The following is a 57,671-nucleotide window of genomic DNA, read 5'->3' on the forward strand; positions in this document are numbered from 1 at the left end:
CCAGTACCGTCAGGTGGAAGCCGCGGGCGCCCAGTTTGTTATCACCCCGGGCGTGACCGAAGCCATCCTGGAATTCGGCGTGACCTCCGAAGCCCCGCTGTTGCCGGGCATTGCCACCATCTCTGAACTGATGGTTGGCTACAATCTCGGCTACCGCGACTTCAAATTCTTCCCGGCCGAAGTCGCCGGCGGCATCCCGGCCCTCAAAGCCTTCAGCGGACCATTCCCGGACGTTACCTTCTGCCCCACAGGCGGCATCCGCCGCAACACCGCGGCCGATTACCTTGCCCTTGGCAACGTACAGGCCGTCGGTGGCACCTGGTTGACCCCTGCGGATGTGGTGGCGGCCAAAGACTGGTCGCAGATTACCGAGATTGCGCGGGGGAGTTTGGCTGATCTTTGACTTCGGTTCTGTTCTCGCAGCCTGAGGGTTTTGGAGTTTGCGCGCTTCGGGGCAGGGCTTCCGGGAAACGCTACGAGCACATCCATGTGCGCTTGGCGCTGGCCATCCATGGCCAGCGACATTCCCGGAAGCCCTGCCCCAAAGCGCTAGTTAAACCTTCCGATAACGCCGGTAGTCACCATGATTTCGTAGGTCGGATTAGCCGCAGGCGTAATCCGACAATCAATGTCGGAAACCCAAGAGAGGTGCGTCGGATTACGCCTTCGGCTAATCCGACCTACACGCGACGTATTGGAGAAGCTACCACTCCGAGATATTTACCCTTGCCTGAAGGAGGGATACCCCACTGCCGCCCGGCACAGACTGTCAGGCTGCCAGGTCGTTCACCAAGGACAGAGGGCTTAAAGGAACAAAATCAGCGAATATCAGAACCAACCCGAACAATCTTCATGGTGTTGGTACCACCCTGAGCATTCACATAATCACCCTTGGTAATCACCACCAGGTCCCCTTCCTTGACCGCCCCGCGGTTTACCAGCTCCGACACCGCCAACGCATTGGTCCGCTCGTTCGGAATCTTGGCAGAATCGAAAGGAACCGTCTGAACGCCCCGGAACAACACAACCCTGTGCTGGGTTGAGTGATGGCGCGAAAACGCAAAGATCGGCAGGCTCGACTTGATGCGTGACATCAGCCGCGGCGTGGCGCCGGTTTCGGTCATGCAGATGATGGCTGAGACGCCTTCAAGATGGTTGGCCGCGTACATGGCCGACAGGGCAATGGCCTCGTCCACCGCTTCCATGCTCTCGTGAATCCGGTGCTTGGACTGGTGCATGGACGGATGCTTCTCTGCACCCAGGCAGATCCGAACCATGGCTTCCACGGCTTCTTTCGGGTAATCACCCACAGCAGTTTCGGCAGAGAGCATCACCGCGTCCGTGTAGTCCATCACCGCGTTGGCGACATCGGACACTTCTGCCCGAGTGGGCATAGGGCTGGTGATCATCGACTCCATCATCTGGGTTGCGGTGATCACCGCACGGTTAAGAACGCGGGCGCGAGAGATGATGTGCTTCTGTACGCCAACCAGCTGGGCGTCGCCGATTTCCACGGCCAGGTCGCCCCGGGCAACCATGACGGCATCGGATGCTTCAATGACCGCGTCCAGTGCTTCCACATCGTCGGCAAGTTCCGCCCGCTCGATTTTCGCGACCAGGCCTGCGTCAGAGCCTGCCTCTTTGAGCAGGCGCCGGGCGATGTGCATATCCTCGGCGGTGCGGACAAAAGAGACCGCCACGTAATCCGCGCCCAGTTTGGCGGCCGTGACGATATCCTGTTTGTCCTTCTCCGTCAGCGCCTCAGCGGACAGGCCGCCGCCGCGCTTGTTCAGACCCTTGTTATTGGAGAGCGGGCCGCCGATCAGAACGGTGGAGGTGATGCTGTGGTCATTGACCGACTGCACTTCCATCTCGATGCGGCCGTCATCCAGAACCAGAATGTCGCCTGGTTCCACATCTTCGATCAGTTGTTCGTAATCGATACCGACTCTTTCTTCAGTGCCCGCTTCCTTGTCCATGGCAGCGTCCAGGATAAACGTCTCGCCTGCCTTGAGGGTGACCTTGTTTTCCGAAAAGCGGGCGATGCGGAGCTTGGGGCCCTGCAGATCGGCCAGCAGTGCGACGAACCGGCCCTGGGAGGCTGCCGCTTCGCGAACGCGGCGGGCTCGCTCTATGTGCTCGTCGGCACTGCCGTGGGAAAAGTTTAGCCGGGTAACGTCTACACCGGCGGCGATAATGGCCGCGAGGGATTCCGGTGAGTCGGTGGCGGGGCCGAGGGTGGCGACAATCTTGGTACGCCTGAGCATGGTTGGTGTCCTTTGATTCTTCAAAATGGTCTCGAACAGGATAGCGGAATCAGCCGGAACGGCCAGGTTTACTGGCCGGCCTTCATCAGGGCTAGGGCATTGTCCAGCATACGGTTCGAGAAACCCCATTCATTGTCGTACCAGGCCATGACTTTTACGTGACGACCCAGAACCCGTGTGTGGTTGGCGTCATAGATGCTGGAAAGCGCGTTGTGATTGAAGTCCACGCTGACCAGTTTTTCGACATTGTAGCCAAGGACCGGGCTTTTCTCTGCGGCGGCCTTAACCGCTTCGTTAACTTCTTCCGCTGTCGTCTCGCGACTGGCAATAAAACCGAAATCCACCAGTGAAACATTGATGGTGGGAACCCGAACTGCCAGGCCATCCAGTTTTCCATTCAGCTCAGGAATGACCTTGCCAATGGCGGCAGCGGCGCCGGTCTTGGTTGGAATCATCGACTGGGTGGCAGAGCGCGCCCGATAGAGGTCGGAATGGTAGACGTCACTCAGCTTCTGGTCGTTGGTGTAGGAGTGGATGGTGGTCATCAGGCCACTCTCGATGCCAATGGTTTTGTGCAGGGCTTCAACAACCGGTGCCAGGCAGTTCGTGGTGCAGGACGCGTTGGAAATGATGTCGTGGTCGGCGGTCAGTATTTCGTGGTTCACGCCGTAAACGATCATTGCATCCGCATCGGGGCTGGGCGCCGAGATGATGACCTTGCGGGCGCCGGCCTTCAGGTGTGCCGCTGCCTTGTCGCGTTTGGTAAAAAGGCCGGTACACTCGAAAACAACATCAACACGATGATCTTTCCAGGGCAGTTCCTCGGGATTGCGCAGCGCGGTAATGGCAATCCGGTCCCCGTTGACGGTCAGGGATTCGGCGTCGTGGCTTACTTCGGCATCAAACCGGCCATGAACACTGTCATACTTGAGCAGGTGAGCGTTGGTTTCAGCATCACCCAGGTCGTTGATGGCAACCACCTGAAGCTGGTTCCGGTAGTTATTTTCATACAATGCTCTGAGGACATTGCGGCCGATACGGCCAAAACCGTTGATTGCGATACGGATCGTCATCGTCTGACTCCTTGGTTGATCGTTTTTTGTTCGTTTAATATTGATAATGTAGTAAATATAACAACAAAAAATGAAAAAATGAACGATACAAAGGTGGAAATGCCAAAAAAAGGAAGTAAAATTACGTCTAAAAACGACCACTCTAATAATTTATGCAATGGAGCCCACCATGCACCCGACCGTCGACAAAGTTACCCAGAGAATTATCGAGCGCAGCCGTCCAACGCGGCAGGATTACCTGGACCGCATGAATGCGCTCAAAGCCCAATCCCCGCACCGGAGTTCTCTGTCCTGCGGCAATCTGGCCCATGGGTTTGCGGCCTGTAATCAGGGCGATAAAGACACCCTGAAGTTTATGAACAAGGCCAACGTGGCCATGGTAACGGCCTACAACGATATGCTTTCGGCCCACCAACCCTACGAAAAGTTCCCGGATCTTATTCGGGAAGCCGCGCGGGGGATGGGGTCCGTAGCCCAGGTGGCCGGTGGCACACCCGCCATGTGTGACGGTGTTACCCAGGGCCAGCCGGGCATGGAGCTGAGCCTGTTTTCCCGGGACACCATCGCCATGAGCACCGCCGTGGCCCTGAGTCACAACATGTTCGATGCCACGCTGCTCCTGGGTATTTGCGACAAGATTGTGCCGGGTCTTCTGATCGGGTCGCTGAGTTTCGGCTATCTGCCCACCATTCTGGTTCCGGCAGGCCCCATGCCCTCAGGGCTGCCGAACAAGGAAAAACAGCGAATTCGCCAGCTTTACGCCGAGGGCAAGGTTGGCAAAGACGAACTCCTGGAAGCCGAAAGCAAGTCCTATCACAGCCCGGGCACCTGCACATTCTATGGCACGGCCAACAGCAACCAGCTGCTGGTGGAAGTCATGGGCCTGCACATGCCAGGGTCGGCCTTTGTCAATCCCAATACACCGCTGCGCGACGAGCTTACCCGGGCAGCGACCGAACAGGTAATCAAGCTGTCGAAGCCTCATGGAGGCGAGCTTGGTCTTGGCGATATGGTGGATGAAAAGAGCATCGTCAATGCTCTGGTGGCGCTGCTTGTCACGGGTGGTTCTACCAACCACACGATCCACTGGATCGCGATTGCCCGTGCCGCGGGGATCATTATCGACTGGAACGATTATGCCGAGCTTTCCTCGGTGGTTCCGTCCATGACCCGGATCTACCCCAACGGGCAGGAAGACGTGAACGCCTTTCACGAGGCCGGCGGAACACCGTTCCTGATTCGGGAACTGCTGAGTGGCGGCTATCTGCATAATGACGTGAACACGGTGGTCGGCTTTGGTCTTGAGCGGTACACCGAAATGCCGGAACTGGTGGATGAGAAGCTGGTCTGGAAGCCGGCGCCGGAAAAAAGCCTGCGCCCGGATGTGCTTAGCCCGGTCGCGGAACCGTTTGCACCGGATGGCGGGCTGAGGGTACTTGATGGCAACCTTGGCCGTGGCGTCATCAAGGTATCCGCGGTTGCCCCGGAACACCGGAAAATTGAAGCGCCGGCCGTGGTGTTCAACGACCAGAACGAACTCAAGGCGGCCTTTGAAGCCGGCGATCTGGACAGAGACTGCATTGTGATCGTCCGTTTCCAGGGTCCAAAGAGCAATGGTATGCCGGAACTGCACAAACTCACGCCGTACCTTGGCGTCTTGCAGGATCGCGGGTTCAAGGTGGGCCTGGTGACCGATGGCCGTATGTCCGGCGCGTCCGGCAAGGTACCCGCGGCGATCCATGTGTATCCGGAAGCCCTGGATGGCGGGCCCCTGGCCAGGGTTAAAAATGGTGACACGGTCTGCCTGGATGCCGAAAACGGTGTTCTTGCCATCCGCGTGGATGAACAGGAGTTTGCCGGCCGGGAATCTGAAAAAGCCGACCTGACCGGGTATCATCACGGCTACGGTCGGGAGTTGTTTGGCTGGATGCGTCGCGCTGCCGGCACTCCCGAGGAGGGGGCCAGTTTTTTCTGGAATCACGAGGCATGACAGCAACAAACTATTCACTGGTCGGTGATATTGGTGGCACCAATGCGCGTTTCGCCCTGGTAGAGCAGGGCAGTGTGCAGCCCCGGGCTATCGAGATTCTCCCCTGCGGGGAATACACGAATCTTGATGACGCCGTGCGGGATTACCTGGCCCGGGTCGGGGTTTCGGAGGTAGCTGGGGCTTGTCTGGCCGTTGCCTCACCGGTTCGAGGCACCCAGGTTCGGATGACCAACAACCACTGGCGTTTTGATACCGAAGAAGTCCGGGCGCAGTTTGGCTGGTCCACGTTCAAGGTGATCAATGATTTTACCGCCATGGCCCTGGGCGTTCCCCACGTTGCGGATGACCATCTGGTGCATGTCTGTGGCGGCCCGGGTGACAGCCGTCGCCCCCGACTGGTTATGGGGCCTGGAACCGGGCTCGGTGTTTCAGGGCTGGTGCCCATTGAACACGGCTGGGTGCCATTAATGACCGAAGGTGGTCACGTGGATTATGCGCCCACGGACGATACCGAAATGGCCGTGCTGCGGATTCTCAAGGCCCGTTTTGGCCGGGTGTCCGTCGAGCGTATTCTGTGTGGCCAGGGCCTGCTGAACCTGTATCAGGCCCATGCTGAAATTCAGGGTGTGGCTGCTCCACTGGATGCGCCGGAGAAAATCACCGCGGCTGCGGTAGAAAACACCGATAGCCTGGCTCGACACACGCTCCGCCACTTCTGTGAAATCCTCGGCCGGGTAGCCGGCAACGGGGTCCTGACCCTGGGGAGTACCGGCGGTGTTTACCTGTGCGGCGGAATCCTGCCCCGCTTCCTCGAGTTCTTCCTGGAAAGCCCGTTCCGGAACGGCTTTGAGGATAAAGGCAGAATGCGTCCGCTGCTGGAGTTCACGCCGGTCTATGTGGTTACCGAGCCCTATACTGGGTTGCTAGGAGCCGCCGAGGCACTGGGCAATCCGGAGGTATGACTCCGGATTGCCCGGGCTGGCTCAGAGGTAATGCACCAGTTGGCCCTGGTCAAAACGGTACTGGCGGTTATACACGCCGTTTTCTGCCCGTCGGCCTGCCGCCAGTACCATGGTGACCAGTCCTTTCCCGGGCAGATCGAGCAGCTTCTTCACCCGATGCTCGTCAAAACCCTCCATGGGGCAGGAATCATATCCGTGGGCCCGGAGCGCGAGCATCAGGTTCTGGGCCGCCAGGGCGGTTGATTTGGTGGCCCAGATTTTCATCTCGCAGGCGGAGTAGGGCCCCCGCGGTACAGGCCGGGTGATTCCCACCGCAAGGCCTGCCGCTTTCTTCGCTAGCCCCAGAATACCAAAGGGGCCCTGGTTGTAATGAATGGGAGCGACCTTGCGGTAATACTTTTCAACGATGGGCGGCAGCTTTTCTTCCGGCCAGTCCTCCAGGGCTTGCCGTGCGTGAGCTCGCCAGGTATCGGGCCGGGCAACCACCACGATCAGCGCGGCGGCGGTTTTCGCGGCATTCTGGCCAAGGCAGGCATGGGCAAGTTTTGCCTTGAGCTCCGGCGTGCGGACAACGAAAAATTCCCACGGCTGGAGGTTGCTGGAATTGGGCGCCAGGGTCGCCAATTCAAGGCAATCCTCAAGCACCGCCTCGGGAATCGGCTCATCGGTGAAGCGCCTGATGGAACGGCGCGAGCGGACCACTTTCCGGAACTCTTCGATATCGATTTCCGGCAGCGGGAGAGAGCCTGCTTTGGCATTCATGATGTGTCCTTCGAGACTTGTTGTGTCGTGATTGTGCCTCTATCGTTACGGGAAACGCCGGTTTATGCAATCACCCTGATGATGGAACGGCCATGACGGACGATCTTTCCCGACTTCCCTTCGACGACCTGGTCAGGCGCGTGCGGGCGTGCACGATTTGTGCGGGCGTTCTGCCCCATGAACCAAGGCCGGTTATACAGATATCTGAAAGTGCCAGAATTCTGGTGGTCGGACAGGCGCCGGGCAGGCGGGTTCACGAAACCGGGCTGCCCTTCAACGACCCCAGCGGCGACCGGCTTCGGCAGTGGATGGGTATTACCCGGGATACCTTCTATGACGAGCAGAAACTTGCGATTCTGCCGATGGGGTTTTGTTACCCCGGAACCGGCAAGTCGGGAGACCTTCCACCGCGCCCGGAATGCGCGCCCGCCTGGCGGCAGATACTTCTGGATCGCTTGCCGGACATTGGTTTGACTCTGGTTATTGGTCAGTATGCCCATGCCTGGCATCTGGGCGGTTCCGGCAAATCAGTTACCGAAAATGTACGGCGATGGCGCGAATTCGGGCCAGATAGAGTGCCACTGCCGCATCCCAGCCCCAGAAATAATGGATGGTTGCGGAACAATCCCTGGTTTGAAGCCGAGGTGGTTCCAGCGTTACAGGCACGGGTTAGGCAAGCTCTGAATGACGATGGTCAGACCGATATTGAATGAGTAGTCAGTGTCTGACTCTCGCCGTTTCATTCAGGTAGTCTCTCAGTAGTTCTCGGTTTTCTTCAGAAATGTAGAGACCCTGCTTGGTCCTCCTCCAAAGCACATCGTCTGTGGTAACGGCCCACTCCGTGCTGACCAGATAATCGACCTCTTTCTGGAAAAGAGTCGGCGTATAGGCGGTTCCAAGGTCTGCCAGAGAGTTGCATCCTTCAAGAAAAACGCAGGCGCTGGTGCCGTAGGTGCGCACATACCGGGAAATCGCTGCTTCAGGCAGCCATGGGAATCGTATTCTCATCTGCTCTGCCAGTTCGACCTGATTACCGAAATCACCTCCGGGCAACACGGCACTGCGTGTCCAGTTCGAGCCGGCGCCGGGAAAATAATCGCAGAGTCTGTTGGTGACTGCTTCCGCAAGCTTGCGGAAAGTGGTGATTTTGCCACCGAATACCGAGATGAGGGGAGCAAGCTCCTTACTCTCGCTGACTTCAAAAGAATAGTCTCTGGACGCTTTCTGAGCCGGCTCTTCCTCGTCGTCCATCAGTGGTCGAACCCCGGAGTAGGACCAGATGACATCGGGGGTATCGAGCTGCCTTTCAAAGTAGGCGTTCACGATATCCAGAAGATAGCGGGTTTCCTCGGGCGATATGGTGGCCGCCCTGGGATCACCCTCGTATTCGACATCGGTGGTGCCGATGAGTGAAAAATTATCTTCGTAGGGGATGACGAAGACGATCCGGTCATCTTCATTCTGCAAGATGTAGGCTTCTGTCCCATGATTCAGTCTGGGCACGACAATGTGGCTGCCTTTGACCATTCTGATCTGCTTTGGCGCTTTCATGCTGAGGCTCTCGCCGAACAGGCGGCTCACCCAGGGCCCGGTCGCGTTGACAATGACTTTCGCCGAAACCGTCGACTCGGAGCCGGATAGCGTGTCCTTCAGGGTTGCGGTCCAGTGATCTTTTCCTCGCTCTGCTTTCACGCATTTTGTGCGTGTCAGAATTTGCGCACCTTTCTGCTCTGCTTTTTTTGCCGTCAATACAACCAGCCTGGCGTCGTCCACCCAGCCGTCTGAGTATTCAAAGCCCTTGGTAATCCCGGGTTTGAGAGGGGAGTCCTCGTCAAAGGAAATGGATCGGGAGCCTGGCAGGATTTCCCGTTTGGCAAGGTGATCGTAAAGAAACAGGCCGGTCCGAATCATCCAGGCTGGCCTGAGATGAGAGCGGTGTGGGAGTCTGAAGCGCATCGGCCACATGATGTGGGGAGCGTTGCGCAATAGCGCCTCGCGTTCGGCAAGGGCTTCGCGAACCAGGCGAAACTCGTAATGTTCGAGGTATCGCAGTCCTCCATGAATCAACTTGCTGCTACTTGATGAGGTTGCCGAAGCAAGATCATCCATCTCGCAAAGCATGACTTTCAGGCCTCTGCCGGCCGAATCCAGGGCGATGCCAGTGCCATTTACGCCGCCGCCGATCACCAGCACATCAAGCAGATCCTGATCTTGTATCACTTTTCCATTTCCCAAAACGAACGTTAATGATCAATCTGGATTATGGATAACGGAAAAACGTTCGTAAAGGAAAATAGCGAACAAAAAGGAAAAAATCTAGATAATGTGAAGCTCTACATCATTTGAACTTAGCAACTTCCTGATCGGCTCGGGTGGAGGGGCGTCTGTAAACACGTGATCTGCCTGTGCAATGCTGCCGAGGCGGACCATCGCGTTGCGACCAAACTTGGAGTGATCTGCTGCAAGCAGAACTTCATTGGAGTTGGCGATGATCGACTGGGCAACCCGAACTTCCCGGTAATCAAAGTCCAGAAGGGACCCGTCGCTGTGGATGCCACTGATGCCAATAATGCCGTAGTCCATTTTGAACTGGTTTATAAAGTCCACCGCAGCCTCGCCAACAATTCCGCCGTCCCGGTTCCGTACTTCACCGCCCGCGATGATGATATGAAAGTCCTCCTTGGCAGACAGGATGGATGCTACGTGCAGGTTATTGGTAACAACACTGAGGCCGCGCTTGTGCAGGAGGGCCCTGGCAATGGTTTCAGTGGTGGTGCCGATATTGATGAACATGGAAGCATTGTCAGGAACATGCTGAACGAGCGCCTGCGCTATCCGCTCCTTGGCTTCAAGGTTCATGATCTTGCGATCCTGATAGGCAGTGTTCACTGTGCTTGAATCTATGCCTGCGCCACCATGATGTCGTCGCAACCGATTCTGCCCCGCCAGCTCATTGAGATCCCTTCGGATGGTCTGGGGAGTTACCTGAAACTTCTCGACAAGCTGTTCAGTGGTAACGAATCCATTCCTCTGGATCATCTCCATGATCTGGTCAAGACGGCGTTTCTGGGACATGCGAGGGCCTTGTTGTCATGTTCGGAACCGAAAGTTTACGTACCGTTCGGGAAAACTTCAAAAAAAAGCCCCCGGGATTTGAGTCCCGGAGGCTTTGGGCAGGATTGGTCTGATCGCTTACAGGTTTAAGGGCTTCCCCGCCTCCCGGCGCCGCTCTTCCCACTCTTCACGAGTCTGGGCGGCCTGATCGCCGGGCATGCTGTCGATAATGCTGAAGTAGTCAGAGCTGTACTCGTCCGCAACAATGGTATTTCGTGGTTTCACCTTGACCACATACACGGTCTGAACGTTCTGGTGATCGAATGCCCGCCAGTATTGCTCATCCTTCAGGAAGCTGTACCTGTGGCCCTCCAGTGTACTGATAAGCCTCGCGGTATTGGTTGTGCCGGCACGCTCGACTGCATCCTTGTACTGGTAAACGATACTGTAAGCTGATGCAGCAGCGGTTGAGGGGCGCATTTCGTAACGCTGTGAAAAAGCCTCTACAAACGCCTGACCTCGGGGGTAGTTAAATTCGTAGGGTACGTTCCAGACCCAGGGTGAGCCACCCACCACGCCTTCCATAATGGTGGGGCCCACCTGACGTGCCATACCGAGGGTCAGGTTGGGCACGACGATCTGCATTTTCTTGGTGAGGCCCATTTCGTAGGCGACGTTCAGGGCCCGCACCATGTCGTCACCGAACAGGACCATCATCAGAACCTTGGCATTGCTGGCTTCTGCCTGCTCAAGTGCCTTCCTGAAATCAGTAATCAGGGCCCTTGGGAACGGAGTTGTGACCCCATGGTGGCGCCCGGTATCTTCCGTTCCGGAAAATTTTCGCACGGATTCTTCAACAGACCAGCCCCAGGTGTAGTCGGCGGTAATGTAGAAATAATCGTCGTCGGCATGATTGGTGGTCAGGTACTGGCTCAACGCTTTTGCTGTCATCCATGCGTTGTAAGGCTCCCGGAACATATGGGAGTGGCCTTCGGCGCCGGTGGTCGCGTTCGAGTAGGTGAGGGTGCCAAAGTAGATCCTGTCACGGTCCCGGGCGGCTTTGCCAGAGGCAATGGCGACTGCGCTGGACACGCCGCCGAACACCATCTGGACGCCTTCGCGGTCAATCAGTTCTGCGGTGTTTTTCGCGCCCTGGTCAGGTTCGCCACGGGTATTCCTGATCACCAGTTCCAACTGGCGGCCATTCACACCGCCCGCCTTGTTGATTTCATCAACGGCCAGGAAGGCGCCCAGGCGCTGTTGCAGTCCCTGGTCCTTGTAGCGACCGGTTTGCGGATAGTTCAGCCCGATTTTCAGGGTTTCGGCATAGACGGTGCTGCTTGCCAGCAATAGCAGACAAGCAGAAAAGAGTACTTTTCTGACGTTCATTCAGGTTGGCCTCCGGAATTGCAGCGCCATTGGGGGTAGGGGCTGCGAATCTTTTTTGATTATTTGTTAAGCAGGGCTAGTTTCAGCGCTGATTATGGAGCCAACAATGGGACTAAAGTGGAATTTTGGGTAACAAATTGTAGGTCGGTGACTTATATCAAATTTGCGATGCCCCTCAGGGCACCGCGGCCTGACGCATGGCTTCCAGAAGGGCGAACCAGAGGGGGCGCGGCAGGACCGTACGGCTTCCCGCCAGCGCGGCTTTAATTCTGGCCTCACGCATAGAACCAAGAACCGGGATGGGGGCGCCTGGAATCTGCCGCAGCCAAGCGATGGCCAGCCCGGTTTCGCACAGGCCGGTTTCTTCCCTGGCAGCTTGAAGCAGGCTTTCAGGAACCGAGCCGGGCAAGGCGCCTCCGGCTAACGGTGACCAGGCAAGCCAGCGCAGGCCATCGTTCAGATGGGCCTCGTGAGTACCGTCAAACAGCGGTCCGGTGTGGTTCAGAGACAGCTCACTCTGGTTGCACACCAGAGGCAGACGGGTATTTTTCTGAAGCCAGCGCCACTGCTCCGGCAGGAAGTTGGATACCCCGATATGCAGGATCTTTCCAGCACTGACGGCTCTTTCAAGGGTCGTCGCCAGTGATTCGGCATCCAGTAGCGGATCTGGTCGGTGGATCAGAAAGGTGTGGATTTGCTCAACTCGCAGCCGACTGAGCGAATGATCAATTGCACTGGCGAAATAGTCGGCTTCAGCCCGATAGTGCTTGGTTGTCCACTGGCTGGGATCCCGGTTGGCTGGAACGATCCCGGCTTTGGAAATAATCCGGATTTTCTGGCGCAGTTCCGGAGCAGTTGTCAGGGCGTCCCCGAATACTCGCTCGCACTCGCCATCGCCATAGATGTCCGCATGGTCAAAGGTGGTCAGGCCTTCATCCAGCCTACCGTGTATCCAATCTGCCAGCCGCGCCGGCTGGCAGAGATCGGCATGGTCCAGCAGGCGCATCATGCCAGGAATAAGCGGGGTGTCTTCCAGAAATCTCGAATAACTCATGGTCAGGTCACTTTCTCCCGAACGCAATCACCACCCGGTCATCGCCGTTGGTTCTTGAGAATACATAGGGTTGCTGGCTGATCAGCCGGTGTTCACCCGCGCCGATCGCGGGATGACGCTCGCGGAACTGACCCAGTTTCTGCCAGTGCTCAAGGATACCGGACACCTCGCCATTCTCAATGGCACTCCAGTTCATGTCCGAGCGGGTGCCCTGGTGCGGATCGGAACCGGTTGGCCCGAACGCGCGGCCGGACTCATCACCGTAGAACACCTGAACCGCTCCGGGCGTGAGCATCAGTGCCGCGGCAGCCCGCTTCTGGAGCGCCGGGTCGTCGCCCGCAACCTGACTGAACAGCTTGGTGTCGTGGGAAGAGATATAGCTCAGCACGTTGAAGTCGTCGTCTCCATGGAGTTTGCTGGCGTAATCACTGTAGACGGATTCCATCGCAGGCAGGCACTGTGCCCCGGCTCGCGCTTCTTCCTGCAGGTCGAAGTTAATGACCGCATCAAAGCCAGCATCGAAATAGGCGGTCTTGCGGACCGAGTGGGGGAATACCTCGGCAACCATCCAGAACTCCTCGGCCGGCAGCGCGGCGTCAGGATTGCGGCTGCGGTACTCATTCAGGGCTGCCTGGGCCTCCTGTTTGAGCGCCAGCCAGGCTTCCGGTTCCACGTGCTTGGCGGTATCTACCCGGAAGCCATCGACCCCGAACTCCCGGACCCAGTCCGTCAACCAGGTGATCAGATAATCCCGGACTGTGGCATCGTCCAGTGGCCGGCTTCTGGAGCTGGCCTTGTTCTGGAGGAATACCGGAAGATCCACCGTTTGTTGGGCCTCGGTCTTGAAGTCCGGCAAAAACGCGAGGGACCCGCGCTGGGCATCGACAGAGGCGTTTGGTGGTGTGTCGTAGTCGGCAATGCCAGCCCGGACCCAGTCCTTGCCCCACCATTGGCTCCAGTCCGGATGGTCGTAGTCAATGAGTGCGTGGTAGGCATGGAAGTTTTCCCAGGATTCTGGCTGCCAATCGCCCCATTGCTCGGGCAGATGCTTTTCGAACCCCTCAAACAGCGAGCCGAACCCAAAGGTCTGCATATCCTGCAGGGTACTGTAGCCCGGATGGTTCATAACCACATCCATGACCACCCGGATATCTCGCTTGTGGGCTTCCTGAACCAGGGTTCGGAATTCCTCCCGGGTGCCGAAGTTGGCGTCCGGCACGGTAAAATCCAGGGCGTAGTAGCCATGGTAACCGTAGTGCTGGAAATCGCCCCGGTCGCCACCGCCGACCCAGCCGTGTATCTGTTCGAACGGTGGAGTAATCCAGAGGGCGCTGACACCGAGCTCCGACAGGTAGTCCAGTTTCTGGGTCAGGCCGACAAAATCGCCGCCGTGGAAGGTGCCGATCTCATCCTTGCCGTCTGGTTGGCGACCGTAATTCAGGTCGTTCTCGGTCGAGCCATTGGCAAACCGGTCTGTTACCGCGAAATAGACGGTCGCCCCTGCCCAGTTGAACTGGCCCGCCTTGGCGTCGACTGATTCCAGCAACACCAGCCCTTCGGCCTGTTCGCCCGGCGCCATGTTTACCTCACCGTCGACAACCCGTGCCGTGTTACCTGTGTAGAAATCCCGGACCAGCGTCCCGTCCGGGAATGCGGAACCGACCGGAATCGTCATTTCGGCTGACGCGGCTTCGCAAAAGACACTGGTATCATTGGCTGAAGGCGGACCGGCCACAACCGCGGGCTTGCCCGGGCCGGAGGCACAACCGGCCGTAATAATGGCTGAAGCGATGCAGGCGGAGAGTTTCAGGTGTCTGGCACGGCGGTTCATGGCAATTGCTCCGTTTCGGTTGTCATTCTTGTGGATGCCATCAAACCAGACTCCACCCCGGGGTGGTAGAAGGAATTTTCTACGCCCGTCTACTCCCCTCTACTACGCCTCGGGGAATGAAATAAGGGGTGATGCTTATTCCCGGGAATTGCCACACAGTGCCAATACTCGCAAAAGAACGTTTGCGTTACGTCCGGCCCGACAACCTCGTGAATGGCCGGAAAACAAGAATAAGGCAAGAACATACAGAGGAATCACCTGATGAATCGTCGAACTTTTATCCGCAGCACACTCGCCGCCTCCATTGTTGCCGCCAGCTTCGGTGTTGCCGCGCCGGCCCATGCCGAAATTGAAGAGGGCAAGCTTCTGGTCTGGATCAATGGTGACAAGGGCTATGATGGCCTGCAGGAAGTGGGGGACTGGTTCACTCGAGAAACCGGTATCCCGGTTGAAGTCGCACACCCGGACAGCGCCACCGACAAGTTCCAGCAATCTGCCGCCACCGGCAACGGCCCCGATATCTTCATCTGGGCCCACGACCGTTTCGGTGAATGGGCCCAGAGCGGCATTATTTCCGAGATCAAACCGTCCCAGAACGTAATCGACGCCAATTATGACTTTACCTGGGATGCGGTCACGGTGGGCGGCAAGATTTACGGCTATCCAATGGCCGTCGAGTCTATTGGCCTGATCTACAACAAAGACCTGCTGCCCGAGCCTCCCAGCGCCTTCGAAGACATTCCCGCCGTCCACGAAAAGCTGGCGGAAGACGGCAAGCGAGCCATTCTGTGGGATTACAACAACACCTACTTTACCTGGCCGATGCTGGCCGCAGCCGGTGGTTATATCTTCGGTGAAAACGATGGTTCCGTGGATGTGACCGACACGGGGGTAAATACCGAGGGCGCTATCAAGGGTGCCAAAGCGCTGACCCGCCTGATCGAGGAGGGCGTGATGCCCCGGGGTGCCGACTACAGTGCCATGGAGTCCAGCTTCAACAAGGGCGAGACAGCCATGATGATCAATGGCCCCTGGGCCTGGGGCAACCTGAAAAAGAGCGGCATCAACTTCGGTGTGACCACTATTCCGACGGTTGACGGGCAGCCCAGTAAACCCATGGTGGGTGTTATGGCCGCCACTCTGAACTCTGCCAGCCCCAACAAGGATCTGGCGGTTGAGTTCCTTGAGAACTACGCGCTCTCCGTCAAAGGGCTGAAAATGGTGAACAACGACGTTCCCCTGGGCGCGGTGGCCAACAGGGAATTCATGGACGAGCTCTCTTCAGATCCCAATATCAAGGCGACCTTCGAGAATGCCCGGCTGGGCGAGCCCATGCCGAACGTACCGGCCATGGGTGCCTTCTGGTCGTCCATGGGCCCGGCCCTGCAAAACATCACATCCGGACGCCAGCCCGTTGAAGATGCCCTGAACGCGGCAGCACAGCGAATTACCCGCTAACAAGACCGGTAATCCGGTGCCGGACGGCTTTGCTCCCGTTCGGCACCGGTCCGCTCAGACGTGCATGAAAATCCCCCGTTGCCACCGCGCGACGGTCATTAACGGGCTGACTACAATGATAACGGAAACCCTGTCCTCCCCCGGTATTGAAAGCAGACACTCCATGACACGAGTATTTCTCAAATGGGGAGCGCTGGCGGTGCTTGTCGGCGCCGCGCTCTACCTCATACTGGCACTCTACGCCCAGCGCGAGTTTGTCTTTGCCATGCTGTTTCTGGTGCTCACCGCGTCGGCTGTCGCGGTATTCGTCAGCAAAAAGCTGTACGCGCACCGGTACATTTTCCCGGCGATAGCCGGTATGGGCCTGTTCGTGATTTTCCCGCTCATGTACACCGTGGGCATCGGCTTCACCAACTACAGTGCCAGCAACCTGTTGAGTTTCGAACAGGTTCAGGAGAACCTGCTGAGCAGGACCTATCAATCCGAGGCGATTCGTTACGACTATCAGCTTTACCAGACCGATGAAGGCTATGTGTTCTGGCTCAAGGGAGACCACCAGAGCCTGACTTCGGCACCGGTGGACCTTGAGGCGGGGGAGCGATCCGCTCCGGTCTTGCCGGTTTCTGGCGAGCCTCAGGGTGAGCCGCTGGCTATTCGCGAGATCATACAGCTCAGGGGTGAACTCTCGGAGCTTACCCTGATAACCGAAGACGGCCGTGAGCTGAGCCAGGCCAGTCTTCGTTCATTCGCTGCAATCCGCTCCCAGTTCACCCTGCACGACAACGGCAGCCTGACCGATAACCAGACCGGGGTCACCTATTTCCCGGACCAGGAAACCGGCTTCTACCGGGACGGCGACGGCAATGCGCTGTCGCCCGGCTGGACGGTCAATATCGGCTGGGACAACTATCTCAAGGTGGTGTCTGATCCCTCCATTCGAGGGCCATTCTTCGAGATTTTCGTGTGGACGCTCTCGTTTGCGGTCGCCACGGTTATCTTTACCCTGGCGCTGGGCCTGCTGCTGGCCAACCTGCTGCAGTGGGACCAGATTCGCGGCAAGGGCTTTTACCGTACCATGCTGATTCTGCCTTACGCGGTGCCCGCCTTTATCTCGATCCTGGTGTTCAAGGGCTTGTTCAATCAGAACTTCGGTGAAATTAACCTGGTCCTTGAAGGGCTGTTCGGGATCCGTCCGGACTGGTTCAGTGATCCGGCGTTGGCCCGCACCATGATTCTGATCGTGAATACCTGGCTTGGCTATCCCTACATGATGCTGCTGTGTATGGGACTATTGCAGGCCATCCCCCGGGATCTCTATGAAGCCTCGGCCATGGACGGGGCAGGGCCTGTGAACAATCTGTTCAATATCACCCTGCCGTTGATCATCAAACCGCTGATGCCGCTGCTGATTGCCAGCTTCGCATTCAACTTCAACAACTTTGTCCTGATTGCACTGTTGACCGGGGGGGCCCCGGACATCATCGGTGCGAGCACGCCGGCAGGTACCACCGATCTTCTGGTGAGCTACACCTACCGCATTGCGTTCCAGGACTCCGGACAGAACTTTGGTCTGGCCGCCGCTATTGCCACCGCAATTTTCCTGGTGGTGGGTGCGTTGTCCCTGATCAATCTCAAACTGTCCAAGATCAAGGTATAAGGAGCTTCTTATGGCCATGGTTGAACCCCGCTCCACCAAATACCGCGTGCTGGCATCCCATTTGGGGATGCTGGCGTTCATCGCGATTATCCTGTTTCCGTTGCTGATGGTTATTTCCATCTCGTTCCGCAGCGGTAACTTTGCTGCCGGCAGCCTGCTGCCGGAGAATCCTTCGCTGGAACACTGGTATCTGGCGTTGGGTATTCCCTACACCGGTGAAGATGGTGTGACCACGCAGCCGCCTTTCCCAGTGCTTCTGTGGTTGTGGAATTCGATCAAGATCGCGGTTGTTTCGGCGGTGCTGATCCTGGCGCTTTCCACGACGAGTGCCTATGCCTTTGCCCGCATGCGTTTTGCCGGCAAGGGATTTGTCCTGAAATCGATGCTGATCTTTCAGATGTTTCCGCCGGTGCTCTCCCTGGTGGCTCTGTACGCCCTGTTCGATCAGATCGGCAACCACGTCAGCTGGCTCGGGCTGAATACCCATGGTGCGGTCATCGTGGCCTCCCTGGGCGGTATGGCGTTGCATATCTGGACCATAAAGGGCTATTTCGACTCTATTGACCGTTCCCTGGAGGAGGCCGCTATCGTGGATGGCGCCACCACCTGGCAGGCGTTCCGCTATATCCTGCTGCCTTTGTCGGTTCCGATTCTGGTGGTGGTGTTCATCCTGGCGTTCATCATGACCATCATGGAGTACCCGATGGCCTCGGTGCTTCTGGTGGATACCGATAAACTGACCCTGGCGGTGGGTGCCCAACAGTATCTGTATGAGCAGAACTATCTGTGGGGTGATTTCGCGGCAGCGGCGGTGCTCTCCGGCCTGCCGATTACGCTGATCTTCCTCTACTGCCAGAAGTGGATTGTCGGCGGGCTGACCGCCGGTGGTGTCAAAGGATAGGCCACTCCTCGTTACGCGATCTCTGCGTCTTCCAGCGTTACCTTTCGCGACCCGGTCAGGCTAATTCCCCCCTGCTGACCGGGCTTTTTTTAAGCCCAAAAAAAGGGCCGGTACGTGACGGAACCGGCCAAAGAGTAACCCTGTTAAGGGTGACGACAGATCGAAACAGTCAGGGGCCGGGTGGCCCCTTGGGATGGGTCAGAAGTCGATGCAGGGCTCGCGGTATAGGCGCGGACAGGCGTTACCGTCCTGGCGGAAAAGGTGGCATTTGTTGGCGTTCATGCCCAGGGTCATTCGGGCGCCTTCCTGAATCGGGTTAGAGCCGTCGGTGCGCATGGTGATCACTCCTTCGACGTTGTTGACGTCCAGGTGCACCAGGGTCTGGTAGCCCAGGCGTTCGACCACGTGCACTTCGCCCTGGAGGTACATGTCAGCTTCCTGGTCTTCGTTCAGGTGTTCCGGGCGGATGCCGAGGGTGACGATTTCGCCTTCCGAAAGTTCTGCGCCATTTACCGGCAGTTCCAGGCGGTGGTCGCCTGGCAACACGACGGTGGCGGACTGGTTGCTGGCAGAGGCAACGGTGCAGTCGATGAAGTTCATCTTCGGCGAGCCAATGAAGCCAGCGACAAAGCGGGTGGCCGGGTAGTGGTAAAGCTCCATGGGTTTGCCCACCTGGGCGATGGTGCCGTTGTCCAGGGCCACGATCTTGTCTGCCATGGTCATGGCTTCGACCTGATCATGGGTTACGTACACCATGGTCGCGCCGAGGCGTTTGTGCAGTCGGGAGATTTCAATGCGCATCTGGACCCGCAGGGAAGCGTCGAGGTTTGACAGCGGCTCGTCAAACAGGAATACCTCGGGTTCCCGGACAATGGTCCGGCCGATGGCTACGCGCTGGCGCTGGCCGCCGGAGAGGTCTTTGGGTTTGCGCTCCAGGAGCTTGTCCAGTTGCAGCAGGTTGGCGGCATCCTGGACCCGGCGATTGATTTCGGTCTTGTTGGTTTTGGCCAGCTTGAGGCCAAACGCCATGTTCTCCGCCACGTCCATGTGGGGGTAAAGGGCATAGGACTGGAACACCATGCCCACTTCCCGTTCCTTGGGCGGCAGGTTGTTAACCCGGTTGTTGCCGATGTACATGTCGCCGGAGGTAATGTCTTCCAGGCCTGCGATCATGCGTAGCAGAGTGGATTTGCCGCAGCCGGAAGGCCCGACAAAAACCACGAATTCTCCGTCCTGAATGTCCAGGTTAACGTCTCGGGTTACCTGGACTTCGTCATAACTCTTGCAGATATTGCGTAAAGTGACGCTGGCCATATCTCGTGTCTTCTTGTTAGGTCATTGAATGTCAGAGCCGGGCGATGTCGACGCCCCAGGGCCCGAGTGTCAGATCCTTGCCATGCCACTGGCCGCCCACGAAATCCGGGGTATCCGGTTCAGGCGTTCCTGCGCCGGGCATTGGAATGGTAACCGTGCTTTCACTGAGGTTCAGTGCCACCATGACCGTCTCTCCATCCAGGCTACGGGTGTAGACCAGGGTGTTCTTCGGGCTCTTGCTGAACTCGATGTCTCCTTTGAGCAGGATGGCCTGATCTTTTCTCCAGCCCAGAAACGCCCGGTAGGCGGCCAGCACGGAGTTTTCCTCGGCGTGCTGTACGGCAACAGCGGCGTTGTAATGGTCATCATAAACCGGCAGCCAGGGACGCGCATCGGAGAATCCGGCGTGGGATTCCTCGTGGTGCCAGACCATCGGCGTGCGGCAGCCATCCCGCCCCTTGTATTCCGGCCAGAAGGTAATGCCGTAGGGGTCCACAAGATCCTCGTACTGCAACTCGGCCTCGGTCAGCCCCAGTTCCTCGCCCTGGTAAATGCAGACGCTGCCGCGCAGGGTCAGCAGCATGACCATGTAGGCCTTGAGCTGCTGCTCCGATGTGGCGTTCCAGCGAGTGGCAACACGGGCCACATCGTGGTTGCCGATGGCCCAGCAGGGCCAGCCGTCGGTCAGCTTGCCCTCGATGGTGTTCACGGTTTTGTGGAAGAAATCCGCACCGTGCTGCTCTGTGAGCAGATCGAAGGAGTAAGCCATGTGCAGCTTGTCGCCACCGCTGGTGTAATCGGCCATGGTCTGTAGGGAATTGTCATCGCCGATTTCGCCGACTGTGGTCGTGCCCGGGTACTGGTCCAGCAGACCACGAAGCCGCTTCAGAAATTCGATGTTCTCCGGTTGGGTCTTGTCGAACTTGTGGAACTGATAGGCGTAGGGATTTTCCTTCCGCACGCCAATAGAGCCTTCAGCAACGGCCTTGCTTGCCGGGTTGTCCCGCAGTTTGGGGTCGTGGAAGCAGAAGTTGATGGCATCCAGACGGAAGCCGTCGACGCCGCGGTCCAGCCAGAATTGAACGTCCGACAGAACCTGTTCCTGAACCTCCGGGTTGTGGAAGTTCAGATCCGGCTGGCTGGTGAGGAAGTTGTGCAGATAATACTGCTTTCGGCGGCTGTCCCAGGCCCACGCCGAGCCACCAAAGACCGATAGCCAGTTGTTTGGCGGCGTGCCATCGGTCTTCGGGTCGGCCCACACGTACCAGTCTGCCTTGGGGTTGTCACGGCTGGTACGGCTTTCGACAAACCAGGGGTGCTGGTCCGAGGAATGGCTCAGCACCTGATCGATCATGATTTTCAGATCCCGTTTGTGGGCCTCTGCAATCAGCTCGTCGAAATCCTCCAGCGTGCCGAAAATAGGGTCCACGTTGCGGTAATCTGAGACATCGTAGCCGAAGTCTTTCATCGGGGAGGTAAAGAACGGAGACAGCCAGATAGCGTCCACGTTCAGGCTGGCGATGTAGTCCAGCTTGGCGGTGACCCCGGGCAGGTCTCCGATACCATCGCCGTTGGAGTCGTAAAAACTTCGCGGATAAACTTGGTAAATGACGGCGCCACGCCACCAGTCCGGGTTCTTGATCATGTAGCCTCGCTTGTACTTCTGGCGGTGAGAAGTTGTTATTGTTGAAAGTGGTAATCGGATTCCACCCAAATTGACTTGATCCATACTGCGGCTGGCTCGTGTTCCCTTCATCCTCCTGCGCTACTTTTTGTTGGCGTAGACGGGGGGATGAGGGGGGAGTAGGAGGGGGGAGACTAAGATGGCGATGAGGAGTGGATAACAGACATGGTGAACCCGGAATGACAGACCACCGATTGTGTCAGCGGTTATGGCGCTCCCTGGCAGTGGCAACCTGCCTCTGGCTCGCCGGCTTTGTGGGCACGGCCAGCGCCGACTGGTACCGGTTCTCCGATACTGCCATGACCACGCCTGTTGAGCTGGAGTTCTGGGCAGAGGATAAAGCGCTAGCGGAACGGGCAGGGGCAGAGGTAATGGCGGTTTTTCATCAGGTCGATGAGCAGATGAGCCGTTATCGGGAAGACTCGGAGGTTTCCCGGCTCAACCAAAACGCGGCCAGCGGCCCCGTCGCCGTCAGTGACAGTCTGTTCGAGGTGCTTGAAAAGGCGCGTGAGGTATCGAATCTCAGTGATGGCGCTTTCGACATCACCTTTGGCTCTGTGGGCTACCTATACGATTTCAGGGCCGGCAAAAAACCGTCGGACGAGGAACTTCGATCCGGCCTGCCCCGGGTGAATTTCCGGGATGTGATTCTTGACCAGGATGCGCAAACCGTCGAATACGGCCAGGCAGGGATACGGGTGGACCTGGGTGGCATTGCCAAGGGCTACGCCGTCGACCTGGGAATCGAGCGCCTTGCCAGTCTTGGCATACGCCATGCCCGGCTCAGTGCAGGGGGCGACATGCGGCTCCTGGGGGACAAGCGGGGACGCCCCTGGTATGTGGGTATCCGGGATCCCCGTTCGGAAGGCCGCAACGCGGTGGTTCTGCCACTGGAGGACGTGGCGGTGTCTACCTCCGGGGATTACGAGCGGTTTTTCGTGGATGAAGCGGGCGACCGGGTCCATCACATTCTGTCTCCCGCAACCGGCAAATCGGTTCAGGGTGTCCAGAGCGTGACAATAATTGGCGAGGACGCATTAACAACGGACGGCCTTTCCACGGCGGTGTTTGTTCTCGGACCTGAGAAAGGACTGGCGATGATCGAGCGTTTGCCGGGTATTGATGTTGTGGTTATCGACGATCAGCGCATGATGCACGTGTCAGAAGGGCTCGTTCCGCCCGAATCAGACTAGGGGCGGAACGAGATTGATCAGCCGGTTATCGTTCCGTTTACCACATTGGAGAACGCAATCAGGCTGTCCTGGGAGGTACCGTTGCCGAGCCCATGGCCGTTGAAGCGGCTGCCGAACTGGTTTTGTTCACCGTGTAATGCCATATAGTTAAGCAATACCGTCTGGACCAGCTGGTTTACGTTGTTGGCCGCTGGGCTCGAGGCGGTTTCCACGGACGCATCAGAGCGCATGAAGCCGATCTGCCGGCGAATCGGAGTAGGGCGACCCGCCGGGTTGTAAACCAGGAAGAAGGACGCGGCCGTCTGCTGGTTATCGCCCGTCCATTCGCCCTTGCCGCGACCGTCCATGGAATCATCTATCCGGCCATTGCTCGACACCGAGCCGTCGCTGAACACATAGAGCATTAATGGCATGCCGACCCGCGCCGCATATTCCAGGCAGGCACCCATACAGCGGCCGGCCAGCTCATCGCGACGTTCGCCGGTTCCGCGTTCACCGGTATGATAATCGTAACCACCCATAGTAATCGTGCCGGCGCCGGCGTAGCCGTTCAGCACCAGCTTCATGACGGAGGCGGTTTTCCGGAAGTCGCGGTTGCTGTTGAACTCGTCGCGGCTGAAAATGCCGGTGGGGCCAACAATTTCAAGGTCCAGCTCCGGATCCAGTTCTGCCGGATTGCCGAATCGATCGGCCAGGTCGGCACTTTTTATATAGCCGCAACGGACCAGATCCTTGACCACCTCGTCGGTGGAAATGCCGGTGTTCACCTGGTTCATCTTGGTATCGCTGATACGCTGGATGGACTCCATGACGGCCACCGCATCTGACTGGTCCAGAATACCGATCAGATCGCCTACATCTACCAGACCGGTGACATCCGATGGCCGGTCAATCTTGGTGGGACGAACTTCCGGATTGATCAGGTTCATGGGCGCCAGAGAGTTGCCCCCGGATTCCGAGCTCTGTGAGCCCACGAGAGAGAGCAGGGAACCGTCGGCGCCCGCGCGGTGAATACCGTACATCGGGTTATGGGGGTTATTGCCCGTGTCGTTTTCCGAACGGGCCGCAATAATGGCGCCGTCCGTTGCCGCCCGGGTGCCGGCACTGGTGCTTTGAAGGATGCCGCGCAGGAAGCCGCTGTCGGAATGGAACGCCAGGCCCAGCTCCGTGTTCACGAACGCTGGATCGTTGGGAAGCATGTCTCCCGGCAAGCCGAGCTTGTTATAGCCCGCTGTGCTCAGGAAGTCCATTTGACCACCGGATTTACCCATCAGCACGTTGGAACCGGCGATGTTGGCGCCACCCGCCAGGTCAAAGCAGATAAAAGGAATCTTGCCTGCTCCCTGAACGGCGATACCACAACTTTCTTTCAATGTTTCCAGATCGGGTGAAAGCGCGGCGGAGGCCATTCTCGGGTTGCCGAACAGGCTGAACAATGAGGCTCCAAACACCGTGGCGGAGCCTGCCATCAGGCCCTGGGCGATGAATTCTCGACGCGTCCTGGGCTTGCCGTGATCATCGTGGAGCAGGGGGCTGCCGTTGGCCAGAGGCTTTTTACGGGATTTGCGTATGAACATGATCGGCTTCCTCTACTGAACCAGGGTGGTGGCACTGCCAAGCACAGCGGCGCAGCTTGCCTTAACGACGGTTTCGGTGCGGTCTGCCGGGCACCCGGCTCCACAGCTGGTCAGTCTATCCATAAGATTGCTGAGCTCCGTCTGAATGTCACTGTCGCTGGGCTGGGACTCCAGGTTGCTGCCCACGAACCGGGACAGCAGCGGCCCGGTAACCAGGCTCTTGCCACCGTGCTCAAACGCGTTGCTGGCAGGGGCGGAGAAATCGAAGCCGGGGAACATGTCGGCGCGCAGCTGGCTATTGGACACCAGGGCATCGCAATACTGGATCGCCATCTGGGTAACGGCCATCTGATGGGAAGACAGGAAACCCTGAATGTTCTCCACCGTTGGCAGTTGTTGCTTCACAGTGGTGTAGGTCTCGAACACCTCGGGATTGGTTGTGGCAACACCGGTCATCCGGGACATGGACTCGTTGATCTCGTCAAAGGTCTTGAGACCGATCTCGGAGGACGGTGCCCGGTCTGCAGGCTCTGGCTGCGGGGGCAGGGACGGCTCGGAGCGGGCAAAACTATGACTGCCCAGTTGATCGAAGGTCAGGAAGAATTCGTCGGTTTCGGGACCGTTTTCGAGTGCGATAATGGTACCGAGGGATGACAACGGTTGCCCGGTGCCAGGTTCATAGGCATCGCTGTCCAGCACAACGTCGAGGTTGGCCCAGGCCTGTCCTACGGTTGCCTCCTTGCCATTGACGCCCAATCGCATGCCACGGAGCGGGATGTTCGAGGGCTCTGCGGAGTCATCCAGGCTGATGAAGAAAGGACTGGTGAACCGGTAGGCGTAGCTGTCGAACTGGCTGACCTCGAAGACGATGAAGCTTTCGGGCATTTCGATAAGGTGAGACACTCCAAACAGGAGGTAGAATTTCTGTCCTACGCCAACCTCGAAGTTCGCCTGGATCTGTTCAGGTGTCAGGGCACGATTGTGAATGGCCACCATCCGGATAGCACCCTGCCATGGCGAGTTCCCATCTGTTTCATTGCCCAATACCAGAGCGAAGCTGTCATCCCATTCGCTTAACAGTCCGCCATCATCTGGGTCAACATCGCCGGAAGGCGTTCCGTTGATGAAGATCTGGCGACCTGTTGCCGGGGTGTAATTTACCACGACATGCTGGAGCGTCGCCTGCAGGAGCATGTCGGCGTCCTGGGTCGCGAAAGGCGTATTCTCATCACTGGTGGTGCTGCGATGCAGCGCTTCGTAACGCTGGAGCGACTGGCTCAGCGTAACGTTGCGAGTGGTGGACGAGCCCGAGTAGGTCACGATACGGGCATCCTCCTGGGTGATGTTTCCCGGGGCAACCCAGGCTTCGATACTGTATTCCCCGGAGGCTGTCAGCAGGGTGTGGAGCTTCCGGCTGGCGGCGGTGCTGCCCTGCGCCTTGCCGGCGGGCACCATAAAACCCTGTTCGTTTTCGCCTGCCGGGCCAAGGTCGATGCCCCAGCCGCCAACCCAGTCGACGTTTCCACTCAGGGTCAGATCAAGCGCCGGAGAAACACCGCTGGTGTCAAAGGCGGTCTGGCCTTCACCAAATTTGAACTCGTAGAGGGCAATCACGTTGTCTTCAAAACGACCGCCGGAGTTGGCGAGGAGGCCGTCTGTCTCAAGATTCAGTGCCTTGCTGGCAACCATCGCCGGATCTACGGGCTGGGCATTGAGATCCTGAACCATTTCGAGAATCTTCAGCTCCATCAAATCTGCCGAAGCTTCACAATCATCGTCCCAGCAGTTGTGGAAGTCGTAACGTAAGCGTTCAACCAGGCGGGATGCGCCCGGATTCATTGCATCTATGCGGCTTCTGGACTGGTCATAGGCTGTGGCGATATCGGCACTGGCAATATAGGGAGTCTGGCCACCGTCAGCATGGCACTCGCTGCAATACTGTCTGAGTTCGGGGTAAACCGTGGTGGAAAACAGGCCAGGTTCGCTGGGCAGGGAAACCGTGGCGCCGGGTTCTTTCAGTTCCGGAGCGCGAAGTTCAACGGTTTTGGCCGCCCCCTCCGAGCCGCCGGCCCAGTTCGACACATAGGTTGTGAGAATATCGGCGCAGGCTGAGGTGCTCTGGAGCCAGCAGTTGTGACCACCTGCCACCTTGGTCACCATCTCCGACTGAGACGGGTCAGAGAGGTTTACGATGGTATTTGCCTGGGCATAGGCAAGATTCACGTCCTGCTCGTTGACAAAGGTGGGGACCTGCCCATTGGCACCATGGCACGCACCGCATTTATCCTGGGTGACCAGATTGTCCCAGACACTGCGCTTGAAGCTGGCAACGTCATCGGTTGATGGCGCCGGGCCGTTATAGGTAACGGTGCCGGAGTTTCCGGAGGTGTTCGGTAGTTGTTCCGTGGATTCTCCACCACACGCCGCAAGCAGCAAGGCCATGGCGATAACCGCGAAGGCAGGCTTGAGGGAGCTCATGGAAGTTCCTTTAAGTGTTTTCATAGCGTCCTACTCCCCCATGCAATACACAGCGGACTCTGCAAATACCTGCTTCAGGTCGTAACCCTGGCTCGCGAAGCTGGTAACCATACTGCTTACCTGAGAGCGGTCTGCACTGTTCGAAGGCGGTCGCAGGCACACGTTCTCAAACACCTTTTTTACCTGGCACTGGGCGAATGCGTCTGAATAGGCGAACTCCCGGCCCAGGCTCTTTGCGCCGCTGCCCGAACCAGGCAAAGACGGATCCCAGCCCAGACGCCGGTTGGCACCTTGACGCCAGTAGTTATCCCAGCTGTCGTCCGGGGTGACATAGCCCTGTTCGAAGGTGGCAGCGTTAATGTGATACTTGGCCTGAACCCTGGAGCCAGTCTCGGGATCTGTCTCACCAATGGCGTTGTAGACCAGCCGGCCAAGCTCCCCATCAGGATCGGCATTCTGGTCGTATTCATAGTCGTAATAGGCGAACGCCTGGGTCATGGGATCCATGCCCGTATGGCAGCCTACACAGTTGTTCAGGAAAACCCGGCTGTCGCCGCCCGGACTGCGGGATACGTCCTGGCGAATCCGGTCTGTGGGAAGGCTCACATCTGCAACCTGCTCCAGGTCGCTGCACATATGGTTGATCAGCGTGAAGCGGAACATGGCGCGGTTGGTACCCGCGCTGAAGAAAGCCCTGGCTGAGGCACGGGAGGTGATTACCCCGGCAGTGGCGGAAGACGGAAGGCCGTTATGGGCGGACTGGGTTACCCGCACCAGATTGTCCTTGAGGCTGGCCCCGCTGTTCTCCAGGGACTCGTAGTGGTTGTTGTTGCTGACGGAGTAGGCTGGAAGGCTGAGCCCGGGGCCGCCCATGTACAGCACATCGTCATACAGAACTTTGCGGAAGTCCTCTCCGTCTCTTACCAGTCCGATCACCGTAGCGATGTAATCGTTGAGGGGCACGAACTTCGACATGGCCTCATTGGTCCAGGGAGCCGCGAAATTCTTCAGGGTGACGTCGTAGAAGGCAGGGTCGTCCAAGGCGGTGAACGCCGCGTCAATGGCGTTGCCCGAGGCAATGTCACTTTCCATGGCGTTGAGTACGTCGGCGGAAGGAGGCACGCCGGCAATCCGGTCGTGAATTCGTTGGGCCTGTTCCCTGGCTCCGGCCTGGGCGAAACCTGCCTGCCCAGATATCAGTGCAACGAGAACTGCGGTACTGCAAGCCTTGCTGATCAGGCTTCTGATCCTGTTCCGGCCGGTCATGTCCTTTCCCTCGATGATCGTTAGCATTCGCACATTAATGCTTTTTGACAATTGTTAAAAGTTTACGGCTTGCTATATCCTCCGTTTTGAGTCGTAGGCCACGTTATTACATTGCGTTACGTAAAAGCCTTGGAGCCTGCCCTCGGAACCGACTTAATTTATGTCATGGAATGTCAACCGGAACAGGGTCCGTTGAGTTGGAAATTAAGTCATCGAGTATAAACATCGTTCGCCTGGCTATAGCGCTCGGTTCGCTTGCGGCTCTGTCTGGCTGCCTTTCGAGCGGTGACAGCCAGCAGGCGGACCCGGTTGTGGTCGAGAATCCTGTCGCCTATGTCGAGCGACCGCTGCTGTTTGACGAGAATACCGGCGCCCTGGTTGAGGACAACCTGGCGGACCCCACGGCGTTCCGTCCCGGGGCCAGGCTCTTACTGAAAGCAAGCGCGACTGCTGATGCCGAGACCCGGGACATTGCCTCCCGGGCATTCGCAGGTCCGCAATTCCTGGATGACAATGGCCAGTTGCGGTACGACGTGAAAGATCTCCACGTTTCCCACGATGGTTCCAGATTGCTGTTCGCCATGCGCGCGCCGGAAATCGAGGATGCCGATGAGGAGGATCAGCCAACCTGGAATATCTGGGAATACGACGTCAGTACCGATGACCTGCGTCGGATCATTGTTTCAGATGTCACCGCTCGGGCCGGCCAGGACGTTGCGCCCGCCTATCTTCCGGATGGCAGAATCGTGTTTTCCTCCACGCGCCAGCGGATTTCCAAAGCTGTGTTGCTTGATGAAGGCAAACCCCAGTTCTCCGGCCTGGACGAGGAAGGTGACAGCCCTGCGTTTGTTCTGCATGTGATGGACGACGACGGCCAGAACATCGAGCAGATCACCTTCAACCAGAGCCACGACCTCGACCCCATGGTGGCGGATGACGGCACCATCGTGTTCAGCCGCTGGGATAATGCCGGTCAGACCCGCAACAACGGTGTAAATCTCTACCGCGTGAACCCGGACGGAACCGGACTGGGCTATCTCTACGGGCGTCATTCCCACAACTCCGTGCCTGAAGCAAACGACATCCAGTATCTGCAGCCTCGCAAGTCCGACAGTGGCAATCTGCTGGTCCAGTTAAGGCCCTTTGAGAGTGATGATTACGCGTCGGTACTGGCGGAGGTCGATGTTGAGCAGTTTGTCGAAGCCAACCTGCGCATCGACGGGTCCGAGGGCTCAGGGCAACGCTCGCTGGTGCCCGGTGTGGGCCTCGATGGCCAGTTGTCGCTGAAAGGCAGTTACGCATCGGTGTCGCCACTACTGGATGGGACCAACCGATACCTGGTCAGTTGGACACCCTGCCGGTTGCGGGAAACAGCCACTGACCGGATCGTCAACTGTGCGGAAGAGCGCCTGCAATCCGATGACTATCAGCCCGCGGAGCCGGTGTATGGGCTTTGGCTTCTGGATATAAGCAGCGAAACACAGCGCCCGGTCGTTCCCCCGGTGGAAGGCATCCAGTTCGATGAAGCGGTTCTGATGAAAGAGCGCCCTCTGGAGGCTTTCATTCCGGAATCCCAGTTCACGGGTGCCGAGGGTGCACTGGGCGATGCCGGTTACGGTGTTCTGCACATTCGCAGTGTGTACGACATAGATGGCGTGGATACCACACCCGCTGGCATAACGGTGATGGCTGATCCGCTGCAGACCCCGCTCGAGCAGCGTCCTGCCCGTTTCTTGCGCCTGGAAAAGCCCGTTGCCATCCCCGACGAGAACGTCCGGGATTTCGACAACAGCGCTTTTGGCCGCAGCCGCGCTCAGCTGATGCGGGAAATCCTGGGTTATGTGCCGATCGAGCCTGATGGTTCGGTAAAGGTGGCAGTGCCGGCTAATGTTGCGTTTGCCATCAGCATTCTCGATGAGCAGGGACAGCGCATGGAGGGGGTTTTGGGCAACCGGCACCAGAACTGGTTGACGGTGCGCCCCGGTGAGACCCTCGAGTGCTCAGGCTGCCATAACCCGAACAATCCGACACCCCACGGAAGACCAGATGCCGGCCCGGGACCTGCGTGGGGTGGGGCTGCAACCACGGGGCGTGAGTTTCCAAATACCGACCCGGCTCTGTTTGCGGATATGGGTGAAACCATGGCCGAGGTGTTCGCCCGCATCAACGAGATTCGCCGGCCTGCGCCGGATGTCATCTATGCCGATGAGTGGTCCGGTGATGCAGTGGATCCCAAGCCGGACAGTTTTTCCTATGCCTACGCCGATCTGCAGACTCCGCCGCCCGTATCCGGCGTCTGTGCGACTGACTGGGCCCCGAACTGCCGGATCGTGATCAATTACGAGCAGCATATTCATCCTCTCTGGGGTGTGGGTCGGGAGGTGCTGGACCCGGACACCATGGCCGTGGTGGATGATTACACCTGTACCGGTTGCCACAGCAACAGCGATGACGCGGGCATGGCGCAGCTGCCCGCGGGTCAGCTGGACCTGGGCGATGGTGCGTCACCGGACGAACCCCTGCACTTCAATGCCTATCGGGAATTGTTGTTTCCCGACAACGAACAGGAACTGGTGAACGGTGCCCTGGTCGACGTACTCGTGGATTCCGGAGACGTACTCAGGGACGAAGAGGGCAACCCCATACTGGATGCCGATGGAAACGAGCAACCTATTCTTGTGACGGTTCCAGTGCAGGCGTCAATGTCTGTAAATGGCGCCCGTGCCAGTAATTTCTTTGACGTATTCGCCGAGGGCGGCACTCACAGGGATTTCCTGACACCCGCCGAGCTTAGGCTTGTCGCAGAATGGCTGGATATTGGCGGCCAGTACTACAACAATCCGTTCGATGCCCCGGAAGACTGATCCAAGGACTGAAACTCTCGCCATGCCCATTGCCATCCTCATGTTTCTAATGTTTCTGCCGGCCCAGAGCTGGGGTGGCTGGCTTTGGGGTCAGGCGGACGAGGATGTCGCGCAAGTGCAGGTGACGGAGCCCTTCATTGCCTGGCGAACAGGGCCGGCAACCGGCTACCCGGTTTTTCATACCAGCGAGAAAGGGGAGTGGCTGACCATCCTGCAGCGAAAGACCAGTTGGATCAAAGTCACGGATTCCCGGGGCCGGGCAGGCTGGATCGCTGTTGCCGATATCGCTCAAACCGTGGATGCCACGGGTAACCCGGTGGATCTTCAGGTGCCCGATTTCGAGTCGTTCGGAAACCGGCGGGTCGAAGCAGGGCTGATGATGGGTGAGTTTGATGGTGCCGCTGTCACCGCCGGCTATGGCGGCTTCTGGATGACCCGGAACCTGTCCGCCGAACTCTGGGCGTCACAGATTCTCGGCAGCGCGTCGGAAATTCGGATGGTCAATGCCAATCTGGTGCATCAGCCATTCCCGCACTGGCGTGTATCACCCTTTTTTACCCTCGGGGTCGGGCATATCTGGGTTGATCCCAAGGCCACTCTGGCCCAGCCCGAGGAGCGGGATAACAGTATTGGCCATGCTGGCCTTGGCATCCGGGCCTACATCACCGATCGATATTTCATCCGTGCCGAAGTGAAGGACTACAAAGTGTTCACTACCCGGACCACCAACGAAGAAGCGACAGAATGGAAAATCGGACTAAGCATCTTTTTCTGACACCGCTGTGCCTGGGGGCAGGGCTTTGCCTTGCCACGGTTGGCCATGCCCAGGATGATCGGCCGCTGATCGAGCCCGATGTTACCCCGACACCGGTCACCGAGGCATTGATCGATACCGAGAATTTTGAAATTGCGGCGTTTGTTGGCGTGCTCAATATCGAGGACTTCGAGTCGTCGCTCCTGTATGGCGGCAAGCTTACCTATCACCTCAGCGAGTCCTTCTTTTTCGAGGCCGGTGTCGGCTTTGCGGAGGGAGGTGAGACCAGCTTCGAGAAGCTGGCCGGCAACGTGGAGGTGCTGACCGACAGTGAGCGGGACTACAGCTATTACAACATTAATCTGGGTTACAACGTGCTCCCCGGGGAAGCGTTTCTCACCGAGAACTATGCGTTTAACACCAATTTCTATTTGATTGCGGGGGCGGGAGCCACCGATTTTGCCGGCGATACCCGGTTTACCCTGAATGCCGGGGCGGGTTATCAGGTGTTGTTGACGGACAGTGTCTCTGTGCACCTTGGTGTCCGGCAGCATTACTACCGAATTGATGTTCTGGGGGCCGAGAAAACCTCCATGAATACCGAGGTCAGTACCGGCCTGTCTGTCTTTTTCTGAACACAGGAGTCATGGCTATGAGCGCAACCATAAAATCACTTGCAGTGGCGGGAATCCTGGCCTGCACAAGCCCCCTCGCCGGTGCCGAAGCCATCAATGTGCCGGCACCGGACTTCACCCTGGAAAGCCGGTCTGGTGAGAACCTGAGGCTGGAAGACCATCGCGGGGAAGTGGTGATGCTGAATTTCTGGGCTTCCTGGTGTGGGCCCTGCCGGCAGGAAATGCCGCTGATGGATGAGCTCTACAGCCAGTACAAGGACCTGGGCTTCACGATTCTGGCGGTCAATGTCGATGAGAATCGGGAAGAGGCGCACCGTTTCCTCGACAAGGTGCCGGTGAACTATCCGATCCTCTACGATCCGGAAAGCTCGGTCAGTGAGCTGTACGAAGTGCAGGCCATGCCAACGACCGTGATGATCGATCGCGATGGTAACGCCCGTTATCTCCACTACGGATATCAGCCGGGTTACGAAGACGATTACGAACAGCAGATTCGCGAATTGGTGCGCGAGTAATTTTCGGACGGAACGGTTATGCGTATTTTGTCGATCTTTGCGGTTTCTGCCTTGCTGATCAGTCTGGCCACTGTCTCTGGCTGCAGCTCAGTGAAGCCATGGGTCAAACCCTATGAGCGGGACAAGTTGGCGGATCCGGTTATGAGTCTCAGCCGGCATGGCAAGGCCGACTCCTACATGCACCATGTCTATCAGGCCAGGGAATCGGCGCGCGGTGCAGAGGGGGGCTCGGGAGGTGGCTGTGGCTGTAACTGAACGAGGTTGCCCCCGGCTGACATGGCTGGTTCTGCCAGCATTACTGGTCGTGGCCGGCCAACTCTCTGCGGCTACGCTTCCGGTAGATAATGTTGACGTTCTTTACCATCGGTATGATGGGGGCGGAATGGTCATCGATGGACCCTCAGTCCTGGTTCGTAAGAGTGCGGGGTCACAGGTATCCGTATCTGGCCAGTACTATGTGGATTCAGTCTCGGCGGCATCGGTGGATGTTCTTGCTACAGCCAGCCCTTACCAGGAGGAGCGAACGGAGTACACCTTCGGCGTGGATTACCTTCATGAAGATTCCATCCTGAGCCTCGGCTTTACCAACAGTTCCGAAAACGATTACGAAGCCAACACCGTCTATTTTTCCGTGAGCCAGGAATTCTTCGGCGGAATGTCCACGGTAACCATGGGCTATGCCAGTGGCTGGGACGAAGTTGGCCGTGTCGGTAATGATTCCTTCAGTGAAGACGCCGACCGCCGGAACTATCAGTTGGGTTTGAGCCAGGTTGTCACCCGCAACAGTCTGGTCGGTCTGGACCTGGAAGTGGTCACGGATGAGGGTTTCCTCCAGAACCCCTACCGGCAGAATCGCTACATCGACCCCAATGATTCCACGGCGTTTCTTTACCAGCCAGAGCGGTATCCGGAGACGCGTACCAGTACCTCCGTCGCGTTCCGTGCCCTGTACTATCTGCCTTATCGGGCCTCAATCCGGGGTGAATACCGCTATTTCTCGGATACCTGGGGTATCGACGCCCACACCATCGAACTGGGGTACGTGCATGGGCTGAACGAGCACTGGACCCTCGAGGGCTCCATACGCTATTACAGCCAGAGCGAGGCCGATTTTTACAGTGATCTGTTCCCGTTCGAGAACTCCCAGACTCACCTTGCCAGAGACAAAGAGCTCAGCTCGCTTTCCGGGACGACCCTGGCGGCTGGTGCGGTCTACGAGTGGAAGCAGACTTCTCTTCCGGGGATTGATCGCCTGCAGTTCAGTCTCCTGCTCGATTGGTTAAATTTCGATTACGACAATTTCCGGGATGTCACCGTAGCCGGAGACTTCCTCCCTGGCGAGGAACCCCTCTATTCGTTCGATGCCCTGGTAACGCGGGCTTCGTTGATTCTTGAATACTGAGACGGCAGGAAGAACCACCATGGCCACTTACTTGATAAACCGATGTCCTGCGCTTCTGGCGGCACTGTTTGTTGCTTTTACGGCGCCGGTATTTGCCCAATCCGATAGCGGCACGGAGAGTGATGGGGCAGCCGTTGCGGAACGGGTTGAAGACCTGAAAAAGAAAGTCATCCGACTCAACCGGGACCTGTTTATCCTCGAAGAAGACCTGCTGTTCCCGGCCAACACCCAGGTTGCCGTCTTTCTCAGTGTCGATACCGGCAAGTTCCTCAAACTGGACGCGGTAAAGCTGAAGGTCGACGACGAGATCGTTGCCTCTCACCTCTATACGGAACGCCAGGTGACCGCCCTTGAGCGCGGCGGCATGCAGCGGCTCTACGTTGGAAACCTGAAAACCGGGAACCACCAGATCACGGCATTCGTTGAAGGAATCGGGCCGGATGAACGGCCCTACAAGCAGGCCGCGTCACTGGAATTTGAAAAGGGCACCGGTACAGCGGCTCTGGAAATCCGTGTTGAGGATCGCTCTTCCAACTACCAGCCCTCCGTATCCATTGTGGAGTGGGAGTAAGCCGCGTCGTGGGATTGAAGGTGAGCAAGCCGTTTCGAGGTCGCCCGGTACTTTTCACGGGTGCTCTGCTATGGCTGATGATGAGTGCTCCGGCCCAGGCCGAGGAGGCGCAACCCGAACGGGCGAAGGACCTTCGGTACGGGTGGGCGCTCTATGAATACCACCAGGGGAACGCCTTCGAGGCTCTGACCCAGCTGGCGGTGGCCCGTGAACAGGGCGGTATCGAGGGACATGGCGACCACCCGGCGCTGGTAGAGGGCGGGCTCATGCTGTCCTGGGGCATGACCCGTGAGGCGAGCCGACTGTTCACGCAGCTTCTGAGGGAAGACGGCGAAGGCAGCACACTGTCGCCTGACGTTCGCAATCAGGCCTGGTTCTATCTGGGCAAAGTCTTCTACCTGGAAGGTGAGCCCACGCTGGCCACCGAGAATCTGGCGCGTGTCGATGGCGACATACTGGCCGACGCCAATCATGACCTGTTTCGTGAATGGATCTACCTGCGTGCCCGGTTGGCCAGGATGTCCGTCCAATCCGGTAACAAAGCCGAGCTTGCGACTCTGGAAGGACAGTTGGAGGAAGGCGATATCTGGTCCCTCTACCTTCAGTATAATTCGGCGGTTTCCGCACTGGATGACGGCGACGCCGCCTCTGCAGAGGCGGCGTTGAGTGACCTGGTTGCCACCGTTGAACAGACCGGCAATTCCGCTGAGTCAGATGCAGAGCGCCGGGGCCTGCTTGACAGGGCGCGACTGACACTTGCACGGCTGCTCCTCCGGGATAACCGTTTTGACGATGCCCTGGAGGTTCTGGGTGCAATGCCGCTGGATGGGGTTTTTTCCGATCAGGCACTCTTTGACTACGCCGTGGCGGCTGCGGGCCAGGGCCGGCACGAACGGGCTCTCGACGCCCTTGAATCCCTGTCGGGCAGGGAATTGTTTCTGCCCTGGCGGCAACAGGTACCCTTTGCCCGAGCTTACGTTCTGGAGCAAATGGGGGAGCCGGAACGCGCGTTACCCGCCTTTGAACAGGCTGCCAACCACTATGAGACCCGGATCGGGGAACTCAGTGGTGTACGGAACCGGCTCAGTGAAGAAAGCCTGATGGCGCAGCTCAGTTTCCTTCGTGACGGCGACGGGGTGCTCACGGATTCCTATGGTCGGCTCCGTGTTGAACCGGTGGACTTTGGCCTGGCGGAAGTGCTGGCGACGGAGGCCTTCCAGCAGGCTCTGAGCGAACTGAACGAGCTATATCGGATGCAGTCCTTCATTGCCGAGAGACAGTCCCGGTTCGAATCGTTTCGCACCATGCTGGAGACCCGGGAACAGCAGCGGCAGATCCGCATCAGCCAAACCCGGCGGGCGCTTGAGGATCAGCAAGCCGATCAGTGGCGACAGTTACACCAGGGATTCCGTGAGTCGGTATCCGCCGCGCTGTCGGAAGACGATGCCGAGTTCTTCATGACCACCGAGCAGAAGGCTCTGAGGGCCAAGCTTGATGGAGTTGAGAAAACGCTGGCCGGGTTGCCGGACGATGAAACCACCGCCAGCCAGCGTGAGACCTATCGGAGGATGCGGGCCTACTTTGACTGGTGGATTGCCGATGACTTTGGCGTGAACCGTTGGGCAACACAAAGGCAGTTGCGGGATCTGGATCGCGAGATGGAGCGCTTGCAGGCGCAGCGACTTCGCGTTGAAGCCCTGATGGCGGAAGATACCCGCCACCTGGATCTGGCTCATCGTATCGCCACCAGTGAACGGGAACTTGCGGCCCTGGGAGAGGAGGTATCCGAGGCATTGGACAGCGCTCGACAAATTCTCCTGAACCAGGTGGATCGGATGCTTTCCGCCCAGCAGGAAGAACTCAAAGGTTATCTGGTGGCTTCCCGCCATGCCCAGGCGAGGCTGGCAGACCAGCTTTTCCGCGCCTCAACCAGCGCAGGGGTCGGCGATGAATAAGCCGATGCTTTTAACCACGGTTAAGGGGGTGGCCATTGCCGGGGCATTCGTTCTTGCCAGTGGCTGCCAGATGCTGCAGTCCATGTTGCCCTCGGGAAATGAAGAGATGCCCGAGGTCAGGGAGGGCACCCTGGCGGCATTGCCGGCAATTGAGGCACGGCCGCGAAACGATGGAAGCCTGGATGAATCCGGATCGGACGGTGGTGTCTCCATTGAGGGCGTGATGGCAAGCTACCAGGCGCTCTTGCCCCTCGTAGACGATCCCCGGAAGCAGGTTACGATTCGCCACCGTCTGGCCGACCTGGAGTTTCAGCGGGCAGAACGAAAAATGGCCGATGACGCTGTGGATGAGCTTTCCGGAGCCATTAATGCCTATCAACGCCTTCTGTCGGAGTACCCGGATCGCGATGGCAATGACCAGATCTACTATCAGCTCGCCAGGGCGTGGGAATTGCGTGGAGCAACACCAAGACAACTGGAGGCCCTGAATACCCTGGTCCGGCGTTACCCGAATTCGGAATACTGGATAGAAGCTCAGTTCCGTCGGGCTGACCTGTTGTTCATTGATGGCCGCTACCGGGATGCGGAGGAGGCTTTCGACGAGGTCACCCTGGCCAGCCAGGAGCGTAAGGCCGACCCGACGTTTCTGGTGAACGCCCACTACATGAAAGGCTGGAGTCTGTTCAAGCAGGCGCAATATCAGGAGGCCCTGTTCAGCTATATCGAAGTGCTGGATCTGGTCATGCCTGAGGGCCAACCGGTGGCGGATGTTGATCAGCGGAACCAGACCCTGATCGAAGATCTGTTCCGGGTGGTGGGTTTGTCCCTGTCCTACCTTGATGGCGCTGACACCCTGCAGGCACTGTTTCGTCAGACTGGCGGGCGTCCCTACGAGATCCTGGTGTACGACCGGTACAGTGAGCTGCTTCTGGAGCGGGAGCAGTACAGTGATGCCATTGAGGTATTCGAAGCCTACATAGAAGACCACCCGGCAAGTCCCTGGGCGCCGAGGTATCATATTCGGATTCTCGAAACCCTTGAGCTTGCCGGGTTCATCCGTACCATCCCGGCGCGTAAGGCCGAGTTTGTCCGGCTTTACGGTATCTACGGTGATTACTGGCGGTCGGCCAGCCCGGATGCAATTGGCTTTATCGAGCAACAGCTTGAACAGCTGCTGCCGGAGTTGGCGGACCGCCACTACCTGTTGGCAGGAGAAGCGACTGATGAGCAACAGGCTGTGGATCATTACGGTAAAGCTGCCAGTTACTACGCTGAATTCGCCGCAACCTTCCCGGATCATCCCCGCACGCCAGAGCGTCTGTTCCTGTTGGGTGAAACTTTTGTGGAGCTCAAGGACTGGCCTTCGGCTATCGCCGCTTTTGAGCGGGTTGCCTATGACTACCCCGAAGACATATTGCCCGAGCGGGCTCCGGAGGCGGGTTATGCCTCGGTGCTGGCATTCCGCGAATACGCCAGAACCTCGCCACGGGAACCGGTATCGAAGCGAATGGCCTACCAGGAACTTCAGCAGCTGAACCGACTGCGCTTTGCAAATGCCTTCCCCGGGGACCCCCGGGCACCGGCGGTGTACTACATTGCGTTGCAAAGGGAATTTGATCTGCAAAACTGGGAAGAGACCGCAGCCATGGCGGCCCGCCTTGTCACCTGGGAGCCATCACCACCGGCCGATCTGACCACCGAAGCCCTGTTGTTATCCGGCCACGGCTTGTCTGAGCTGGCCCGTTATGGCGAGGCAGAACAGGCCTATCGTGAGGCCCTGGCGGCTATGAGCGAAAACGATGAGCGCAGGGGCGGCGTTCGTGAAAACCTGGCGGCCACGGTTTATCGGCAGGCCGAGCAGTTGGCAGAAGCCGGCAATGTGGAGGATGCTGTCAGTGAGTTTCTGAGGGTTGGCACGGCCGTTCCTGAATCGATGTTGCGGGCGAATGCCGAATACGACGCGGCTTCCCTGTTGATTACCGCCGAACTCTGGGATAAGGCTATCAACGTGCTGACGGGCTTCCGGCGTGCTTTCCCGGAGCACGAACTGATTGATACGGTTCCTGCGAAACTGGCCCTGGCCTACCGCGAGACTGAACAATGGGAACGAGCTGCCGATGAACTCCAGCGAATGGTGGCGCTGGCCAAGACGCCGGAAGAGCGACGTGAAAACCTGTTGATAGCGGCCGAACTCTACGATCAGGCCGGGAACCGGGCGAAGGCCATCGACACCTGGCGCACTTACGCTAATACGCACCCGGAGCCGGCGGATGTCTACATGGAAGCGGCATACCGGTTGGCTGAGCTTTACCAGGACGACGGTGATTCGGAACGGCGGGATTACTGGCTGCGCAAGCAGATGGAAACCGTTGACCGGAACCCGGAAGCGGCTGACGACCGCATGCGTTATCTGGCTGCGTCAGCTTCTGCAAGTCTTGCCCGTGATGCCCTCGCAAGATACGACAACATTCGTCTGACGCTGCCGTTGAACGAGAGCATGGCGGCGAAGACCGACGCACTCGAAAAGGCGGTGACGGCCTATCAGAAAACCGCCGGCTATGGCTTGTCTTCGTTTGCCACCGAGGCGGGTTACCAGATTGCCCATATCTATGGGCGGCTGGGCGCTGATCTGATGGAATCCGAACGGCCTACTGGATTGAGTGAGCTGGAGCTGGCCCAGTATGAGCTTCTGCTTGAAGAGCAGGCCTATCCCTTCGAGGACAACGCCATTGATATCCATGAGCAGAATATCCGGCGGGCGCGAGAGGGAATTTTTGATGAATGGGTCAAACGGAGTTACGAGGCCTTGAAGGTTCTGCTGCCGGGTCGTTACCGGAAGGAAGAAGTGACTGCAGGAGTTGTCAATGAGCTGGACTAGGGCTTACGGGATTTGTCTTCTGGCCATGTTCTTGATGTCGGGGTGTGTGACGGCCCCGTCATCCCCCGAGTCTGAGGACCAGGCGGCAGAACAGGCAGTGCTGGAAGCGTCATTCAGCGAGGCTGTTCAGGCCATGATAGAGGGGGACCTTGGTGAGGCGCGGGCCCGTTTCGAGCGATTGGCCGGTGAGTACCCTGAAAAGGCCGGGCCTATGGCGAATCTGGGCATCATTGCTTTCCGGGAAGGGGAAACCGAAACCGCCAGGCAATGGTTTGAGCGGGTTCTGGTTGTGAACCCGCAGCATGTACAGGCGTTGAATCATCTGGGTGTGATCGCGCGAAATGCCGGAGAGTTCGAGGATGCCGAGCAGTATTACCGGGCTGCGCTCGCCGCCGATCAGGACTATGCACCGGCGATCCTTAATCTGGCGTTCCTTCTGGATATCTACCTGGGCGAACCCGCTGGCGCTGTAGAACTCTATGAGCGCTATCAAGCCGTTGCCAGTGAGCCTCACCCGAGGCTCGAAGACTGGATCTTCGATGCGAAAAACAGAATCTGATGTGGAAGATGTGATATGAAACGTTCCGCGTTGATACTCCTGCTGGCGTCAACCTTCCTCGCCGGACATCCCGCGTTGCAGGCCCAGGAATCGTCAGGTGTTGTCACCATTGAGGGCACCCGTATCCGGGGCGATCAGGAGGTGCCGACGGTCATGTACCTGGTGCCCTGGCAGCCACCGGCGGTGGAAGAATTGCGGGCACCGGAGGAACGTCTGATGGTTGATCGGGGTGCCAGACCACTGGAGCGTTATGAATTCCAGCGGTTCATCCAGTACCACGAAGCATTCATGGAGCAGACGCAACCGTCAAACGGGGAGTAGAAATGAGACCTTCCTCACATTTGTGGTGTGCCCCCGCGCAAGATTAAACAAACCCTCACACAGACTTTCGCGAACTTACCCTCCTGAGGATGGGTCGCGCTTAGACTAATCTGAAAACCGGACCATGGAGTGCCCAGAAAATGATCGATACCGCCGTTCGCTTCTTTCAGGAAGGTGGCTTTTTTATGTTTCCGATTGCCGTTGTGCTGATTATCGGACTCATTGTTGCCATTGAACGTTACGTTTATCTCTCCGCCCAGAAACTGACCAACCGTCGGGACTTCAATCGTCTGCATCAGATGATTGCCAAGCGCGATCTGAAGGGCGCCCTCAACTACACCCAGGAATCCGGCAGTGCCATGTCAACCATGATTGGCTTTGGCCTTCAGCGCCTCGCCCGTCGCCAGGGTCGTGAGGAGATCGAATACGCCATGGAAGAGGGGCTTCTTGATGTGATGCCCCGGCTGGAAAAACGTACCCAGTACCTGGCAACGCTGGCCAACATCGCCACCCTGCTGGGTCTGCTCGGTACCATCATCGGTCTGATTGCTGCCTTTACGGCCGTGGCGGCCGCGGATCCGGCCCAGAAAGCGAGCCTGTTGTCCCAGAGTATTTCGGTTGCGATGAACACCACGGCATTCGGCCTTATGTCCGCCATTCCCATGTTGCTGATCCACTCGCTGCTGCAAACCAAGACCAATGAAATCGTCGACAGTTTCGAGATGGCCGGCATCAAGGTGCTTAACCTGCTCAGTGACGGTTCCGGCAACAAAGCCGCTGCTCAACCACAGGCCCAGAATGCCGCTGCGTCGGCACAGGTAGCGACTCCGGCCGGTAGCCCGGCCTGATAACCAGCCAGAAGGATGTCAGGCCATGAGACGGAAGCATCGTCGCCTTCAGAGTGAGGCCGATCTCGACATCACGCCCTTCATGAATCTCATGATCGTGCTGGTGCCGGTACTGCTGTTGAACATGGTGTTTGCTCACACCAGCGTTCTGGAACTGAACTTCCCGACCGGTGAGAATCTGTCGGCAGAGCAGGCTGAGGAGCTGCAGATACAGGTCGTCATCTATGAGGATCAGCTCGTGGTTGCCGATAATCAGGGCGGCGTCATCAAGGATATCCCCCGGCGGGAAGGCGAGTACGACTTTGCGCTGCTCAAGGACGTCATGAAGGAAATCAAGAGTCGGGTGCCGGACAAGAAGGATGTGATCATCATGCCATCCCGTGACACGTCTTATCAGTCTCTGGTTTCCGTCATGGATACGGTTCGGTCCTACGAAGCTGTGGTTGCAGGCAGCGTTGTGGAAGCCGAGCTGTTCCCCGAGATTTCGCTCGGTGATGCGCCGGTTCCGGCCACAGGATCCCCAGAGGTGAGGTCATGAAGGAATCCGCCAAGGCCCGCCGCCTCAAGCGCCATTACCGGCGTAACAAGAGTCAGGGGAAGATGAACCTGGTATCCCTGATGGATATCTTTACCATCCTCGTGTTCTTTCTGATGGTTAATTCGTCGTCCGACGTGCAGGTACTTAACCAGAACAACACCATCAAGTTGCCGGATTCCACGGCTGTGCAACCTCCCGGTGATGTTCTGGCGCTGACCGTGACCGACCGGGATATTCTGGTGAACGGTCGACTGGTAGTGAAACGCGACGCCTTCCAGACCTTCGATGGGCAGGTCGAGCCTTCCCTGAAGCAGGAGCTGGACTACCAGTCCAGCCGTACATCAGCACCGGCACCCGAGACTGGTCGCCCCATTACCATCCTCGCGGACCGGGAATTGCCTTACGAGCTGCTCAAGAAAATCATGTCCACCTGTGTGGACGCCGGTTATGCCAGCATTTCCCTGGCGGTTAATCAGCGTACGGAACAGGGGGCCTGACCATTATGGATTACCGGTACGGATTGCCCTGGAATCAGGAGCGCGGCGAAAGAAAACGGCTGCTGGCTGCAGCCGTTGTCGTTGTGCCACTGTTCCTGGCGTTTGCAGGTTACGTCAGCTGGATAGAGCTGCCAGAGCGGGACAGGCAGGAACAGGAGGCCTTGCCGCCCCAGCTGGCCAAACTGATTATTGAGAAAAAAGAGCCGCCAAAACCCGTGTTGCCCGAGCCGCCGAAACCTGAGGAGAAACCGGTCGAGCAGGCGAAGCCTGAACCCGAACCGGAGCCCCTCCAGGAACCGGTGGTTGCGGAACCGGAGCCGGAACCAAAGGTGGCGGAAAAACCAGAGCCAAAGCCGGAACCCAAGCCCGAGGAGGTCGCCAAGGCGCGGGAAAAGGCAAAGAATACCGGTATTCTGGCAATGGGGAACGAACTTAAAAAGCTCAGCTCGCTAGCGGAGTCGGTCAAGCTGGATGGCCCGGTTGCCAATACAGCTGAGCCTATTGCTCGCAAAACCGGTGATACGCTGGCCTCCCGCGCTACTGCGAGTGCCAAGAGCAGCGGCGTAAACGATGAGGCTCTGAATCGAGAGGCCCGTCAGGTCGCCCTTGCCGAACGCCAGCGAGCGGAAGTTGCTGAGGCGGAGAGAGTTGCCGCAGCCAAAGAGCAAGCCCGAAAGGCGCAGCAGGAAACCGCCGCCCGAACCCGGAGCAAGGAAGAGTTGCGTCGTACCATGGATGCCAACAAATCCGCAATCTACAGCATCTACAACCGGGAGCTGCGACGGAAGCCTTCGCTTCAGGGAAGTATCACGCCGGAGCTGGTCATTGAGCCGAACGGGGCAGTGTCCAGCTGTTCGGTGGTCGAGTCCACGCTTAATGAGCCGTCGTTGGAAAGCAAGATCTGCAACCGCCTGAGGCTGGTGGATTTCGGAGCCCGACCCGGGGTAGATCAGACGAAAATCCGCTACCCCATTGAGCTGCTGTCCAGCTAAAAAGCCGGACAGCAGGTTCTCCTAGCGTTTCGGAGCCGTAACAGCGAGCACCAGACTGACCAGGCCGGAGCCCGCCAGAGCGCCAACAAACGGCATCAGCGTCGGAATGCTGCCGGGGAAGCTGGCGGCTTCCAGGCCTGCCATCAGGCTGCCTCCGGACACCCAGCCCGGGAGAATGGCGCCAATAAGGCCTGCCAGGCAGCCCAGAATCGCGGCCCGCGTGGTCATCTTTTTCCAGAGTCCCATCAACACCGGCAACACCGCCGTCGCGCACAACAGGTCTGCGATCAGGAAAAGCCGCAGTACCGAAATCCCCTGGAGCGCCACCAGAACCACGGGAATCATCAGCAGTACCGTGAACCATCGGGCACTGACAATCGACAGTCCCTTTTTCTCGGTTACCGCCAGGGATGCCAGGGCATTCTGCAGAGTATCCACCGACGAGGCGACCAGGGTGATCGCCAGAATAAGGGCTGGCAAGGCCAGCCAGGCGGGGGCATCTGCAAGTAATGCAAAAAAAGGAATGGGCGGGTTTCCAAGGTTTGCGCCACTCATGGCTGCCAGTATGCCAAGACCGCCTACCACGGCGACCACGGCGATGGTGACCACGCCGCCGAGCAACGCGCCGCGGCTCAGGGCATCGGTGTCCCGGGCGGACCACAACCGTTGCCAGTATCCCTGGTGGAAAAGGTTCGCTGCGGTTACCGCGATCACCAGGGTTAGCGCCACGCTCAGTGCTGCAGAGGATGGGATATCCGGCAGCGCCGCCGGAGCAGCGTCCGGAAGTTTGCCGATTGCCACGAAACTGACAATGGCAAGCAGGACGATCAGCAGCAAGGCCTGCCACTGATCCGTCACAATGCTGGCACGCAGACCACCGATTGCGGTGTAGATCAATGTGGTCACTGCCACGCCTATAACCACGATGCCACCATCAATCCCGGAAAGCAGCGAGGTAATGGCGCCGATGGCGGTGAGCTCGGCGGTCAGGAAACAGAGCATGTAAAGCACTGAGATCATTGAGACGTAGCGTCGAACACCATTGCCATAACAGGCGTTGGCAAATTCACCGATGCTGCGCCCCTCTGGCAGGAAGCGGCGGATGGCGGGGCCACAGAAAGCGAACACGATAAACGGCAGCGCGGCCCCCAGGGCATAGCCGGCCAGTGCCAGGGGGCCAACCAGCGCGCCTACCTCTGGCGGGGCAAACAGAATCCAGCCGCCCATGCCGGAGGCGAGGAAAGAAAGCCCGAGGGCTCTGGCTCCCTGACTGTTCCGTGCCGTTACGTAGTCATCCAGGCCGCCATCAGCGAGACGGGCCCTGAGACCGAGCCAGGCAAACAGGATCATGGCGGCCGCAATTGCCGCAAGGGTAGTGTAAAACATCAGGAGGGTCTCCGCCGGTTATCCAGCGGGCCATAGTGCCACAACGGCGGTTCCCGGGCGAGATCAGGCGCCCTCAGCAACAGCGGGGCTGAATAATCTGAACAGGTTCCGTCCGTCCTGCTTGGCTCGGTACATGGCAATGTCCGCACCTTGCAGTAACTCTGAGGCGGTAGTGCCGTCCCGGGGATAGAGGCTGATGCCAATACTGGAGCCTACGGTCAGGGATTCACCATTGATGCGGTAAGGTTGCTGATTTGCGGCAATCAACCGTTCGGCGACCTGATAGGCATCCTCGATGTGTTCCAGATCTGGTAGCAAGACGATGAACTCGTCGCCACCCAGACGGGCGAGGGTATCGTCTTCACGCAGACAGCTCTGGACACGGCTCGTGAACTGAAGCAGTAATTCATCGCCGGCGGCGTGGCCAAGCCTGTCGTTCACTGCCTTGAAGTGGTCCAGATCCATGAACATGACCGCCAACAGGGAGGAGCGTCGATGGGCATGCCGAATGGCGTGCTCCAGGCGATCTTCCAGAAGACGGCGGTTAGGGATGCCGGTCAGTGCGTCGTAGTAGGCCAGTTGGCGGATCTGTTCCTCGTTTTTCCGGTTCTGGGTGATGTCGGTGAACAGGCCAGCGTAGTGGGTGGTTCTACCCTCGTTGTCGGTAATGGCAGTGATTGTCAGCAGCTCAAGGTAGAGTTCCCCGGTTTTACGGCGGTTCCAGATCTCACCCCGCCAATAGCCATGGGTGACCAGGGAGTTCCACATCCGCTGGTAGAACTCGCTGTCGTGCCGCCCGGAAGAGAGGATCTGCGGCGTTTTGCCGACGACTTCCTCCTGGCTATACCCGGTAAGGTGAGTGAAGGCCGGATTAACGAACTCAATATTCACTTTCTTGTCCGTCACCATGATCCCCTCGAAGGATGACTCAATCACCCGCTCTGCCAGTTGCAGGGTCTGGCGGGACTGGGCAAGGGCCCGATCCCTTTGTTCAAGGGCTTCACGCAAATCGTCCAGGTACATCTGTTCGGCACCGGCGAGCATGTCATTGTAGCCAATCAGTCCGGTAACCTGATCCTGGTTATTGGTGACGGCCAGATGGCGAATACGGTGGTTGATTAACATGTCTCTGGCATGAATCAGCGGGTCCGACTCACTGACCGTCAAAAGCGGTCGGGTTGCCAGGTCAGAAGCCAGCACGTTGCCGGTATTGCGGGCAATCAGGCGGACAATATCCCGCTCCGTGAGGATGCCCAGCCCATCGTTATGACAATCTACAACCACCGCATCTGCCTGATGACGGTGCATGATCGCCGCTACTTCAGAGAGTGTGACCCTACCATCGGTGATCACGGGGGGATGGGGAATGGCCGTGCTCACTTCCCGCAGTCGCAGGTAGGGCTCCAGGCCCTGATTCAGTGCGAGATCGGTCTGTGAGAGAATGCCAACCGGTTTGCCGGAATCATCAACAATCAGAAAATGGCGTTTACCGGTTTCCCGAAAACGCAGGGCCGCTTCACCGGCGTCCATATCGCAGGAAAGCGTCAGAACCGGTGAGCTCATCACCGAACTGACCGGTCGCTCAAAGCTGTCCGGATTGGAAAAATCGACGGCCAAGGCATCCCGTTCTGTCCAGATTCCAATCACTTCATCGTCTTCCGCGATCAGAATGGAGCTGACCGAGTTCTCGGCCATCCGGGCAGCGGCATCCGCAATTGAGGTCCTCGGCGGGCAGCGCAGCAAAAGGCCGCTGTGCATTATGCGGGATATCGGTAGCGGCCGCCCCATGGACCCTCCTGTTCTTGGTCTTGTTGTGGGTTGGGCGTCTTTTTCGGGCGCCAGGTACGACCCCATCATTCTAGCATTTTGCGGCATCTGCCGCCTTCACCCGCACGTAACTTCCGGGTGCATTCTCAAGGGCGGGTAGTTTTCCCTCGCCAGGGGTGCGGGCAGGCACGTCGCCGTCCGAAAAGCGGGCAATCCACTCAAGCCAGTAGGGCCACCAGGAGCCTGGATGATGTTCCGATTCGGCGAACCAGGCGTCTGCATCCGGTACCAGTGTGTCATTGGTCCAGAAACCGTACTTCTCTTTATACGGCGGGTTAATCACGCCAGCGATATGACCGGAACCGGAGAGCACAAAGCGGACATCACCGCCGTGGGCCAACGCGCCTTTGTAAGTGGTTTTCCATTTGGCGATATGATCCTGTCGTGCAGACAGGAAAAAAGAGGGCACGTCGATTTCGGACAGATTGATGGACTCACCGAGCAGGCTCAGGGAGTCGGGCTGAACCAGCCGGTTATTCAGGTACATCTGGCGCAGGTAGTAACTGTGCATCCGGGCTGGCAGGTTGGTGCCATCGGTGTTCCAGTAAAGCAGGTCAAAAGCCGCCGGCTTCTGGCCTTTCAGGTAGTTATTGGTCCAGAACGACCAGAACAGCTCGTTTTCCCGAAGCAGATTGAAGGTAAACGCCATGGCGCGGCCATCCAGATAGCCCTTGCGCTCAAGCATTCTCTCAATACCCCGGATGGAATGATCATTGATGAATACGCCGATGCCTCCCGGATCCGAGAAATCCAGCAGGGTGGTCAGATAGGTGGCGCTGGCTACAGGATTCCGGCCTTTTTTCTTCAACCAGGCCAGGGTCGAGCCCAGCAGGGTGCCACCGATGCAATAACCGATCACGTTCATCTGTTCTTCGCCGGTGGCCTCGGTAACCGCCTCCATGGCGGCCAGTGGACCCAGCTCCATGTAGTCTTCCCAGCCTTTGTCCCGAAGAGCGGGGCCGGGATTGCGCCACGAAATGATGAACACGGTCTGCCCCTGGTTCACCAGCCACTGAATGAAAGAGTTTCTGGCGGTCAGGTCCAGGATGTAATACTTGTTGATCCAGGGCGGAACAATCAGCAAGGGGCGTTTGCTGACGGTTTCAGTTGTTGGTGAGTACTGGATCAATTGCATCAGCTCGTTCTGATACACCACCTTGCCCGGCGTGGTCGCCAGGTTTCGGCCCACCTCGAAGGCGGAGCGATCGGTCATGCCGACGTTAAACAGCGAAGGATTCTGGCGCAGGTCTTCGATGAGCTGGCGACCACCGTCCACCAGATTCATGCCCTTTCGTTCCCAGGTAATCCGGAGCACTTCCGGATTCGTCGCCGGGAAATTAGAGGGTGACAGCGCGCTGGTTAGTTGCCGGGCGTAGAACAGCATCTGGTCCCGGCCGGCCGGGGGCATGCCTTCCATGCCGGCTACCCAGTTGAGGAATGTTCGGGAATTGATCAGATAGGCCTGATGCAACACGTCAAAAGACAGGTGCTTGTGCCAGTCTTCGGCCTGGAAACGCCGGTCGTCGGGCTCTGGTTCGACAACGGGCTTCTTATCCTTGCCCACGAGCCGGGCGAGGGTGTAATACCCCAGCGCGGCATGCTTGCGGGCCAGATCCAGCTCCGCACCGGCGAACCGGAGCGGGTGCAGTAGCAGATCCTCTGCCATTGTCCGGTAGGCATCGGACATTTCCGTCATCGTGGAGAGGGTTGCGTCATCCAGGACGCCCGCATCTCCCAGTAATTTCTCCAGTTGTTGCTGTCCCTGACGGACGTTGGTTTCGAATCCGTTGACGAGCTGACCAACCGCTTTTCCGAGCGTATCCAGACCGAACATGGTTATCCCTTATTTGGCGGCTTTCGGGCCAGGTTTGGCCGTCTCTTCCGGTGCCTTTTCGAACACCTTCTGAATCTGTTCCCGGCTTTCATTGAAGTAGTCCTGCCAGGCTTTCCAGTCTGCGCTGAACTGCTCGCTCAGAGATTTCAGGGTTTCGGCCTGATCGCCGGTAAGGCTTTTCAGGCTCTCCAGATCACGGACTTCAGACACCTTTTTAGCCTGCTCCATAGTGACATCGGCATAACGACGGAAGGCGTTCATCTGCATTTCAGCAGCTTTACCGAACTGCTCGACGAGGGTCTCGTTCAGGCGGGTCGCTTTCTCGAAAAGTTCATTGTTCATGGCTACAACTCCTTTGCATACAGGTTTAGTGGAGTTCTATTCTGCCTGACCCAGCATGACGCAATTTTGACAAGCATCAATCCCGGGTTCAGCTTATGCTTTACTGTATGAATATGTTTTCCCGGCAAGCCAGGAGGCGCCATATGACTGACCGGAAATCCGAACTGGAAACACTGAAGGCAGACCTGACCGCCAGGCTTTCCCGGTACGAAGCGCATCAACACCGGGAGGGTGGTGCTCTGGACAAGGACTTTGAGGAGCAAGCCACACAAACCCAGAATGACGAGGTGGTGGACTCGCTTGAAACGGAAACCCGTGTCGAACTCGCGCAGATTGAACATGCCCTGGCGCGAATTGACAACGGTGTTGGCGACGACTGTGAGTCCTGTGGCGAGGCCATCGACCCCCGACGTCTGCAGGTGCTGCCGTATACCACAGTTTGCGTGGACTGTGCCGAAGACTGACTGACACCATGGTATCAGAGGCAGAGCCTGGGAAAGGGGCCGGGACTCCGGTATTTCAGACCCGGGGCCTGACAAAAACCTATGACCAGGGTGAGGTTCAGGTTCATGCGCTTCGCGGGGTCGACCTGGATCTCTATGGCGGAGAGCTGGTCGTCATGCTGGGCGCTTCCGGTTCCGGTAAATCCACTCTGCTGAACATCCTGGGCGGGCTGGATGTGCCAAGCTCTGGTGAGGTCCGATATCGGGATATTGATCTCAGCTCTGCCGGAGATCGCGAACTCACTCGTTATCGCCGCGAGCACGTTGGCTTCGTGTTCCAGTTCTATAACCTGATTCCGAGCCTGACCGCGCGGGAGAACGTTGCGGCGGTTACCGAAATAGCGTCCAACCCCATGTCGCCCGAACAAGCCCTGGAGCTGGTTGGGTTGAAGTCCCGTATCGACCATTTTCCGGCGCAGCTTTCCGGTGGCGAACAACAGCGGGTTGCCATCGCCCGGGCGATCGCCAAGCGTCCTGACGTATTGCTTTGCGACGAGCCAACGGGCGCCCTGGATTCCGCTACGGGTGTTCTGGTCCTGGAAGCTCTGGAAAAGGCCAACCGGGAAACCGGAACGACGACCGTTATCATCACTCACAATGCCTCCATCGCGGGCATGGGTGATCGCGTGATTACGCTCTCTGACGGCAATATCAGTGGGGAAAGACGCAACGATCAACGCCAGGATCCCCGAACATTGTCCTGGTAAGGGGCGGAGAAGAGCGCACAATGGCCACCAAAGCTCTGAATACGGTTCTGAACGTGAAGTTGTATCGGGAGCTTTGGCAGATGCGGGGTCAGGCATTGGCCATAGCACTGGTGATTGCCGGGGGCGTGGCTGTTTGTGTCATGTCCCTGGTGAACTATTCGTCTCTGCTTGCAACCAGGGCCCAGTATTACGATCAGCACCAGTTCGCCGATGTATTTGCGCCTGTTAAACGGGCTCCGGTCCATAGCCTGCAGGAAATTGCCTCGCTACCGGGCATTGCCAGATATGAAGGCCGGGTAGAGGGTGCTGCGAAATTGCAGATGCCCGGGTTCGCCGACCCCGTGTCGGCACGTCTGGTATCGATTCCCCATGAAGGCCAGCCTGATATCAACCGTCTGTTTATCCGCCAGGGTCGGCTTCCGGGAGTGGGGCGCAGCCACGAAGTCGCGGTCATCGGAAGTTTTGCGGAAGCGCATGGGTTGTCACTGGGGGACCGGTTCCAGGCCATCATTAACGGTCGGCGACAGACGCTTGTGCTGACCGGCATCGTGGAATCGCCGGAGTTCATATACGTCATCCCGCCCGGGGGCATGTTGCCGGATTACCTGCGCTACGGTGTGCTCTGGATGAACAGGGAAGCCCTGGAATCGGCCATGGACATGCGTGGGGCTTTCAACAGCCTCGTGGTGACGCTGAGACCAAGCTATTCCGTTGCCACTGTGGTTGATGCCCTTGATCGGATTTTGGCCCGCTATGGCGCCACCGGAGCCTATGCCCGGGAAGATCAGTTTTCACATCGGTTCCTCAGTGATGAACTGAACCAGCTGAAAACCATGGCCACGGTGTTTCCTCTTATTTTCATGAGCGTGGCCATGTTTCTGCTGAATGTGGTGATCGGCCGGCTGATCAGCACGCAGCGGGATATCGTGGCCGTGCTCAAGGCCTTTGGCTACAGCAACCGACAGATTGCCTGGCATTACAGCAAACTGGTCATTGTGATTGCGGCTATCGGCTTGATGATCGGTCTTGCCCTGGGGCTCTGGCTAGGACGGGCGCTGGGGGAACTGTACATGGATTTTTACCGCTTCCCGGGTCTGTTGTTCCGTATCGATCCCCTCTGGCTGGCGCTTCTGGCGGCATTGACCATCACAGTCGCCTGGCTCGGTGCCTGGAGAGCCATCCGGCAGGCCTCCTCCCTGCCGCCCGCCGAAGCCATGCGGCCTGAAGGACCCGCCAGATACCAGGTTACCCTGGCGGAAAAACGGTTGTCGGGTATCCGCTTCTCCCAACCGTCGCGAATGATCGTGCGCCAACTTACCCGCCGCCCAACCCGGTCTCTGTTATCCATGGGGGGCATAGCCATGGCGACCGCCATCGTGATGGTTGGCAACTTTCAGTTCGATTCGGTATCGCTGATGGTGCACACGCAATTTGCCCGGGTTCAGCAACAGGACCTGGCCGTATCCTTCATTGAACCGGTCAACAGGGCGGCTCTCTACGGTCTACAGCGGCAGCCCGGGATCCGTTATGCCGAAGGTCGTCGCACGGTGTCGGCCCGTTTGATCTCTGGTCATCGGGAGTGGCGCACTGCAGTGACCGGCATACCAGCTGACGCGCGGCTGCAATTTGTTGTAGACCGCGAGTTGCAAAGCGTTTCGTTGCCGGCGCAAGGCCTGCTGCTAACGGACTATCTGGCCGGTCAGCTCGGCGTCGGCGCCGGCGATAGGGTCCGTCTGGAATTGCTCGAGGGCGATCGTCGAACGGTGACGGTTCAGGTAGCGGGCATTACCAGTGAGTTCCTCGGGGTAGGCGCCTATATGAATCTGGATGCGCTGAACCGGGTCCTCGGTGACGGCCCCCTGATCAATCAGGCCCTGGTCAATCTGGATCCTGAACAGTCTACGGACGTCTACAACAGCCTTCGCGACACACCCGGGGTGTCGGGAATAAGCATTCGTCAGGCCATGCTGGACAGTTTTTATGACACCTTGGCCAGGACCTTCCTGACGTTTACCTTCTTTAACAGCCTGATGGGCGGCATTATTGCCTTTGGAGTTGTCTATAACACCATTCGCATTTCTCTGGCCGAGAAAGGCCGGGAACTGGCTAGCCTCAGGGTGCTCGGGTACACCCATAACGAAGTTGCGCATATATTGTTGGGGGAGGTGGCGCTGTTACTCCTGCTCGGTGTCCCGTTTGGCTGGCTGATCGGCCAGGGTCTTGCGCTACTCATTGTCACTGCCATGCAAACCGAGCTCTACCGGGTACCCCTGACCATAACCAGCCAGACCCTGGGCATGTCCGCATTGGTTGTTGTGGTGTCAGCAATCGCTTCCGGCGTGATTGCCTGGTGGCGCCTAAAGGCGCTGGATCTGGTGGCTGTGCTGAAAACACGGGAATAGGTGAACCAGTAAACAGGGAGAAAATGATCGCTATGGCAGCGAAACGTTTTTCGGGTAAATGGTTGTTCTGGGGCGGGTTTGCATTACTCGCCATCGCCGTAGTTCTGGTCACGGTTCGCCCTGATCCCGTTTGGGTGGATCTGACACCCGTGAGCAGGGGCGCAATGGAAATCACCGTCAAGGAGGAGGGGAAGACACGGGTACGGGATCGGTACGTGGTTTCATCTCCGGTTGCCGGGTATCTGCATCGGGTTCCGTTGGAAGTGGGGGATCCGGTTATCCCGGGAGAGCTGTTGACGGAAGTGGATCCAATGCCCGCGAGCACCCTGGATGCACGCAGCCGGGCAGAAGCGGAGGCCAAGGTGCAATCGGCCCGTTCAGCACTCAATTCCACCCGCCAGAAAGTGGCCGCAGCCGAAGCGGAAGCAGATCTGGCCGTGCAGGAACTGGCCCGCCTGCAGGCTCTCAGTGACGATCGTTTCGTCTCTGATGAGCGCTTGCAACAGGCCCGAGCTGCCGCGGACAGAGCCCAGGCCATATTACGTTCGGCCCGTTTTGATGAGGAAGTGATGGCCCATGAGCTGGCAGCGGCCAGAACCCGCCTTGAAGTGTCGGCAGCGCGGGCCAATGGTGACGGAGCGGTTGAAAGGGTGCCGGTGCGATCTCCGGTCAATGGTTCAGTCCTCGGGATTATCCGGAAAAGCGAGGGCGTCATTCAGGCCGGCGAGGCCATTCTGGAACTCGGTGATCCCGGAGCACTTGAGGTGGTTGTCGATGTGTTGAGCTTTGACGCCGTGAACCTCAAACCCGGCATTGCAGCAAGGCTGACCGGGTGGGGTGGCGGAACCCTCGACGCCATTGTAAGGCGCGTTGAACCGGTTGGATTCGAGGATGTGTCGGCCCTGGGAGTGGAAGAAAGGCGGGTTCAGGTGGTTGCGGATATCACGACCCCTCCGGATGCCTGGCAAAGCCTCGGAGATGGTTACCGGGTAGACGCCGAATTTTTGCTCTGGCGCTCAGACAGCGTCCTTCAGATTCCCGAGTCTGCCATTTTCCTGAACGACAATCAGCATCAGGTATTCCGTGTTGTTGACGACAGAGCCGTACTTACTGAGGTGCTGGTCGGGCGTACAAACGGCTTCCACACTGTGATACAGGAGGGGCTCACCGAGGGCGACAGGGTCGTCCGTCACCCGGATCGCCACCTTGAAGATGGCAGCAGGGTTCGTGTTCGTTAATGGCCTGTATTGACGCATCAGCTTGCCAAAATGAGAGGACATATCACGTTTTGCTGGCTAGACTGACGGTACAGAACAATAAAAAAGGAGCCTGGCACAGTGAACCAGTTCGATACCCTGATAGTTGGTGGCCGATATTTTGACGGTACTGGCGGACCCTCGCGGATAGCCCATGTTGGAATAAAAGATGGACGGGTTGCCGGGGCATTTGATGAACAACCGGAGCCTGGCCTCGCCGAACGGATTATTGATGCCAGCGGATGCTGGGTGACACCGGGATTTCTGGACACCCATACCCACTACGATGCCGAGCTGTTGGTGGCGCCCTCCCTGTCGGAGTCCGTACGTCATGGTGTGACCACTGTGCTGATCGGCAGTTGCTCCCTGAGCATGGTGTGCTCCGATCCGGAAGACGCTTCCGACATTTTCACCCGGGTGGAAACGGTGCCCAGGGAAAAAGTTCTGCCCATCCTGAAACAGTACAAGTCCTGGCGGAACCCGAAAGAATGGGTGGCCTTTATGGATCAGCATTCCCTGGGCCCCAACGTCATAAGCTTTCTTGGCCACAGTGATCTGAGAACCGCGGTCATGGGGCTTCATCGCGCGACCGATCGCAATGTCATTCCAACGGAAGAAGAACAGGAGCGCATGGAATCATTGCTTGAGGAAGCTCTGCAGGAGGGGTTTCTCGGTCTTTCCACCATGTGTCTGAAGTGGGACAAGGTGGACGGGGACCGCGAGTGGTCCAAGAGTCTCCCGAGCACTTACGCCAGATGGCGCGAGATCAGCCGTTTGAACAGACTTCTGCGCCGGTATGGACGGGTTCACCAGGGGGCGCCCAATGCCGCCAATCCGCTTCAGGTAACCCAGTACCTGAAAGAGACCCTGGGTTGGTTGAGAAAGCCCTTGAAAACAACCCTGATCGCCATGATCGACCTGAAAGGCAACCCTACGGTCAAACCGATGGCCAGTCTGGTAGGGTGGCTGGCCAACAGTTTTGGCGGCAATTTTCGCTGGCAGCTTCTGCCAACGCCGTTCACGGTCTATGCCGATGGTATGGATATCGTGCTGTTCGAGGAGTTTGGTGCCGGCGAAATGGCGCTCGATATTCGCAATCAGCTCGAGCGTAACGAACTCCTGAAAGACGAGCAGTACCGGCGCAAGTTCCGACAATTCTACAAGGAAAAGCTCTCCCCCCGAGTGTGGCAGAGGGATTTCGGCGATGCCGTCATTCTTGACTGCCCGGACAAAAGCGTTGTTGGTCGTAACTTTGCCGAACTTGCCGCCGACCGGGGAATCCATGTCGTCGATTTCTTCCTGGACATGGTCGTTGCTCACGGTCGCGCATTGCGCTGGTTCACCACGGTCGGGAATCACAGAAAGGATCGGCTCCGGAAAATGGTAACCAACCCCGGTGCCCTGATCACCTTTTCCGATGCGGGCGCCCATATCCGCAATATGGCCTTCTATAATCTGCCGCTACGGTTTCTCAAGCTGGTTCACGAAAGCCACGGCGAGGGTGAGCCGGTCATGTCCCTGGAGCGTGCCGTACACCGGTTGACCGGTGAGCAGGCGGATTGGCTTGGTGTTGATGCCGGCCATATCCGGGTCGGAGACCGGGCGGATATCACCGTGCTTGATCCCCATGGCCTTGATCAGGATCTGGAACAGGTCGAATGGGCCGAGATGGAGAATTTTGGCCTTGAGCGGATGGTCAACCGGGTACCGGGTTGTGTAAAAGAGGTACTGATCAATGGTCGGTCGGCGGTAACAAACGGTCAGTTGGATTCTGCCCTGGGCAGGGAAGCCGGCTATGGTCGCTTCCTGCGATCCGGGGCCAGGCCGCAGCATTGAAAAAGGAATACGAAATGAACCAACGACTCGCGCCCGCAGCCTGGGTGCTGGTGTTTCTTGCCGTATTTATCTGGTCTGCTATTGAACCCAGGGATCGCGCGACCTGGGTTCTTGAGGTGCTGCCTGCGGCCATTGGTTTTGGGCTGGTCGTCTGGTGCTTTTTCCGGTATCCGCTGACCCCGCTCGTCTATGCACTGATACTGGTCCATGCGGTCATCCTGATCGTCGGCGGCCACTACACCTACGCCGAAGTGCCTCTGTTCGACTGGTTTCGTGACTGGTTTGGCTGGGAACGCAACAATTACGACAAGCTTGGCCACCTCGCCCAGGGCTTTGTGCCGGCCATTATTGCCCGGGAAGTGGTCATTCGCTTCGATGTGTTCTCCAGCCGACGCTGGGCCGCCTTTTTTATCGTTTGTTTCTGCCTGGCCCTGAGCGCTTTCTATGAGTTGATTGAATGGTGGGTGGCCCTTCTCAGTGACGAGGCGGCAGAAGCCTTCCTGGGTACACAGGGCTACGTCTGGGATACCCAGTCAGACATGGCCTGGGCGTTGTCCGGCGCTATTCTGGCCCTGCTACTTCTTGGCCGTGTCCATGACCGCCAGTTACAGCATCTACAAGACTCCGGTAAGCTGCCCGTCTGATACTTCTGAATTGTGGAACAACGCTGTATGCCTGAAAAGACTGCTGACAACCCAACGGAGGGGCTTCCCCGCAGCCAGGCCATTGGCCTGATTCTGGGAGCTGCATTTCTGTTGGCAACGATCATTCTTCCACCCCCGGAAACCATGGGCGCGGAGGCCTGGTCAGCCCTGGGGCTCATGCTTTTGATGGCTACCTGGTGGTCAACCGAAGCGATTCCGATTCCTGCAACTGCCCTGTTACCGATTGTTCTGGTGCCGGCACTGGGACTTGGAAGCGTTGGCGATGCGACATCGCCCTACGCCAACCCGATCATCTTCCTGTTCCTCGGGGGCTTCACACTCGGCCTGGCGATGCAGCGCTGGAACCTGCACAGACGAATCGCCCTGATGACGCTGAAGGCCGTTGGCAGCAAACCCAGGCGACAGATCGCCGGCTTTATGTTGGCAACCGCTTTCCTGAGTATGTGGGTAAGCAATACCGCAACCGCGATCATGATGTTGCCTATCGGGTTGTCGGTGGTAGCGATGATGGACAGTGGTAATGCGGAGGGCGTTCGGCGCTATGCCACCGCTCTTTTGCTTGCGATCGCCTATTCTGCCAGCATCGGCGGTATTGCAACCCTCATCGGTACGCCCCCCAACGCCCTTCTGGCGGCCTATCTGAGTGAAAACCAGGGGATTTCGGTGGGTTTTGCCCAGTGGATGCTGCTGGGGGTTCCGGTCGCGGTGATTATGCTTGCCCTGGCATGGTGGTGGCTGACCCGCAAGGACTTTGGTTTGGGTCGCTCGGGAGATGGCGGCAAAGCCATACGGGAGGAGCTGGATGCCCTGGGCCCCCTGGGTAAAGGAGAGAAGCTGGTGGCCCTGGTGTTCCTGATCACTGCGGCCGCGTGGATTTTCAGACCCCTGTTGTCTGACAGCCTTGTGCCCTGGTTGAGTGACACGGGCATCGCCATTGCAGCGGCGATTGCCATGTTTCTTATGCCGGTCAATACCCGAACCCGGGAGTTCGTGCTGGACTGGGAAACCGCCAAAGGAATTCCATGGGGTGTGCTTTTGCTCTTCGGCGGTGGGCTTGCCATGGCCGGCGTAATCAGCAGCTCCGGGCTGGCTGAGTGGATTGCGCAAAGCCTCGGGGTAGCGGGCACTCTGCCAACGATAGTCATGATTGCGCTGGTGGCTGGTATTATCATCTTTTTGACTGAAGTCACCAGCAATACCGCTACCGCTGCGGCTTTTCTGCCGTTGCTGGGTGCTCTGGCGCTCAGTCAGGGGGTGTCACCTATGCTGCTGACAGTTCCGGCCGCCATCGCAGCCAGCTGCGCCTTCATGATGCCGGTTGCCACACCGCCGAATGCCATTGTGTTCTCCAGTGGCCATATGCAGATCAGCGACATGATCAGAGCCGGGTTTGCCCTCAACCTTATGGGCATTGTTGTGGTGACCCTGGTGAGCTACCTGTTACTTGGGCTGGTGTTCTCGATGTAGCTTATTCCCCCTGGATTTTGCTGAGCAGGTCCTTCGCCAGTTCGATGGCTTCCGAACGGTGGCTGATATTCTGTTTCTGGTACAGGCTTCGAATGTGGGTCTTGACCGTAGTCGAGGCCACTTTCAGGTGCTCGGCAATCTGGTCATTTGAAAGCCCTGCGTGTATCAGGCTGAGAATCTGCCACTCTCTGCGGGTGAGCGGGGAAG

48 protein-coding genes (1 of these 48 running past the window's edge) are annotated in these 57,671 nt (G+C 58.1%); 30 read left to right on the forward strand and 18 right to left on the reverse strand.

What is annotated here, in order from left to right; genetic code table 11:
* On the forward strand, positions 1-403 hold a 403-nt coding region (gene eda / locus ACESMK_RS13170; RefSeq protein WP_372999444.1), incomplete at its 5' end, for a bifunctional 4-hydroxy-2-oxoglutarate aldolase/2-dehydro-3-deoxy-phosphogluconate aldolase.
* A 415-nt stretch (positions 404-818) separates the two neighbouring features.
* On the opposite strand, the gene pyk is transcribed toward eda, so the two are convergent.
* Positions 819-2,267 carry a pyruvate kinase gene (gene pyk, locus ACESMK_RS13175; RefSeq protein WP_372999446.1) on the reverse strand — a complete coding sequence of 483 codons (1,449 nt, stop codon included), beginning with the start codon at positions 2,265-2,267 and terminating at the stop codon, positions 819-821.
* Between the two features lie 68 nt (positions 2,268-2,335).
* Positions 2,336-3,340 (reverse strand): type I glyceraldehyde-3-phosphate dehydrogenase, encoded by a 1,005-nt coding sequence (gene gap, locus ACESMK_RS13180; protein WP_372999448.1) that lies wholly within the window; start codon positions 3,338-3,340, stop codon positions 2,336-2,338.
* 169 nt (positions 3,341-3,509) lie between these two features.
* Here gap and edd point away from each other — a divergent pair, with 169 nt between their 5' ends.
* Positions 3,510-5,330 carry a phosphogluconate dehydratase gene (gene edd / locus ACESMK_RS13185; RefSeq protein ID WP_372999451.1) on the forward strand — a complete coding sequence of 607 codons (1,821 nt, stop codon included), beginning with the start codon at positions 3,510-3,512 and terminating at the stop codon, positions 5,328-5,330.
* Complete coding sequence (locus ACESMK_RS13190) at positions 5,327-6,292, forward strand: glucokinase (protein WP_372999454.1); 966 nt, start codon at positions 5,327-5,329, stop codon at positions 6,290-6,292. Before edd ends, ACESMK_RS13190 begins: the two co-directional genes overlap by 4 nt.
* A gap of 21 nt (positions 6,293-6,313) precedes the next feature.
* Here the strand turns inward: ACESMK_RS13190 and ACESMK_RS13195 are convergent, their stop codons facing one another.
* Complete coding sequence (locus tag ACESMK_RS13195) at positions 6,314-7,054, reverse strand: nitroreductase family protein (protein WP_372999456.1); 741 nt, start codon at positions 7,052-7,054, stop codon at positions 6,314-6,316.
* Between the two features lie 92 nt (positions 7,055-7,146).
* On the opposite strand from ACESMK_RS13195, the gene ACESMK_RS13200 reads away from it, so the two are divergent.
* Positions 7,147-7,767 (forward strand): uracil-DNA glycosylase family protein, encoded by a 621-nt coding sequence (locus tag ACESMK_RS13200; protein WP_372999459.1) that lies wholly within the window; start codon positions 7,147-7,149, stop codon positions 7,765-7,767.
* A gap of 4 nt (positions 7,768-7,771) precedes the next feature.
* On the opposite strand, the gene glpD is transcribed toward ACESMK_RS13200, so the two are convergent.
* The 5 genes from glpD to ACESMK_RS13225 form a co-directional block, all read right to left on the reverse strand.
* On the reverse strand, positions 7,772-9,274 hold the full coding sequence (gene glpD / locus ACESMK_RS13205; RefSeq protein WP_372999462.1) for a glycerol-3-phosphate dehydrogenase: 1,503 nt from the start codon (positions 9,272-9,274) through the stop codon (positions 7,772-7,774).
* Between the two features lie 96 nt (positions 9,275-9,370).
* Positions 9,371-10,129 carry a DeoR/GlpR family transcriptional regulator gene (locus ACESMK_RS13210; protein ID WP_372999465.1) on the reverse strand — a complete coding sequence of 253 codons (759 nt, stop codon included), beginning with the start codon at positions 10,127-10,129 and terminating at the stop codon, positions 9,371-9,373.
* Between the two features lie 117 nt (positions 10,130-10,246).
* Complete coding sequence (locus tag ACESMK_RS13215) at positions 10,247-11,497, reverse strand: substrate-binding protein (protein ID WP_372999468.1); 1,251 nt, start codon at positions 11,495-11,497, stop codon at positions 10,247-10,249.
* Positions 11,498-11,672: 175 nt separating this feature from the next.
* On the reverse strand, positions 11,673-12,551 hold the full coding sequence (locus ACESMK_RS13220) for an aldo/keto reductase (RefSeq protein WP_372999471.1): 879 nt from the start codon (positions 12,549-12,551) through the stop codon (positions 11,673-11,675).
* A gap of 7 nt (positions 12,552-12,558) precedes the next feature.
* Positions 12,559-14,382, reverse strand: coding sequence for an alpha-amylase (locus ACESMK_RS13225; protein ID WP_372999474.1), 1,824 nt, complete (start codon positions 14,380-14,382; stop codon positions 12,559-12,561).
* Between the two features lie 261 nt (positions 14,383-14,643).
* Here ACESMK_RS13225 and malE point away from each other — a divergent pair, with 261 nt between their 5' ends.
* The 3 genes from malE (at position 14,644) to malG (ending at position 18,398) form a co-directional block, all read left to right on the forward strand.
* On the forward strand, positions 14,644-15,840 hold the full coding sequence (gene malE / locus ACESMK_RS13230; protein ID WP_372999477.1) for a maltose/maltodextrin ABC transporter substrate-binding protein MalE: 1,197 nt from the start codon (positions 14,644-14,646) through the stop codon (positions 15,838-15,840).
* Between the two features lie 163 nt (positions 15,841-16,003).
* Complete coding sequence (gene malF, locus ACESMK_RS13235) at positions 16,004-17,497, forward strand: maltose ABC transporter permease MalF (protein ID WP_372999480.1); 1,494 nt, start codon at positions 16,004-16,006, stop codon at positions 17,495-17,497.
* Between the two features lie 10 nt (positions 17,498-17,507).
* Positions 17,508-18,398: a maltose ABC transporter permease MalG gene (malG, locus tag ACESMK_RS13240; RefSeq protein WP_372999483.1), complete on the forward strand. Its 891-nt coding sequence runs from the start codon at positions 17,508-17,510 to the stop codon at positions 18,396-18,398.
* A 198-nt stretch (positions 18,399-18,596) separates the two neighbouring features.
* Here malG and malK read toward each other — a convergent pair whose 3' ends face one another.
* Positions 18,597-19,712: a maltose/maltodextrin ABC transporter ATP-binding protein MalK gene (malK, locus tag ACESMK_RS13245; RefSeq protein WP_372999486.1), complete on the reverse strand. Its 1,116-nt coding sequence runs from the start codon at positions 19,710-19,712 to the stop codon at positions 18,597-18,599.
* Positions 19,713-19,743: 31 nt separating this feature from the next.
* Positions 19,744-21,357, reverse strand: a complete 1,614-nt coding sequence (locus ACESMK_RS13250) for an alpha-glucosidase family protein (RefSeq protein ID WP_372999489.1) — start codon at positions 21,355-21,357, stop codon at positions 19,744-19,746.
* 218 nt (positions 21,358-21,575) lie between these two features.
* On the opposite strand from ACESMK_RS13250, the gene ACESMK_RS13255 reads away from it, so the two are divergent.
* Positions 21,576-22,589, forward strand: a complete 1,014-nt coding sequence (locus tag ACESMK_RS13255) for an FAD:protein FMN transferase (protein WP_372999492.1) — start codon at positions 21,576-21,578, stop codon at positions 22,587-22,589.
* A 17-nt stretch (positions 22,590-22,606) separates the two neighbouring features.
* Here the strand turns inward: ACESMK_RS13255 and ACESMK_RS13260 are convergent, their stop codons facing one another.
* Genes ACESMK_RS13260 through ACESMK_RS13270 form a run of 3 tightly spaced genes read right to left on the reverse strand, consistent with a single transcriptional unit; the run spans position 22,607 to position 27,910 of the window.
* On the reverse strand, positions 22,607-24,166 hold the full coding sequence (locus ACESMK_RS13260; RefSeq protein ID WP_372999495.1) for a hypothetical protein: 1,560 nt from the start codon (positions 24,164-24,166) through the stop codon (positions 22,607-22,609).
* A gap of 12 nt (positions 24,167-24,178) precedes the next feature.
* Positions 24,179-26,668, reverse strand: coding sequence for a LamG domain-containing protein (locus ACESMK_RS13265; RefSeq protein ID WP_372999498.1), 2,490 nt, complete (start codon positions 26,666-26,668; stop codon positions 24,179-24,181).
* Between the two features lie 6 nt (positions 26,669-26,674).
* Positions 26,675-27,910: a hypothetical protein gene (locus ACESMK_RS13270; protein WP_372999502.1), complete on the reverse strand. Its 1,236-nt coding sequence runs from the start codon at positions 27,908-27,910 to the stop codon at positions 26,675-26,677.
* Between the two features lie 170 nt (positions 27,911-28,080).
* Here ACESMK_RS13270 and ACESMK_RS13275 point away from each other — a divergent pair, with 170 nt between their 5' ends.
* The 15 genes from ACESMK_RS13275 to ACESMK_RS13345 all read left to right on the forward strand — a co-directional run bounded on the left by ACESMK_RS13275 (position 28,081) and on the right by ACESMK_RS13345 (position 43,239).
* Positions 28,081-30,774, forward strand: coding sequence for a hypothetical protein (locus tag ACESMK_RS13275; protein WP_372999505.1), 2,694 nt, complete (start codon positions 28,081-28,083; stop codon positions 30,772-30,774).
* A gap of 22 nt (positions 30,775-30,796) precedes the next feature.
* Positions 30,797-31,549, forward strand: coding sequence for an SH3 domain-containing protein (locus ACESMK_RS13280; protein WP_372999508.1), 753 nt, complete (start codon positions 30,797-30,799; stop codon positions 31,547-31,549).
* Positions 31,519-32,163, forward strand: coding sequence for an outer membrane beta-barrel domain-containing protein (locus tag ACESMK_RS13285; protein ID WP_372999510.1), 645 nt, complete (start codon positions 31,519-31,521; stop codon positions 32,161-32,163). Before ACESMK_RS13280 ends, ACESMK_RS13285 begins: the two co-directional genes overlap by 31 nt.
* A 17-nt stretch (positions 32,164-32,180) precedes the next feature.
* Positions 32,181-32,678, forward strand: coding sequence for a TlpA family protein disulfide reductase (locus ACESMK_RS13290; RefSeq protein ID WP_372999513.1), 498 nt, complete (start codon positions 32,181-32,183; stop codon positions 32,676-32,678).
* An 18-nt stretch (positions 32,679-32,696) separates the two neighbouring features.
* On the forward strand, positions 32,697-32,933 hold the full coding sequence (locus tag ACESMK_RS13295) for a DUF4266 domain-containing protein (RefSeq protein WP_372999516.1): 237 nt from the start codon (positions 32,697-32,699) through the stop codon (positions 32,931-32,933).
* Positions 32,914-34,080 carry a DUF3570 domain-containing protein gene (locus ACESMK_RS13300; protein ID WP_372999519.1) on the forward strand — a complete coding sequence of 389 codons (1,167 nt, stop codon included), beginning with the start codon at positions 32,914-32,916 and terminating at the stop codon, positions 34,078-34,080. The genes ACESMK_RS13295 and ACESMK_RS13300 overlap by 20 nt, the downstream gene beginning before the upstream one ends.
* Positions 34,081-34,099: 19 nt before the next feature.
* Positions 34,100-34,651 carry an AraC family transcriptional regulator gene (locus tag ACESMK_RS13305; RefSeq protein ID WP_372999522.1) on the forward strand — a complete coding sequence of 184 codons (552 nt, stop codon included), beginning with the start codon at positions 34,100-34,102 and terminating at the stop codon, positions 34,649-34,651.
* A gap of 20 nt (positions 34,652-34,671) precedes the next feature.
* Positions 34,672-36,606 (forward strand): tetratricopeptide repeat protein, encoded by a 1,935-nt coding sequence (locus tag ACESMK_RS13310; RefSeq protein ID WP_372999525.1) that lies wholly within the window; start codon positions 34,672-34,674, stop codon positions 36,604-36,606.
* Positions 36,599-39,484 (forward strand): tetratricopeptide repeat protein, encoded by a 2,886-nt coding sequence (locus tag ACESMK_RS13315; RefSeq protein WP_372999528.1) that lies wholly within the window; start codon positions 36,599-36,601, stop codon positions 39,482-39,484. Before ACESMK_RS13310 ends, ACESMK_RS13315 begins: the two co-directional genes overlap by 8 nt.
* Positions 39,471-40,043, forward strand: coding sequence for a tetratricopeptide repeat protein (locus ACESMK_RS13320; RefSeq protein ID WP_372999531.1), 573 nt, complete (start codon positions 39,471-39,473; stop codon positions 40,041-40,043). The genes ACESMK_RS13315 and ACESMK_RS13320 overlap by 14 nt, the downstream gene beginning before the upstream one ends.
* 15 nt (positions 40,044-40,058) lie before the next feature.
* A complete protein-coding gene (locus ACESMK_RS13325) occupies positions 40,059-40,364 on the forward strand; it encodes a hypothetical protein (RefSeq protein ID WP_372999534.1) in 306 nt (101 codons plus the stop codon).
* 140 nt (positions 40,365-40,504) lie between these two features.
* A complete protein-coding gene (locus tag ACESMK_RS13330) occupies positions 40,505-41,212 on the forward strand; it encodes a MotA/TolQ/ExbB proton channel family protein (protein WP_372999537.1) in 708 nt (235 codons plus the stop codon).
* A 25-nt stretch (positions 41,213-41,237) separates the two neighbouring features.
* The gene (locus tag ACESMK_RS13335; protein WP_372999540.1) at positions 41,238-41,750 is read left to right on the forward strand and encodes an ExbD/TolR family protein; all 513 of its coding nucleotides are present in this window, start codon (positions 41,238-41,240) and stop codon (positions 41,748-41,750) included.
* Positions 41,747-42,247, forward strand: coding sequence for an ExbD/TolR family protein (locus ACESMK_RS13340; protein WP_372999543.1), 501 nt, complete (start codon positions 41,747-41,749; stop codon positions 42,245-42,247). The genes ACESMK_RS13335 and ACESMK_RS13340 overlap by 4 nt, the downstream gene beginning before the upstream one ends.
* Positions 42,248-42,252: 5 nt before the next feature.
* Positions 42,253-43,239: an AgmX/PglI C-terminal domain-containing protein gene (locus tag ACESMK_RS13345; protein ID WP_372999546.1), complete on the forward strand. Its 987-nt coding sequence runs from the start codon at positions 42,253-42,255 to the stop codon at positions 43,237-43,239.
* A 21-nt stretch (positions 43,240-43,260) separates the two neighbouring features.
* Here ACESMK_RS13345 and ACESMK_RS13350 read toward each other — a convergent pair whose 3' ends face one another.
* From ACESMK_RS13350 to ACESMK_RS13365, 4 genes are all read right to left on the reverse strand, one after another.
* On the reverse strand, positions 43,261-44,625 hold the full coding sequence (locus tag ACESMK_RS13350; RefSeq protein WP_372999549.1) for a sodium:solute symporter family transporter: 1,365 nt from the start codon (positions 44,623-44,625) through the stop codon (positions 43,261-43,263).
* A gap of 63 nt (positions 44,626-44,688) precedes the next feature.
* Positions 44,689-46,413: a diguanylate cyclase domain-containing protein gene (locus ACESMK_RS13355; protein WP_372999552.1), complete on the reverse strand. Its 1,725-nt coding sequence runs from the start codon at positions 46,411-46,413 to the stop codon at positions 44,689-44,691.
* Positions 46,414-46,483: 70 nt separating this feature from the next.
* Positions 46,484-48,286, reverse strand: coding sequence for a PHA/PHB synthase family protein (locus ACESMK_RS13360; RefSeq protein ID WP_372999555.1), 1,803 nt, complete (start codon positions 48,284-48,286; stop codon positions 46,484-46,486).
* 9 nt (positions 48,287-48,295) lie between these two features.
* Positions 48,296-48,628, reverse strand: a complete 333-nt coding sequence (locus ACESMK_RS13365; protein ID WP_372999559.1) for a phasin family protein — start codon at positions 48,626-48,628, stop codon at positions 48,296-48,298.
* 143 nt (positions 48,629-48,771) lie between these two features.
* Between ACESMK_RS13365 and ACESMK_RS13370 the strand changes: the two genes are divergently transcribed.
* The 7 genes from ACESMK_RS13370 (at position 48,772) to ACESMK_RS13400 (ending at position 57,464) form a co-directional block, all read left to right on the forward strand.
* A complete protein-coding gene (locus ACESMK_RS13370) occupies positions 48,772-49,092 on the forward strand; it encodes a TraR/DksA family transcriptional regulator (protein ID WP_372999562.1) in 321 nt (106 codons plus the stop codon).
* An 8-nt stretch (positions 49,093-49,100) separates the two neighbouring features.
* The gene (locus ACESMK_RS13375; protein ID WP_372999564.1) at positions 49,101-49,838 is read left to right on the forward strand and encodes an ABC transporter ATP-binding protein; all 738 of its coding nucleotides are present in this window, start codon (positions 49,101-49,103) and stop codon (positions 49,836-49,838) included.
* 20 nt (positions 49,839-49,858) lie between these two features.
* The gene (locus ACESMK_RS13380) at positions 49,859-52,240 is read left to right on the forward strand and encodes an ABC transporter permease (RefSeq protein ID WP_372999567.1); all 2,382 of its coding nucleotides are present in this window, start codon (positions 49,859-49,861) and stop codon (positions 52,238-52,240) included.
* Between the two features lie 32 nt (positions 52,241-52,272).
* Positions 52,273-53,478, forward strand: a complete 1,206-nt coding sequence (locus ACESMK_RS13385) for an efflux RND transporter periplasmic adaptor subunit (protein WP_372999570.1) — start codon at positions 52,273-52,275, stop codon at positions 53,476-53,478.
* 99 nt (positions 53,479-53,577) lie between these two features.
* Entirely contained in the window at positions 53,578-55,332 is a 1,755-nt protein-coding gene (locus tag ACESMK_RS13390) for an N-acyl-D-amino-acid deacylase family protein (protein WP_372999573.1), read from the forward strand.
* Positions 55,333-55,346: 14 nt separating this feature from the next.
* Positions 55,347-55,976, forward strand: coding sequence for a DUF2238 domain-containing protein (locus ACESMK_RS13395; protein WP_372999576.1), 630 nt, complete (start codon positions 55,347-55,349; stop codon positions 55,974-55,976).
* A gap of 27 nt (positions 55,977-56,003) precedes the next feature.
* The gene (locus tag ACESMK_RS13400; RefSeq protein ID WP_372999579.1) at positions 56,004-57,464 is read left to right on the forward strand and encodes an SLC13 family permease; all 1,461 of its coding nucleotides are present in this window, start codon (positions 56,004-56,006) and stop codon (positions 57,462-57,464) included.
* Position 57,465: 1 nt separating this feature from the next.
* Here ACESMK_RS13400 and malT read toward each other — a convergent pair whose 3' ends face one another.
* Positions 57,466-57,671, reverse strand: partial view of an HTH-type transcriptional regulator MalT gene (malT, locus tag ACESMK_RS13405; RefSeq protein WP_372999581.1) — the end only. It continues 2,551 nt past the right edge of the window; only the last 206 of its 2,757 coding nucleotides appear in the window; its start codon lies off the right edge, out of view; its stop codon occupies positions 57,466-57,468.

Origin of the sequence: Marinobacter sp., assembly GCF_041687235.1 — a bacterium.
Classification (GTDB): Bacteria; Pseudomonadota; Gammaproteobacteria; order Pseudomonadales; family Oleiphilaceae; genus Marinobacter.

Excerpts from the sequence above, each read along its gene's own strand:
- pyk (WP_372999446.1), bottom strand. The coding sequence starts at position 2,267 with ATGCTCAGGCGTACCAAGATTGTCGCCACCCTCGGCCCCGCCACCGAC.
- gap (WP_372999448.1), bottom strand. The coding sequence starts at position 3,340 with ATGACGATCCGTATCGCAATCAACGGTTTTGGCCGTATCGGCCGCAAT.
- edd (WP_372999451.1), top strand. The coding sequence starts at position 3,510 with ATGCACCCGACCGTCGACAAAGTTACCCAGAGAATTATCGAGCGCAGC.
- ACESMK_RS13190 (WP_372999454.1), top strand. The coding sequence starts at position 5,327 with ATGACAGCAACAAACTATTCACTGGTCGGTGATATTGGTGGCACCAAT.
- ACESMK_RS13195 (WP_372999456.1), bottom strand. The coding sequence starts at position 7,054 with ATGAATGCCAAAGCAGGCTCTCTCCCGCTGCCGGAAATCGATATCGAA.
- ACESMK_RS13200 (WP_372999459.1), top strand. The coding sequence starts at position 7,147 with ATGACGGACGATCTTTCCCGACTTCCCTTCGACGACCTGGTCAGGCGC.
- ACESMK_RS13210 (WP_372999465.1), bottom strand. The coding sequence starts at position 10,129 with ATGTCCCAGAAACGCCGTCTTGACCAGATCATGGAGATGATCCAGAGG.
- ACESMK_RS13215 (WP_372999468.1), bottom strand. The coding sequence starts at position 11,497 with ATGAACGTCAGAAAAGTACTCTTTTCTGCTTGTCTGCTATTGCTGGCA.
- ACESMK_RS13220 (WP_372999471.1), bottom strand. The coding sequence starts at position 12,551 with ATGAGTTATTCGAGATTTCTGGAAGACACCCCGCTTATTCCTGGCATG.
- ACESMK_RS13225 (WP_372999474.1), bottom strand. The coding sequence starts at position 14,382 with ATGAACCGCCGTGCCAGACACCTGAAACTCTCCGCCTGCATCGCTTCA.
- malE (WP_372999477.1), top strand. The coding sequence starts at position 14,644 with ATGAATCGTCGAACTTTTATCCGCAGCACACTCGCCGCCTCCATTGTT.
- malF (WP_372999480.1), top strand. The coding sequence starts at position 16,004 with ATGACACGAGTATTTCTCAAATGGGGAGCGCTGGCGGTGCTTGTCGGC.
- malG (WP_372999483.1), top strand. The coding sequence starts at position 17,508 with ATGGCCATGGTTGAACCCCGCTCCACCAAATACCGCGTGCTGGCATCC.
- malK (WP_372999486.1), bottom strand. The coding sequence starts at position 19,712 with ATGGCCAGCGTCACTTTACGCAATATCTGCAAGAGTTATGACGAAGTC.
- ACESMK_RS13250 (WP_372999489.1), bottom strand. The coding sequence starts at position 21,357 with ATGATCAAGAACCCGGACTGGTGGCGTGGCGCCGTCATTTACCAAGTT.
- ACESMK_RS13255 (WP_372999492.1), top strand. The coding sequence starts at position 21,576 with ATGACAGACCACCGATTGTGTCAGCGGTTATGGCGCTCCCTGGCAGTG.
- ACESMK_RS13260 (WP_372999495.1), bottom strand. The coding sequence starts at position 24,166 with ATGTTCATACGCAAATCCCGTAAAAAGCCTCTGGCCAACGGCAGCCCC.
- ACESMK_RS13265 (WP_372999498.1), bottom strand. The coding sequence starts at position 26,668 with ATGAAAACACTTAAAGGAACTTCCATGAGCTCCCTCAAGCCTGCCTTC.
- ACESMK_RS13270 (WP_372999502.1), bottom strand. The coding sequence starts at position 27,910 with ATGACCGGCCGGAACAGGATCAGAAGCCTGATCAGCAAGGCTTGCAGT.
- ACESMK_RS13275 (WP_372999505.1), top strand. The coding sequence starts at position 28,081 with ATGTCAACCGGAACAGGGTCCGTTGAGTTGGAAATTAAGTCATCGAGT.
- ACESMK_RS13280 (WP_372999508.1), top strand. The coding sequence starts at position 30,797 with ATGCCCATTGCCATCCTCATGTTTCTAATGTTTCTGCCGGCCCAGAGC.
- ACESMK_RS13285 (WP_372999510.1), top strand. The coding sequence starts at position 31,519 with ATGGAAAATCGGACTAAGCATCTTTTTCTGACACCGCTGTGCCTGGGG.
- ACESMK_RS13290 (WP_372999513.1), top strand. The coding sequence starts at position 32,181 with ATGAGCGCAACCATAAAATCACTTGCAGTGGCGGGAATCCTGGCCTGC.
- ACESMK_RS13295 (WP_372999516.1), top strand. The coding sequence starts at position 32,697 with ATGCGTATTTTGTCGATCTTTGCGGTTTCTGCCTTGCTGATCAGTCTG.
- ACESMK_RS13305 (WP_372999522.1), top strand. The coding sequence starts at position 34,100 with ATGGCCACTTACTTGATAAACCGATGTCCTGCGCTTCTGGCGGCACTG.
- ACESMK_RS13315 (WP_372999528.1), top strand. The coding sequence starts at position 36,599 with ATGAATAAGCCGATGCTTTTAACCACGGTTAAGGGGGTGGCCATTGCC.
- ACESMK_RS13320 (WP_372999531.1), top strand. The coding sequence starts at position 39,471 with ATGAGCTGGACTAGGGCTTACGGGATTTGTCTTCTGGCCATGTTCTTG.
- ACESMK_RS13325 (WP_372999534.1), top strand. The coding sequence starts at position 40,059 with ATGAAACGTTCCGCGTTGATACTCCTGCTGGCGTCAACCTTCCTCGCC.
- ACESMK_RS13330 (WP_372999537.1), top strand. The coding sequence starts at position 40,505 with ATGATCGATACCGCCGTTCGCTTCTTTCAGGAAGGTGGCTTTTTTATG.
- ACESMK_RS13335 (WP_372999540.1), top strand. The coding sequence starts at position 41,238 with ATGAGACGGAAGCATCGTCGCCTTCAGAGTGAGGCCGATCTCGACATC.
- ACESMK_RS13340 (WP_372999543.1), top strand. The coding sequence starts at position 41,747 with ATGAAGGAATCCGCCAAGGCCCGCCGCCTCAAGCGCCATTACCGGCGT.
- ACESMK_RS13345 (WP_372999546.1), top strand. The coding sequence starts at position 42,253 with ATGGATTACCGGTACGGATTGCCCTGGAATCAGGAGCGCGGCGAAAGA.
- ACESMK_RS13350 (WP_372999549.1), bottom strand. The coding sequence starts at position 44,625 with ATGTTTTACACTACCCTTGCGGCAATTGCGGCCGCCATGATCCTGTTT.
- ACESMK_RS13355 (WP_372999552.1), bottom strand. The coding sequence starts at position 46,413 with ATGGGGCGGCCGCTACCGATATCCCGCATAATGCACAGCGGCCTTTTG.
- ACESMK_RS13360 (WP_372999555.1), bottom strand. The coding sequence starts at position 48,286 with ATGTTCGGTCTGGATACGCTCGGAAAAGCGGTTGGTCAGCTCGTCAAC.
- ACESMK_RS13365 (WP_372999559.1), bottom strand. The coding sequence starts at position 48,628 with ATGAACAATGAACTTTTCGAGAAAGCGACCCGCCTGAACGAGACCCTC.
- ACESMK_RS13370 (WP_372999562.1), top strand. The coding sequence starts at position 48,772 with ATGACTGACCGGAAATCCGAACTGGAAACACTGAAGGCAGACCTGACC.
- ACESMK_RS13375 (WP_372999564.1), top strand. The coding sequence starts at position 49,101 with ATGGTATCAGAGGCAGAGCCTGGGAAAGGGGCCGGGACTCCGGTATTT.
- ACESMK_RS13380 (WP_372999567.1), top strand. The coding sequence starts at position 49,859 with ATGGCCACCAAAGCTCTGAATACGGTTCTGAACGTGAAGTTGTATCGG.
- ACESMK_RS13385 (WP_372999570.1), top strand. The coding sequence starts at position 52,273 with ATGGCAGCGAAACGTTTTTCGGGTAAATGGTTGTTCTGGGGCGGGTTT.
- ACESMK_RS13395 (WP_372999576.1), top strand. The coding sequence starts at position 55,347 with ATGAACCAACGACTCGCGCCCGCAGCCTGGGTGCTGGTGTTTCTTGCC.
- ACESMK_RS13400 (WP_372999579.1), top strand. The coding sequence starts at position 56,004 with ATGCCTGAAAAGACTGCTGACAACCCAACGGAGGGGCTTCCCCGCAGC.